General features: G+C 52.3%; 51 protein-coding genes (2 of these 51 running past the window's edge). 30 read left to right on the top strand and 21 right to left on the bottom strand.

The genetic code is table 11. From position 1 onward, the window contains the following. Positions 1–305, top strand: the 3' portion of a protein-coding gene (locus J0A68_RS01480; protein ID WP_206576409.1) for a TPM domain-containing protein. Its footprint begins 130 nt before the window's first position; only the last 305 of its 435 coding nucleotides appear in the window; its start codon lies beyond the left edge, outside the window; it ends in the stop codon at positions 303–305. Next, the gene (locus tag J0A68_RS01475; protein WP_206576408.1) at positions 286–1,101 is read left to right on the top strand and encodes a TPM domain-containing protein; all 816 of its coding nucleotides are present in this window, start codon (positions 286–288) and stop codon (positions 1,099–1,101) included. Before J0A68_RS01480 ends, J0A68_RS01475 begins: the two co-directional genes overlap by 20 nt. 153 nt (positions 1,102–1,254) lie before the next feature. On the opposite strand, the gene J0A68_RS01470 is transcribed toward J0A68_RS01475, so the two are convergent. After that, positions 1,255–1,677, bottom strand: a complete 423-nt coding sequence (locus J0A68_RS01470) for a nucleoside-diphosphate kinase (RefSeq protein ID WP_206576407.1) — start codon at positions 1,675–1,677, stop codon at positions 1,255–1,257. Between the two features lie 187 nt (positions 1,678–1,864). Between J0A68_RS01470 and J0A68_RS01465 the strand changes: the two genes are divergently transcribed. The 6 genes from J0A68_RS01465 to deoC all read left to right on the top strand — a co-directional run bounded on the left by J0A68_RS01465 (position 1,865) and on the right by deoC (position 7,086). Further along, positions 1,865–2,902, top strand: a complete 1,038-nt coding sequence (locus J0A68_RS01465) for a DHH family phosphoesterase (protein WP_206576406.1) — start codon at positions 1,865–1,867, stop codon at positions 2,900–2,902. 45 nt (positions 2,903–2,947) lie between these two features. Continuing rightward, complete coding sequence (locus J0A68_RS01460) at positions 2,948–3,874, top strand: FKBP-type peptidyl-prolyl cis-trans isomerase (RefSeq protein ID WP_206576405.1); 927 nt, start codon at positions 2,948–2,950, stop codon at positions 3,872–3,874. Between the two features lie 34 nt (positions 3,875–3,908). After that, complete coding sequence (locus J0A68_RS01455) at positions 3,909–4,466, top strand: FKBP-type peptidyl-prolyl cis-trans isomerase (protein ID WP_206576404.1); 558 nt, start codon at positions 3,909–3,911, stop codon at positions 4,464–4,466. Positions 4,467–4,469: 3 nt separating this feature from the next. Next, positions 4,470–5,018, top strand: coding sequence for an FKBP-type peptidyl-prolyl cis-trans isomerase (locus J0A68_RS01450; protein WP_206576403.1), 549 nt, complete (start codon positions 4,470–4,472; stop codon positions 5,016–5,018). Between the two features lie 172 nt (positions 5,019–5,190). Next, a complete protein-coding gene (locus J0A68_RS01445) occupies positions 5,191–6,399 on the top strand; it encodes an NAD(P)-dependent oxidoreductase (protein WP_206576402.1) in 1,209 nt (402 codons plus the stop codon). A 9-nt stretch (positions 6,400–6,408) separates the two neighbouring features. Beyond that, a complete protein-coding gene (gene deoC, locus J0A68_RS01440; protein ID WP_206576401.1) occupies positions 6,409–7,086 on the top strand; it encodes a deoxyribose-phosphate aldolase in 678 nt (225 codons plus the stop codon). On the opposite strand, the gene J0A68_RS01435 is transcribed toward deoC, so the two are convergent. Next, positions 7,073–8,182: a Na/Pi symporter gene (locus J0A68_RS01435; RefSeq protein ID WP_206576400.1), complete on the bottom strand. Its 1,110-nt coding sequence runs from the start codon at positions 8,180–8,182 to the stop codon at positions 7,073–7,075. The genes deoC and J0A68_RS01435 overlap by 14 nt on opposite strands. 245 nt (positions 8,183–8,427) lie before the next feature. Here J0A68_RS01435 and J0A68_RS01430 point away from each other — a divergent pair, with 245 nt between their 5' ends. The 4 genes from J0A68_RS01430 (at position 8,428) to J0A68_RS01415 (ending at position 13,385) form a co-directional block, all read left to right on the top strand. Next, the gene (locus tag J0A68_RS01430) at positions 8,428–9,564 is read left to right on the top strand and encodes a hypothetical protein (RefSeq protein ID WP_206576399.1); all 1,137 of its coding nucleotides are present in this window, start codon (positions 8,428–8,430) and stop codon (positions 9,562–9,564) included. Between the two features lie 12 nt (positions 9,565–9,576). After that, a complete protein-coding gene (locus J0A68_RS01425) occupies positions 9,577–10,020 on the top strand; it encodes a nucleoside deaminase (RefSeq protein WP_206576398.1) in 444 nt (147 codons plus the stop codon). A gap of 103 nt (positions 10,021–10,123) precedes the next feature. Beyond that, entirely contained in the window at positions 10,124–10,729 is a 606-nt protein-coding gene (locus J0A68_RS01420) for a superoxide dismutase (RefSeq protein WP_206576397.1), read from the top strand. A 220-nt stretch (positions 10,730–10,949) separates the two neighbouring features. Continuing rightward, positions 10,950–13,385: an outer membrane beta-barrel protein gene (locus J0A68_RS01415; RefSeq protein WP_206576396.1), complete on the top strand. Its 2,436-nt coding sequence runs from the start codon at positions 10,950–10,952 to the stop codon at positions 13,383–13,385. Positions 13,386–13,535: 150 nt separating this feature from the next. Here J0A68_RS01415 and J0A68_RS01410 read toward each other — a convergent pair whose 3' ends face one another. Further along, on the bottom strand, positions 13,536–14,000 hold the full coding sequence (locus J0A68_RS01410; RefSeq protein WP_206576395.1) for a MaoC family dehydratase: 465 nt from the start codon (positions 13,998–14,000) through the stop codon (positions 13,536–13,538). 198 nt (positions 14,001–14,198) lie between these two features. Here J0A68_RS01410 and J0A68_RS01405 point away from each other — a divergent pair, with 198 nt between their 5' ends. From J0A68_RS01405 to mtgA, 4 genes are all read left to right on the top strand, one after another. Next, positions 14,199–16,070, top strand: a complete 1,872-nt coding sequence (locus J0A68_RS01405) for a DUF3857 domain-containing protein (RefSeq protein ID WP_206576394.1) — start codon at positions 14,199–14,201, stop codon at positions 16,068–16,070. Continuing rightward, positions 16,063–18,003 carry a DUF3858 domain-containing protein gene (locus tag J0A68_RS01400; protein ID WP_206576393.1) on the top strand — a complete coding sequence of 647 codons (1,941 nt, stop codon included), beginning with the start codon at positions 16,063–16,065 and terminating at the stop codon, positions 18,001–18,003. Before J0A68_RS01405 ends, J0A68_RS01400 begins: the two co-directional genes overlap by 8 nt. An 81-nt stretch (positions 18,004–18,084) precedes the next feature. Further along, positions 18,085–18,879: a class I SAM-dependent methyltransferase gene (locus J0A68_RS01395; RefSeq protein ID WP_206576392.1), complete on the top strand. Its 795-nt coding sequence runs from the start codon at positions 18,085–18,087 to the stop codon at positions 18,877–18,879. A gap of 6 nt (positions 18,880–18,885) precedes the next feature. Then, positions 18,886–19,581: a monofunctional biosynthetic peptidoglycan transglycosylase gene (mtgA, locus tag J0A68_RS01390; protein ID WP_206576391.1), complete on the top strand. Its 696-nt coding sequence runs from the start codon at positions 18,886–18,888 to the stop codon at positions 19,579–19,581. A gap of 419 nt (positions 19,582–20,000) precedes the next feature. Here mtgA and J0A68_RS01385 read toward each other — a convergent pair whose 3' ends face one another. Next, positions 20,001–21,749 carry a chloride channel protein gene (locus tag J0A68_RS01385; protein ID WP_236021317.1) on the bottom strand — a complete coding sequence of 583 codons (1,749 nt, stop codon included), beginning with the start codon at positions 21,747–21,749 and terminating at the stop codon, positions 20,001–20,003. 79 nt (positions 21,750–21,828) lie between these two features. Further along, a complete protein-coding gene (locus J0A68_RS01380; RefSeq protein ID WP_206576389.1) occupies positions 21,829–22,761 on the bottom strand; it encodes a M28 family peptidase in 933 nt (310 codons plus the stop codon). 231 nt (positions 22,762–22,992) lie between these two features. Between J0A68_RS01380 and J0A68_RS01375 the strand changes: the two genes are divergently transcribed. After that, positions 22,993–23,817: an NTPase gene (locus tag J0A68_RS01375; protein ID WP_317195077.1), complete on the top strand. Its 825-nt coding sequence runs from the start codon at positions 22,993–22,995 to the stop codon at positions 23,815–23,817. 183 nt (positions 23,818–24,000) lie between these two features. Here the strand turns inward: J0A68_RS01375 and yjjX are convergent, their stop codons facing one another. Further along, complete coding sequence (yjjX, locus tag J0A68_RS01370) at positions 24,001–24,567, bottom strand: inosine/xanthosine triphosphatase (RefSeq protein WP_206576387.1); 567 nt, start codon at positions 24,565–24,567, stop codon at positions 24,001–24,003. Between the two features lie 17 nt (positions 24,568–24,584). Continuing rightward, on the bottom strand, positions 24,585–25,292 hold the full coding sequence (locus tag J0A68_RS01365; protein ID WP_206576386.1) for a YebC/PmpR family DNA-binding transcriptional regulator: 708 nt from the start codon (positions 25,290–25,292) through the stop codon (positions 24,585–24,587). A 147-nt stretch (positions 25,293–25,439) separates the two neighbouring features. Between J0A68_RS01365 and J0A68_RS01360 the strand changes: the two genes are divergently transcribed. Further along, entirely contained in the window at positions 25,440–26,777 is a 1,338-nt protein-coding gene (locus tag J0A68_RS01360; RefSeq protein WP_206576385.1) for an NAD(P)/FAD-dependent oxidoreductase, read from the top strand. Positions 26,778–26,865: 88 nt separating this feature from the next. Next, the gene (locus tag J0A68_RS01355) at positions 26,866–27,267 is read left to right on the top strand and encodes a DUF4890 domain-containing protein (protein WP_206576384.1); all 402 of its coding nucleotides are present in this window, start codon (positions 26,866–26,868) and stop codon (positions 27,265–27,267) included. Between the two features lie 20 nt (positions 27,268–27,287). On the opposite strand, the gene J0A68_RS01350 is transcribed toward J0A68_RS01355, so the two are convergent. From J0A68_RS01350 to mutY, 7 genes are all read right to left on the bottom strand, one after another. Next, a complete protein-coding gene (locus J0A68_RS01350; protein WP_206576383.1) occupies positions 27,288–27,632 on the bottom strand; it encodes a hypothetical protein in 345 nt (114 codons plus the stop codon). 335 nt (positions 27,633–27,967) lie between these two features. Continuing rightward, positions 27,968–28,201 (bottom strand): DUF2188 domain-containing protein, encoded by a 234-nt coding sequence (locus J0A68_RS23085; protein ID WP_206576382.1) that lies wholly within the window; start codon positions 28,199–28,201, stop codon positions 27,968–27,970. A 186-nt stretch (positions 28,202–28,387) separates the two neighbouring features. Next, complete coding sequence (locus tag J0A68_RS01340; protein WP_206576381.1) at positions 28,388–29,860, bottom strand: glutamate synthase subunit beta; 1,473 nt, start codon at positions 29,858–29,860, stop codon at positions 28,388–28,390. Position 29,861: 1 nt separating this feature from the next. Further along, complete coding sequence (gltB, locus tag J0A68_RS01335) at positions 29,862–34,352, bottom strand: glutamate synthase large subunit (protein ID WP_206576380.1); 4,491 nt, start codon at positions 34,350–34,352, stop codon at positions 29,862–29,864. A 393-nt stretch (positions 34,353–34,745) separates the two neighbouring features. Then, complete coding sequence (gene gldE / locus J0A68_RS01330) at positions 34,746–36,095, bottom strand: gliding motility-associated protein GldE (RefSeq protein ID WP_206576379.1); 1,350 nt, start codon at positions 36,093–36,095, stop codon at positions 34,746–34,748. 73 nt (positions 36,096–36,168) lie between these two features. Continuing rightward, entirely contained in the window at positions 36,169–36,630 is a 462-nt protein-coding gene (locus J0A68_RS01325) for a single-stranded DNA-binding protein (protein WP_206576378.1), read from the bottom strand. Between the two features lie 40 nt (positions 36,631–36,670). Beyond that, complete coding sequence (mutY, locus tag J0A68_RS01320; protein WP_206576377.1) at positions 36,671–37,726, bottom strand: A/G-specific adenine glycosylase; 1,056 nt, start codon at positions 37,724–37,726, stop codon at positions 36,671–36,673. Positions 37,727–37,871: 145 nt separating this feature from the next. Between mutY and J0A68_RS01315 the strand changes: the two genes are divergently transcribed. The 3 genes from J0A68_RS01315 (at position 37,872) to J0A68_RS01305 (ending at position 40,776) form a co-directional block, all read left to right on the top strand. After that, positions 37,872–38,180, top strand: a complete 309-nt coding sequence (locus J0A68_RS01315) for an HU family DNA-binding protein (protein WP_026969549.1) — start codon at positions 37,872–37,874, stop codon at positions 38,178–38,180. Positions 38,181–38,197: 17 nt separating this feature from the next. Continuing rightward, positions 38,198–39,019: a tetratricopeptide repeat protein gene (locus J0A68_RS01310; protein ID WP_206576376.1), complete on the top strand. Its 822-nt coding sequence runs from the start codon at positions 38,198–38,200 to the stop codon at positions 39,017–39,019. A 185-nt stretch (positions 39,020–39,204) separates the two neighbouring features. Further along, positions 39,205–40,776: an Rne/Rng family ribonuclease gene (locus J0A68_RS01305; RefSeq protein ID WP_206576375.1), complete on the top strand. Its 1,572-nt coding sequence runs from the start codon at positions 39,205–39,207 to the stop codon at positions 40,774–40,776. A 39-nt stretch (positions 40,777–40,815) separates the two neighbouring features. Here J0A68_RS01305 and J0A68_RS01300 read toward each other — a convergent pair whose 3' ends face one another. Together J0A68_RS01300 and J0A68_RS01295 are read right to left on the bottom strand one after the other, a co-directional pair. Beyond that, positions 40,816–41,271 (bottom strand): hypothetical protein, encoded by a 456-nt coding sequence (locus J0A68_RS01300; RefSeq protein ID WP_206576374.1) that lies wholly within the window; start codon positions 41,269–41,271, stop codon positions 40,816–40,818. A 44-nt stretch (positions 41,272–41,315) separates the two neighbouring features. Then, positions 41,316–41,666, bottom strand: coding sequence for a DUF3127 domain-containing protein (locus tag J0A68_RS01295; protein ID WP_206576373.1), 351 nt, complete (start codon positions 41,664–41,666; stop codon positions 41,316–41,318). A gap of 348 nt (positions 41,667–42,014) precedes the next feature. On the opposite strand from J0A68_RS01295, the gene J0A68_RS01290 reads away from it, so the two are divergent. Together J0A68_RS01290 and J0A68_RS01285 are read left to right on the top strand one after the other, a co-directional pair. Then, the gene (locus tag J0A68_RS01290; protein ID WP_206576372.1) at positions 42,015–42,617 is read left to right on the top strand and encodes an RNA polymerase sigma factor; all 603 of its coding nucleotides are present in this window, start codon (positions 42,015–42,017) and stop codon (positions 42,615–42,617) included. After that, a complete protein-coding gene (locus J0A68_RS01285; RefSeq protein ID WP_206576371.1) occupies positions 42,592–42,825 on the top strand; it encodes a hypothetical protein in 234 nt (77 codons plus the stop codon). The genes J0A68_RS01290 and J0A68_RS01285 overlap by 26 nt, the downstream gene beginning before the upstream one ends. Before the next feature lie 39 nt (positions 42,826–42,864). Here J0A68_RS01285 and J0A68_RS01280 read toward each other — a convergent pair whose 3' ends face one another. Together J0A68_RS01280 and J0A68_RS01275 are read right to left on the bottom strand one after the other, a co-directional pair. After that, a complete protein-coding gene (locus tag J0A68_RS01280; protein ID WP_206576370.1) occupies positions 42,865–43,710 on the bottom strand; it encodes an alpha/beta hydrolase in 846 nt (281 codons plus the stop codon). Between the two features lies 1 nt (position 43,711). Next, complete coding sequence (locus J0A68_RS01275) at positions 43,712–45,136, bottom strand: aldehyde dehydrogenase family protein (RefSeq protein WP_206576369.1); 1,425 nt, start codon at positions 45,134–45,136, stop codon at positions 43,712–43,714. A 111-nt stretch (positions 45,137–45,247) separates the two neighbouring features. Between J0A68_RS01275 and J0A68_RS01270 the strand changes: the two genes are divergently transcribed. Next, positions 45,248–46,096 (top strand): glycoside hydrolase family 16 protein, encoded by an 849-nt coding sequence (locus J0A68_RS01270; RefSeq protein ID WP_206576368.1) that lies wholly within the window; start codon positions 45,248–45,250, stop codon positions 46,094–46,096. A gap of 11 nt (positions 46,097–46,107) precedes the next feature. Here the strand turns inward: J0A68_RS01270 and rluF are convergent, their stop codons facing one another. Beyond that, positions 46,108–46,839 carry a 23S rRNA pseudouridine(2604) synthase RluF gene (gene rluF / locus J0A68_RS01265; RefSeq protein WP_206576367.1) on the bottom strand — a complete coding sequence of 244 codons (732 nt, stop codon included), beginning with the start codon at positions 46,837–46,839 and terminating at the stop codon, positions 46,108–46,110. 72 nt (positions 46,840–46,911) lie between these two features. Continuing rightward, the gene (locus J0A68_RS01260) at positions 46,912–48,216 is read right to left on the bottom strand and encodes a peptidoglycan DD-metalloendopeptidase family protein (protein WP_206576366.1); all 1,305 of its coding nucleotides are present in this window, start codon (positions 48,214–48,216) and stop codon (positions 46,912–46,914) included. A 294-nt stretch (positions 48,217–48,510) separates the two neighbouring features. On the opposite strand from J0A68_RS01260, the gene aspS reads away from it, so the two are divergent. Beyond that, on the top strand, positions 48,511–50,268 hold the full coding sequence (gene aspS / locus J0A68_RS01255) for an aspartate--tRNA ligase (RefSeq protein WP_206576365.1): 1,758 nt from the start codon (positions 48,511–48,513) through the stop codon (positions 50,266–50,268). A gap of 77 nt (positions 50,269–50,345) precedes the next feature. Here aspS and J0A68_RS01250 read toward each other — a convergent pair whose 3' ends face one another. After that, on the bottom strand, positions 50,346–51,035 hold the full coding sequence (locus J0A68_RS01250; RefSeq protein ID WP_206576364.1) for a lysoplasmalogenase: 690 nt from the start codon (positions 51,033–51,035) through the stop codon (positions 50,346–50,348). A gap of 347 nt (positions 51,036–51,382) precedes the next feature. On the opposite strand from J0A68_RS01250, the gene J0A68_RS01245 reads away from it, so the two are divergent. From J0A68_RS01245 to J0A68_RS01230, 4 genes are all read left to right on the top strand, one after another. After that, complete coding sequence (locus J0A68_RS01245) at positions 51,383–54,661, top strand: TonB-dependent receptor (protein ID WP_206576363.1); 3,279 nt, start codon at positions 51,383–51,385, stop codon at positions 54,659–54,661. A 180-nt stretch (positions 54,662–54,841) separates the two neighbouring features. After that, positions 54,842–55,906 carry a DUF481 domain-containing protein gene (locus J0A68_RS01240; RefSeq protein WP_206576362.1) on the top strand — a complete coding sequence of 355 codons (1,065 nt, stop codon included), beginning with the start codon at positions 54,842–54,844 and terminating at the stop codon, positions 55,904–55,906. A 173-nt stretch (positions 55,907–56,079) separates the two neighbouring features. Beyond that, positions 56,080–56,862 carry an alpha/beta fold hydrolase gene (locus J0A68_RS01235; protein WP_206576361.1) on the top strand — a complete coding sequence of 261 codons (783 nt, stop codon included), beginning with the start codon at positions 56,080–56,082 and terminating at the stop codon, positions 56,860–56,862. An 18-nt stretch (positions 56,863–56,880) separates the two neighbouring features. Beyond that, positions 56,881–57,671 carry the 5' portion of an efflux RND transporter periplasmic adaptor subunit gene (locus J0A68_RS01230; RefSeq protein ID WP_206576360.1) on the top strand. It continues 289 nt past the right edge of the window, so 791 of the gene's 1,080 nt are visible here — the first part of the coding sequence; it begins with the start codon at positions 56,881–56,883; the stop codon falls past the right edge of the window.

The following is a 57,671-nucleotide window of genomic DNA, read 5'->3' as shown; positions in this document are numbered from 1 at the left end:
GCGCGGCGGAGGTTTTCGAAACCCTCAAGATGTACCAGACCAAAGACCGTAATGGCGTCTTGGTCTACCTGGCCGTCTTGGACCACAAGTTTGCCATCCTTGGCGACAAGGGCATCAATGCCGTGGTTCCCAAGGGTTTTTGGGAAAGCACCAAGGAGCTGATGCTCTCCCATTTCCGCCAGGGAAAATTTACCCAGGGCCTCATCGAAGGCATTCACCTCGCCGGCGAGCAGCTGTCGGCGCATTTCCCCTACGATCAAGATGGGGATGTAAACGAACTCTCGGATGACATATCTTTTGGCTAAAAAGCCCCTGCTCCTGCTTTGGTTTGTCCTGCTGATCGGACAGCTCCAGGCCCAGGATTTTCCGCCTGTGCCCAATCCCCCCCGCTTGGTGACCGACTTTACCGGCACCCTGTCGACCGAGGAGATGGCCAAGCTGGAGCAGAAGCTCGTCGCCTACAATGACAGTACCTCGACCCAGATCGCCATCGTGATGATGCGGTCTACGGGCGACTATGAGATCGCGGACTACAGCCAGCGGCTGGCCCAGGCCTGGGGCATAGGCGGGGAAAAAAACGACAACGGCATCCTGATCCTCGCAGCGATGGAGGACAGAAACGTCTTTATCGCCACTGGCTACGGAATGGAAGGAGCGGTGCCTGACGCACTGGCCAAGCGCATCGTCACGAACCTGATCATTCCCAGCTTCAAAATGGAGGCCTACTACCAAGGTCTGGATCAGGCCACGGACATGATCATCAAGCTGGCCTCTGGTGAGTACAAGGCCGAAGATGTGGAATCCGACGGCAACCATGGCGGCGCGATCTTCATCATTCTGCTCTTCATTATCATTTTTGTGATCATCCCGTTGATCAAAAACCGCAATGACAACGACAACCACATGGGGGGTCGGGGCGGAGGCATAGACCTCTGGACGACCATCATGCTAGCCAACATGCTCAAGGGCGGCGGCGGCAAGTTTGGCGACTTCTCCTCGGGTCGTGGTTCTTTTGGCGGGGGCGGCTTCGGTGGAGGCGGTGGATTTGGAGGCTTCGGCGGCGGCGGTTTCGGCGGTGGCGGGGCCGGCGGGAGCTGGTAGCCCACCTGCTTCCCTTTGACAAAAGGCAAAAAATCAGAAACTTACCCAAATAAAAAATGCGCCTCGAAGGGCGCATTTTTTATTTCTGAGATTCTTTGATCCGAGGACTCCGCCACAGCGGACAGGTGTCCTCCGTCGACTGTTGACCAAAAATCAGATCACTCGCTCAAACTGGGAGAAGTAGAAGTTGCCCTCGATGGCGGCGTTTTCGTCGGAGTCAGATCCGTGAACGGCGTTGGCTTCGATGGACTTGGCGAAGATCTTACGGATGGTTCCTTCGGCCGCATTGGCTGGGTTGGTAGCTCCGATCAGGGTACGGAAGTCCTCCACTGCGTTGTCCTTTTCGAGGATGGCGGCGATGATGGGGCCAGAGGACATGTACTTGCAGAGATCGCCGTAGAAAGGTCTTTCCTTGTGCACTTCATAGAACTTGCCAGCCATCTCTGGGCTGAGCTGGGTAGCTTTCATGGCCACGATCTTGAAGCCTGCTTCTTCGATCATCTTGAGGATAGCGCCTGAGTTTCCCGCTTCGAAAGCGTCCGGCTTGATCATGGTGAATGTTCTGTTACTTGCCATGGGATGTTGTTTTGTCTTGGTTTAATTCGGCCGCAAAAATAGGGTTTTTCCCTTCAAATAATCGCTAAGGACGACTAATTCTAGCCTACGGCGCTTAGGATCAGGGGGCTGTCTACTTTGGGATTTCTCAAAAAATTCGTGACCTTTGCACGCTACAAGGGCCAAAAGTGCCGCTGAATTGATATTAATGGAAGCTTTAGCCTCGTTTAAAAAAGAACTGTCCACACCCAAGAAAATATTCATCACCACCCACGTGAAGCCCGATGCGGACGCCTTGGGCTCCTCCCTGGGCTTGGCCAACTACCTCCTCAAGAAGGGGCACGAAGTGTCGGTGGTGACTCCCTCGGACTATCCCTCCTTCCTGGCCTGGATGAAAGGCAACGACTCGGTGCTCGATTTTAGCAAGCCGGATGACCGCAAGGTGGCCACCCAGAGACTTGAGGAAGCCGACCTGATCTTTTGCCTGGATTTTTCTGTCCTCGGTAGGGTCAATGAGCTCGGCGAGCTGATCCGCAAGTCGGAGGCCTTTGTGGTGAACATCGACCACCACCAGGATCCGGAGGATTTTGCCGACTTCAGGTACTGGAGCACCCAGGCCGCGGCGACCTGCGAGCTGGTGTATGAGCTGATCGTCAACGAGCTGGGTGACAAGGACGCCATAGACAAGGACATCGCCGAATGCCTCTATGCCGGCATCATGACCGACACGGGGGGATTTCGCCATCCCAACACCACCAAAAACGTCCATCTCGTGGTGGCCGAGCTGATCGACAAGGGAGCGGACGCCTCCCAGATCTCCAACTGGATCTACGACTCCAACTCGGTCAACCGGCTGAAATTTATCGGCTTTGCCATCACCCGCAGGCTGGTCGTGCGCGAGGACCTGCACATGGCCTATTTCGTCATCAGCAAAAAAGATCTTAAAAAATATCAAAGCCAAACCGGCGACACCGAAGGTTTGGTCAATTATGCTTTATCTTTGGACGGGATCAAGCTCGCCGCGTTGTTTTCCGAGCGGGAAGACGGCATCAAGATCTCTTTTCGCTCCAGCAGCGATGTGGCGGTCAACAAGTTTGCCGCGGCCCACTTCAACGGGGGCGGACATAAAAACGCTGCCGGCGGAAAATCCACCCTTAGCCTGAAGGAAACCGTTGACCAGTTTGAATCCCTCGTCGAAAAATACCAGGATGAACTCTTTCACTCCGTGTCCCTGACCGCAGACTAGGGATTCTCTCAAAAAGCTTACTCCAAAAAATTCACTTAATACTTTATGAAAAACAAAAAAAGCCTTTTGGCCATCCTCGTTCTGATGTTTGGGGCGAGCACCATGTCTTCTTGCCAGAAAACCAAGACTACGGAAAAGGACGGCATCGAGTACACCTATATCAAGGAGGGTTCCGAAAAGGCGCCTAACGGGCAGTTTGTGCTCTACAACCTGGAGATTGCCACGGCTTCCGACTCGGTGATCTACACCACGGTAGACCAGCCTTTCCCAGGATACCTGATGGCCAACGATTCCATCACGCCACAAAACGGCATGGATGAGATCTTCCTTTCCCTCAGAAAGGGCGACTCCATCAACTTCCAGTCCACTGCCAAGATCATCTTCAACGGCAACCACCCTCCTTTCCTGAAGGAAGAGGACATCGTCAAGGTAAAGCTGGGAGCATTTGACGTGAAAAGCGACTCCGCAATGCAGGCTTTCTATCAGGAAGTGATGATGGCCGAGCAGGCCAAAAGCGCCGAGCGAGCCAAAAACCTCCTGGTGGAAGAAGCAAAAACTATCGAAGCCTATGTAGCGGAGAAGGGACTGACTGCGTCCAAGACTGAAAACGGTCTCTACTACGTCATCGAAAAAGAGGGAACCGGCGAGGCAACCACTCCTGGCACCACCATGCACGTGAACTATGCAGGCTACCTGCTGGACGGTACCATGTTTGACACATCTTTGCCAGAGCTGGCCAAGGCCAACAACATCTTCAACGAAGGCAGACCTTATGAGCCACTTCCGGTCAATGTCGGAATGGGCCAGGTGATCCCAGGATGGGACGAAGGGCTGATGCTGCTGAAGAAGGGCTCCAAGGCGAAGTTTATCATTCCTTCTCCTTTGGCTTATGGCGAGAGCGGAGCTGGCGCGCTGATCCCGGGCAACTCCATCCTTGTCTTTGACGTGGAAGTGACCGACGTACAGAAATAGTCGTCGCATCACATCTTAAAACAAACCAATACACATGAATTACCGATTTTCCGCTTTCGCTTCCCTGCTTCTGGCAGTAGTCTCCCTGGTCTCCTGTATCGACCCGGATCAGAGCCAAGAGATCATTTTCCAAAATGACCTCAAGGCCATAGAGGAATATCTGGAGGACAACACATTGCCTACCGCAAAGGAATTCTCTGTGCCTTCTGACGGGATTTACATGTTTTGGGAAACTTCGGTCGCCCCGACGGTCAACGACCAGATCCTTCGATTGGACACTGTCAAGGTCAACTATACAGGCAGGCTGCTGACCAACAAAGTCTTTGACAGCTCCATCGAGCAGGTGGCCAAGGACAATGGCGTCTACAATTCCCAAAGAAACTATGCCCCAATGCGGACTGCGCTGGGAGTTGGTCTGATCTCCGGCTTCGAATACGCCACTTCGCTGATGCGGGTGGGGGAAAAGGCGACGGTGATCTTCCCTTCCCATCTGGGCTATGGCTCTTCCGGCCAAAACAACATCCCACCAAACAGTCCGTTGATTTTCGAAATTGAGCTGTTGGAAGTGACCAACGGGCCAAACCACCAATAAGGAATGCGAAACCTAATCCTCTTATTTTTCATTGCCCTGATCGGCATCTCTGCCTGCGAGCCAAGCAATCCCTACAACATCGGTCCCGCCTATGACGAGGCCGGAAACCTGGCCGCAGACAGCGTGAAGATCGTGGCCTACTTGGACACCGCCGAGATCGACAGCCTCTATCGGATCCACGATCCCAGCGGGGTGGTGGTGATCGTGCAGGAAGAGGGAGCAGGCACCAGGCCCACGACCAACACGATAGTCTACACCGACTACGTCGGCTCGCTGATCACCGACGGAAGCGTCTTTGATACCTCTATCGAAAGTGTGGCCCGAGAAAACGACCTGTATGTGGAAGGCAGATCTTACCGTCCTTATAGCTTTGCCCTGAATCTCGGCAACGTGATCACGGGATGGCATATCGGATTTGCGAGGTTGAGGCCGGGATCCAAGGCGGTTTTGATCATCCCTTCGCCCTGGGCCTACCGAGATCAGGTGAACAATGCGAGGATACCCGCCAACTCCGTCCTTCGGTTTGACGTGGACTTTCTCGGGATAGATTGATACTAAAAAGGGGCTTAGGCCCCTTTTTTAATGCCCAATCGGCGAGAGTGGCTGCCGCCCCTACAAAAATCTTTTTATCTTGGATGGAGTAAGACACCTTGGACAAGAACGCAAGAGCTAGCCAAGGCTCTGTCTCCACAATTAAGCTAACCCCCCGCCCAAAGATACTTTTATGAAAATCGGAATCATCCGCGAAGGCAAAATCCCGTCAGACCGAAGAGTTCCCTTTTCACCGGAACAGCTGCAGGCGCTGCAGCAGAGCCATAGCGGAAAATTGAGTTTTTTGGTTGAGTCCAGCGAGCTTCGCTGTTTTTCGGACGAGGAATACCGGGCTGCGGGCATTGCAGTGACGGAGGATATTTCCGAGGCGGACTGGCTGTTTGGCATCAAGGAAGTCCCCGTTTCGGACTTGATTGCCGACAAGACCTACTTCTTTTTCTCCCACACCATCAAGCAGCAGGCGAGAAACCGAAAGCTCCTGCGGACGATCTTGGAAAAGAACATCCGGCTGATCGATTACGAGGTGCTCCGGGACGACGCCGGGCAGCGGGTGGTCGCCTTTGGGCGCTGGGCCGGGATAGTGGGCGCCTATAATGCGCTGTGGACCTACGGCCAAAAGACCGGACTGTATGATATCAAGCGGGCTTGGGAGTGCAGCGATTTGCAGGGACTCAGGACGGAGCTGGAGCAAGTACAGCTGCCGCCCATCAAGATCGTGGTGACGGGTACCGGCCGAGTGGGAAAGGGCGTGAAGGAAATCCTGGATGCCCTTGGTCTGATGGAAGTAGATGCACACGACTTTTTGCACCTGTACTTTGAGGAGCCCGTGTACACCGTGCTGGAGTCCTCGCACTTCAACCGCCGCAAATCGGATGGAGGCTTTGACCGGGAGGAGTTTTATACCCATCCCGAGAAGTACGAGAGCCATTTCCTGAAATTTGCCGAGGCAGGCGAAGTCCTGATCGCGGGGGCTTTTTGGAATCCAGGAGCCCCGCGTCTCTTCAGCCTCGAGGACATCCAATCCCCGGATTTCGGGCTGTCCGTGATCGCGGATATCACCTGTGACATCGGAGGTGCGATCCCCACTACCCTGAGGTCTTCGACGATCTCCGATCCGGTCTATGACGTGGACAGGAAGGATGGAGCCGAGCTTCCCGCGTTTGGAAGCCAGACCAGCATCTCGGTCATGGCGATAGACAATCTGCCCTGCGAGCTGGCCAGGGAGTCTTCGGTGGAGTTTGGGAAGCAGCTGCAGCACTGGGTGATCCCTGCCCTTTTGGAAGAAAATGCGCCCATCCTGGAGCGAGCCACGATCGCCCGTGACGGAGACCTGACGCTGGAGTATATGTATTTGATGGACTTTGTCAATTCCACAGACTAACAAGCTACTATGGTGAAGCTAAACCGCTATCTGGAATCTACGCTGCTCAAGCCGACGATGACGGCCAAGGATCTGGACCTCCTGCTCGCAGATGCGATAGACGAGCAGTTTGTCGGGGTTTGTGTGCCTTCTTTTTGGCTGAAAAAAGCGCGACGTGAGCTCCAGGACCAGGATATCCAGCTGGTGACGGTGATCGGTTTTCCCTTTGGCTTTGAGGACACGGCGACCAAAGTGGCCGAGGCACAGGAGGCGATCCGCCAAGGGGCGGACGAACTGGACTTGGTCTGGTCCCAGACGGCCTACCACTCGGGCATGAACTGGCCCAAGATCGAGATCGCCCAGCTGGCAAAGCTGTGCCATGCGGAAGAGCGGGTGCTCAAGGTGATCATCGAAACGGCCTATCTCTCGGCGGAGCAGATCCGTGAGGCTTGTCTGATCTGCCAAGATGCTGGGGCGGACTACGTGAAGACATCTACCGGCTACGCGCCCAGCGGAGCGAAGGTCGAAGACATCCAGCTGATGCGGGAGACCCTGCCATCCACAGTGGGGATCAAGGCCAGCGGGGGGATCAAAAGTCTGGATTTTGCCCTAGAGCTCATCGCCGCGGGAGCCGACCGCATAGGCACCAGCTCTGCCAAGGTGATCATGGAAGCCTACCGGCTGAGGACAAAGCCTAATCTCGGCTAAAGTAGATCAGCAGGAATGGGATAATGAAAAAAGTCAGCAGGATGTAGGCGAAGCCAAAGACACGATGCTTGACGGAGGTTCTGCCCATGTACTCCGCGAGCTTCACCGGAATGCGGCGGATCTCGGGGAAGGGCAGAAAGATCAACGCCCCCAGGGAATTGAACAAGACGTGGACGACTGCCAGGGCGATGGCCGCTTCGGTCTTGTACATGGCGGCGATCACCGCCGTGATGGTTGTGCCGATGTTTGCGCCGATGATGAAGGGGAAAGATTTGGCAAGGCTTACCCGCCGGTTTGCCACCAGGGGTACGACCAGACAAGTGGTGACGGTGCTGGACTGGATGGCCGCAGTGAAAAAGACCCCATACAGAAAGGAAATGCCTGTATTTTTGAAAATGGCCTTGCTGATATCCTGAAACGCATCCAGTACGAAGGTCTTGTACACCGAGGTGGTGAGGATCTTGATCGAGAAAAACACGAGGAAAACCGCCAGGATGGTGGACAGAAAAGGAATGTCGATGTGGCCTACGATCCACTCGGTGGCCTCTCGGGTGAAGATCCTGTTGTACTCAAAAGCACCAGCCGAGTCGTCCCCCGAGGCAAAGAGCTTGGCTATTTTCTCCGAGCCCTTCGACAGCAGGTTAAACTGCAGCTCCAGCGGAAAGAGGATGATCACGTTCATGATGTTGAAGAGGTCATGGGTGATGCCCGAGGAGAGCGCCCTCCGGAATTCCTTTTTCTTGGTGATGAAGGTGAACGAGACGAGCGTGGAGGTGAGGGTAGTCCCGATATTGGCACCCAGCACCATGGGCACGGCCTGCTGCAGGGTCATGTTGCCCGAGGCGACGATGGCGACGATACTGGCGGTGACCATGGAGCTGCTTTGGATCAGCGCGGTCACCAGCAGTCCCACAAAAAGGCTGATGAAAGGATTGCGGGTGGCTTGGATCATTTCCCGGGCCACCTCACTGTTGAGCCGGCCCATGGCTACGGTCAGCAGATCGATGGCAAAAATGAACAGCAAGATCGACAGGACTACGATGAAGTAGCTTTTGATTTTGGTTGCAGCTGATTTTTCGGTTGCTATTTCTTCCATTCGAGATACTTGCGAAGGCCTTCCCAGGAGGATTTTGTGCCGGGTGTGGTGTTTTTGGCAGGCAAAATGACCCGGTGTGAAACTCAGAATTTTTATTAGAAGTTTAGCAAAAAGTTAAAGTTTTTTTGGGCAAAGCATTCCATTTAAAACTTCCTAAAATCTGTTTTCCTCTTAGTTAACAATTTGTTAACATTGGTTGCTAATAACTTATCTATTTTTGCAGCCGATCTCCCATAAGCCTTATCATGGCCAAGAAAAAAGCAATTGACCAAAACATCAACCAGGAAAAGCTTTCCAAAAAAACCTACTCCATTTTTGATTTTACCAAGAGTGAGAGGCCTTTCCTGATCACCGTCTGTATCCTGATTTCCATTGCCGGGCTGATTACTCCCTATACCTATGCGGCGATGTGGTTTGGCTTTGCGCTGGCTGCCTACTCTGCCATCGCCAATGACAGTATCCAGACCATCGGTACCTTTATCGCCTCCAACAACAAGCGCCCTTGGTACCTCCTTTGGCTTTTTATGGGCTTGATTTGGCTGGGCACGGTCGGCTATAGCTGGTTTCACTATTCGGGTGACGTCACCTACCAGCGCCTGAGCGTACCGGGCTTGGAAAAAGCCCCGGACAGCTTTGTGTTTCTCCAGCTGGCAGCGCCTATCGTCCTGCTGGTCATGACCCGTCTCCGCATGCCGGTGTCCACGACCTTCCTCCTGCTCAACGTGTTTACTTACAAGGCAGGAACCATCGTGGACGTAATGTTCAAGAGCTTTGTAGGCTACATTTTGGCTTTTGTTTTGGCGATCATCGTTTGGTTTTTGCTGGAGCGATTTGTCAAAAACTACCTCAAGGGACAGGCTAAGTCCTATTGGATCTACCTGCAGTGGATTACCTCCGGAGTCCTCTGGTCTGTATGGATCATGCAGGATGCCGCCAACATCGCCGTTTTCCTTCCCCGACAGCTCAATCCCGTCGAATTCTCGATCTACGCTGGCTTCGTGTTTATAGGACTGGGCTTCCTCTTCTACATGAAAGGGGATAAAATCCAGGAGATCGTCAACGAAAAATCAAACGTCACGGACGTCCGGGCGGCGACCATCGTGGACTTGGTGTATGCCGTGATCCTCTTCTATTTCAAGATGTACAACAACGTGCCAATGAGTACCACCTGGGTATTCATCGGTTTGCTGGCAGGACGTGAACTGGCGATAGCGCTGGGCAAGCACGGCAAGGCCAAGAAGAGAAACGCCTGGCTGGTCAGAGCGTTCCGACTGGCTAGAAAAGACGTCTTGAAGGCACTGGCGGGTTTGCTGGTCTCCCTGATCCTGGCGATCATCATCAACAAAGGCGTCCGCGACGAGATCATCGCCTTCTTCCAATAGCGCGACATAATTTTGGAACTGTACACCCACGAGTATTTCATGAACGAGGCCCTGAAGCAGGCCAAGTTGGCCTTCGAGGAAGGGGAGATACCCGTGGGTGCGGTCATTGTGTCCAAAAATCGAGTCATCGCCAGAGCCTATAACCAGACCGAGCGGCTGGGCGATGTCACTGCCCATGCGGAGATGCTGGCCATCACCGCGGCTGCCAACCATCTGGGAGCCAAATATCTGAGTGATTGTCGTATCTACATCACGCTAGAACCTTGTCCCATGTGTGCGGGAGCTTTGTTTTGGTCTCAGATCGGAGAAGTGCATTTTGGCGCGTCAGATCCCAAGCGGGGCTTTCGCCAAAGCAACCCAGCCATGCTTCATCCCAAAACGAAGGTGTTTTCCGGGCTGCTGGAGGAGGAAGCGGGAAAACTGATGCTTGATTTTTTCAAAAAACTGCGGGATTAAGGCATTTTTCGATCTTGGAGAACCTTTTCTTGATAAGACTGGTTGACAAATCGTAGTTTACGGACTCATTTGAAACTAATGTTTAACTCAAAATTTCTTTAAAATGGCTTTTACACTTCCCGCTCTGCCTTATGCTTTTGATGCGCTGGAGCCGCATATCGATGCCCGCACCATGGAGATCCATCATGGCAAGCACCACAACGCCTACGTCACCAACCTCAACAATGCAATTGCAGGCACAGACCTGGAGGGCAAATCCCTCGAGGAGCTGATGAAGGTGGCCGGTTCCAACGCTGCGGTGAGAAACAATGGCGGTGGTCACTGGAACCACAGCTTTTTCTGGACTATCCTTTCTCCAAACGGAGGCGGTGCTCCTTCCGGTGACTTGGCTGCTGCGATCGATGCCAAATTTGGCTCCTTTGATGCACTGAAAGAAGCCTTCAACAAGGCGGGCGCTACCCGTTTTGGTTCCGGCTGGGCTTGGCTATGCGTCGATGCGAAAAAAGAACTCTGCGTATGTTCGTCCCCGAATCAGGACAACCCCCTGATGGACGTGGCTGAATGTCCAGGAACTCCCATCCTGGGTCTGGACGTATGGGAGCATGCTTACTACCTGAACTACCAAAACAGAAGACCTGACTACATCTCCGCTTTCTGGAATTTGGTCAACTGGGACGAGGTCAGCAAGCTGTACGCTGCGGCCAAGTAAGAGCGGGCCAACTCATGATATCCATCCCCGGAAGCAATCCTTCCGGGGATATTTTTTTGTCCTAAACCGAATAAAATACTGTACGGTATTGAGACAGTCCTTTGGGGAGGCAGGCGTAGATGTGCTCTTTTTGGCGAATTTGGGCCGATTCTGGCCCTTGGCATTTCATTTTCTTAGCGTATGGCATCACAATCGAAAACAAGCCAACTCTATTTACCCAATGAAAACTGCCAACTTTCCCTTTCTAGCTTTACTTGTCTACTTTTTGGGGATAAGTAATCTAGCCGCCAACCCCAAGGAGGTATCCAAACTCAGCGGCAAAATCTTTGACCAGTCGGGAGAAGCCGTTCCCTATGCCAACGTCGCCCTGATCCGTCTCGATGGTGGGCTAGTGGACGGGGCTGTTTCTGACGAAAACGGAAACTTCCTGATCGAATCCACCAAAACCGCCAAGGTGAAACTGGTGGTGTCTTCTATCGGCTACCAGACCTATTCCTCGGAGGCGTTTGAGCTTGCTCCTGGAATGATCAAAGACTTTGGAGACCTCGCTATCGTGGACGAAGCGACCGGTCTGGACGAGGTGACGGTGAAGGCTGCAAGGCCGGAGATCACCATCGAGCCGGACAAGACCACGGTCAACGTCGAGGGTACCGTGATGGCGGAGGGCTCAAACGCACTCGATGTCATCGGACGCTCTCCCGGCATCTACGTCGATCAGGACGGAATCATCAACCTAAACGGCCGCACTGGAGTCACCGTCATGATCAATGACAAGCTGACCTATATGAGCGCGACGGACTTGGCCAATTTTCTCCGCGCTATGCCTGCCGAAAACATCAAAAGCATCGAGGTGATCAACAACCCCTCCGCGCGGTTTGACGCAGAGGGCTCGGCCGGGGTGATCAACATCGTGTTGAAAAAGAATACCGTCGACGGCATGTTTGGCAATGTGCAGCTCGGCTCTCTGTACAATGGCCAATGGATTCCCAATGCGGGTGTGGCGCTCAACGTGAAAAAAGGCAAATGGAGCACCAACGCCAACCTGAACTACAACTATTGGGGAAATTTCAACGACCTGGAGATCAACAGAAATTTTGAGGTGGAAAATGGCGTGTCCAATTTTGCCCAGGATTCGCGCATCACGACGAAAAACAAGAACCTGTTTTTCAACGGGGCTGCCAACTATGAGGTGGACGAGACCCAATCCCTATCGATCAACGTCCAGGCTTCCAGCTTTGACGACAACAACAACAACGTCTCCCTGACCGAAATCACCAATCCCGGTGTAGAGGACAAGAGCTACTTGGATGCGGACAACCTTGCCTCTGGAGATGGCGCGAGGCTTTTTGGCAACTTCCACTACGAAAAAAAGCTGGATACCCTGGGCACCAAGCTCAGCACCGACGTTGACTACACCCACATGAACTCCAACAGCGAGTCCATGCTGACCAACCATACCTGGACGGGCGACAACGAAGCCAGCGCCGCCATGGCAAGGAGGCTGACGCTGAATGAGATGTATTATAATATCTTCACTGCCAAGGTGGACTTTGTGAAGCCGGTGGGAAAAGGGAACACCATCGAGACGGGCCTGAAAGGAAGCTGGGTCAAATCCGACAACAACCTCGACATGAGTGACTCGCAGGAGGATGGGCCTTTTGTGCCTAACAACGCCAGCAACCGCTTCATCTACCACGAAAATGTGTTGGCGGGCTATGCTTCTTACAAGGGCAAGTTTTCTGAGAAATTGTCCTATCAGCTGGGCCTGAGAGGAGAATACTCCGATATCCAGGGCAATTCGGTGACGCTAAACCACGTCAACAACCAGAATTACTTTAACCTCTTCCCGAGTGCCTTTCTCCAGCAGAAAGTCTCCGACAACTACCAAATCGTCTACAACGTAAACCGTCGGATCACTCGTCCAAACTACCGACTGCTCAACCCCTTTGTCTACTACATCGATCCGCTGACCGCGGAGACCGGCAACCCAAACCTCAAACCGCAGTACTCCAACAACTTTGAGATGAATCATGTGGTAAAAGGTGCTTACCAGTTTACACTCGGCTATAGCGAGACGGAAGATGCCTTTATGCAGGTCTTTGTGCAGGATGACGAGAAGCGCACGACCGTCACCTACACGGACAATTTTGACAAGACACGCAATGCCAACTTCCGCTCCATCATCCCAGTGGACATCCGTAAGTGGTGGACCAGCTCCAACATGGTACAGGTGAACTACAACCGCTTCAAATCACAGATCGGAGATGACTACTTGGACAATGCCCAGACCTCGTTCATGGTGCGCAGCCAGCACAACCTCACCTTGCCCAAAGGCTTCAAGGTGGAGGTCATGGGAATTTACCTCGGCCCCCAGATCTGGGGGCAGGGTGAGATCGAAGGTTTCGGCTGGGTGGACGCCGGGGTGACCAAGTCCCTGCTGAAGGACAAGTTGACGCTGTCTGTGAACGGGACGGACATTTTCCGCACGCAGGTGATCCGCGCGAAAATCGACTTTGCCGACATCGACACCAACTTCCGCCAGTACCGAAGCAATCAGGGCATCCGCTTCACGCTGAAGTACAACTTTGCCAAAGGCGAAAGCTTCCGTGTGAAGTCGAACAGCGGCAGCTCCGAGGAACGAAATAGATTGGACTAACAGGAAAGCCTCTCCGGACTTCCGGAGGGGGTTTTTCCGATACGTTCAGCCCATCAGTCCAGCTGGGGCAAATGCAAAAAGACCTGTCGGGTTTCTAATCCGACAGGTCTTTTTTGTGCTTCTTTTTGGAACAAAGCCGCCGAATCCGGCCTACAGGAAATGGTACAAAAACACCAAGACTCCGGTGAAGGCCGGTTTTTTCTGGTCTTTGATCTCCAGCTTGACCTCCACTTCGGCCTTGACGGTGCCGCGGAGGTTGGCGACGTTTTTCAGCTTGGCCACCAGGCGTACTTCGCTGTCTACGGTCACGGCCTGTGCAAAACGCAGGCTTTCGATCCCATAGTTGATCATCATTTTCAGGTTTTGCACGCGTACGATTTGATCCCAAAGGTGGGGTACGATGCTCAGTGTCAGATAACCATGGGCGATGGTATTGCCAAAGGCTCCCTCGGACTTGGCCCGTTCGGGATCGGTGTGGATCCATTGGTGGTCGTAGGTCGCGTCCGCAAAGAGGTTGATCTGGGACTGGTTGATTTTGAAATAGTCAGAGGTGCCGAGCTCTTGGCCATTGTATTTTTCAAAGTCCTCAAAGCTCTGGATTACCGTTGGGTTCATGATAAAAAGGGAAATGGAAAAAGCCAAAATAGCAGAGATTATCTTGGAAATCCAAAAGACCATCGGCCTTGGCAGCTTGCGGAAACAGGTATGAGTCGATGCCCTATGCTTAAAAATGAAATAAACTTTTTGTAACAATCGGTATTAGTTTTATTGCGAGGTTCTTCTATCTTGCTGCCGATTTATTACCCACTCCATATGTTGAAATTACTTTTTGGGATTTTTTTGGTCTCGGGAAGTATCCTCGCCCAGACTGGGGATACTTTGTCGGCGGCCAAGGAAGTGCCCGTCTATTCCATTCTGAAAGAGTCGCAGACGCTTACCGTGCTCCCGGATTTCTCCTACACCCATCAGGTGGACCGCCATATTGTGGTGACTTCTTCCGATGGACTCGACCACGCATTTACTCGGCTGTTCTATGACAAGCTCAACTCCGCGGATGCCTTTGAGCTGGAGGTCACGGATCTGAACACCGGAAAAACGCTCAAAAAAGCCCGCCTGAAAGACATGGGTGACGCGGCATACTATTCGAGCTCCACGGTTTTCGACGACAACAGGTTGAAGTACTTTGAAGTCTCCGCAGCCAGATTTCCCATCGAGGTGAAGATCAAAACGCAAGTGTCATCCAAGACGAACTTTTTTCTTCCCAGATGGTCGCCCGTACCGAACTACAACCAAAAAGTGACGGAGTCCACGTTCACCGTAATCTATCCCACCGCTCTAGGCTTGAAATACAAGGAGCTCAATCTGGGAGGGGAGCGGAAGCAAGAGGAGTTGGGAGCCAACACCTCGATCACCTGGACGGAAAGGGACCTCGCGGTTCAGGCCAGGGATTTTGATTCCGATGAGGATGCCAAGGTCTTGCTTGCTCCCGTGAAGTTTGCCCTCGATCAATATGGAGGGGAAATGGACAGCTGGTCGGGCTTGGCTGTCTGGCAATATGCGCTCAACAAGGGGCGGGATGAGCTGCCGGAGGACTTTAAGGCAAAAATCCTCAGCCTGGTGGCCGGAGTGGAAGACCCCTACGAAAAGGTAAAAATCCTCTACGGATACCTTCAAAAAAACTTTCGCTATGTCAGCATACAGCTCGGCATAGGCGGCTGGCAGACCATGACTGCGGCTGATGTGGTCAAATATTCCTACGGAGACTGCAAGGGCCTCACCAACCTGATGAAGGCCATGCTGGATGCGGCGGGTATTCCTTCCAACTACACCCTGGTCTTTGCCGGCGCCAATGCAGATGACATCGAGGTGGATCTGCCCTCCAACCAGTTTAACCATGTGATCCTGCAAGTGCCCACGGAAACCGAGCCGATATGGCTGGAATGCACTTCCAATCTGCTGCCGGCGGGGTACCTGGGGGATTTCACGCGAGACCGCCACGTGCTGGTCACCAAGCCCGACGGAGGCTACCTGGCCAAGACTCCCGCCTACGACACGGAGGAGTGGAATGAGATCCGCTCCGTTTCCCAGGTGGTGGTCGATGCGCAGGGAAATGCCAAAATAAACACCGAACAGCAGTTCTTTGGGAACTTTGCGGCCGACATCCTATACGTCAAAAACAATCTGGATGAGCGCCAGCAGCGCGACTTTCTCAACAGGAACTCTTCCGTCTCCGGCCTGATCGTGCAGGATTTCAGCATCGACGTGGCCAGCCAAGATTCCCTGCCGATCACCGGACTGAAGTTTGGCGGGGTCGTGCTGAAGTTTTCGCAAATGACGGCAAAGCGCGTGATGCTCCGTCCTTTTCTCGGTAAGCTGGGGCCTTCGCATTTGGCAAACAAGTCCCTGAAGCAGCTGGACGAGTACGAGATCGAGCTTCCGGAGGCTTGGCAGCCGGACGGGACGCTCCCCCGCGTCGTGGTCGACGAGGAATATTTCAAGGGTCTTTTGGAGATGGAGCTCGAGGGCAAAAAGCTCCGTATCAGACGCGAGCTGAGCCTGAAGGTCCCCGCCGACCTGGAGAAAACCGAAGAGACTGACCTTCTTAGAAAAATCAACACGGCCTTTGACCGTACCATCCTTTTTGCAAATACCCCCACACCTTCAACAAGTTCAGCATATGAGTAAGCCGCTTTTCCTTGCCCTGGCAATGCTTTTACCATTTTTGTCCCATGCCCAGTCGACCAAGATGGGCGAGATCAGCCAAGAGGAGTTTGATCTAGCCGAGATCTCCTACGAGCCCGGAGCGGCGGCGGCCTATCTGGTTTCTTTTGGAGATTCCCGAATCTACAATGGCACGCTGGAGACCCAGTATTTCCATCGGATCAAGATCCTGTCCGAGGCAGGCAAAGAACAGGCGGACATCCGGATCCGATACTATGCGGGTACCAATAATGTGGAAAACATCTCCGGTATGAAAGCCCAAATCACCCATCTGGAAGGTGGAAAACCTGTCGTGACCAAGCTCGGCAAAGATGATTTCTTCGATGTGGATCTCGGAGACGGTGTCAAGGAATTCAGGATTTCGTTTCCAAACGCACAGGTAGGTTCGATCTTGGAGTATACCTACAAAAAGGGGGACAAGAACATCGAGTTTCTGGACGGGTGGACTTTTCAGAAAACAATGCCGGTGGTGTATTCGGAGTACCAGATCAAAATCCCCGAGCACCTGGAATACAAAACCATAGGCCAAGGCGCGAATCTCTACTCCCGCTCCGAGCGGAAGAGTGACTATGGCTACTTCAGCTGGATACTCCGGGATCTCTACGGTCTCAAAGAGGAGCCCTTCATGCGCAACTACCGGGACTATGTGGATCGGGTGGAGTTTCAGCTTTCCAGGTACATGTCCGGGTCAGGCAATGGTTATTCGGGGGCGGCCCAATGGACTGATTTTCTCCACAACTGGGAAAAGCTGGGCGATGAGCTCATCGACTATTATTCTACCAAGGGCTTCTATCGTAGCAATCCGATCGAGCGGGAGATGCTTTCTCTTGACCTGACGGCGGGCTCGCAAAAGGATAAGGCCAAAGCAGCCTATTACTACGTTCGGGACAACTTTATCAACGAAGGGGCGGATTGGATCTATACCAATCAGACACTGCCCCAGCTGCTCAAGTCCAAGAAGGGCGCCCCGGGCGAGCTCATCCTCGCCTACATGGGCATCCTCAAGTCGCTCGGTATCGAGTGCAATCCAGTCTTGATCGGAAGCAAGGGCTACGGCCGGAGCCAGATCGTTCCCTTTCCGTTTTTGAACCAGTTTGACGAGATCTTGCTCATCGCCAACCTGGACGGGGAGCAGCAGTTTTTGGATTTGAGCGATCCCATGGCGCCATTTGGCTACGTGGATCTGGACAAGCATGTGAGCGCGGGACTGATGCTGCAGCGAAACGCCAGCAAGCTCATCCCCATCGATATCAGACATGCTTCCAACAAGCTGGTTTTTTCCTCGATTTCCCTCAATGCAGAGACAGGGGAGCTGGTGATGGACAATGCGATCCGCAATTCCTACTATGAAGGGCTGGCCTATGCCCATCGGGTGAAAAACCTCACCGATGGCAGCAAGCCCATGGAGGACCTTTTTAAGGAACGCTATGAAGCCTTCGAGATCCGGAATGTCACCGTCTCTGACCAGCTGGAGGAAAGGAACAATTTCAGTGTGCAGTTTCAGTCCGTGATGAAGGACGCGGCAGCTCAGGACCTGTTGGTCTTCAATCCGCTGCAGATTTCTGATTTCGCGAAAAATCCCTTCACCCAGGACTTCCGTGTCTTTCCGGTGGATTTCGAGTATTCATTTAGAGAGACCTACACGGCCAATATCGTCATGCCGGCAGGCTATGAGCTGGACGACTATCCTACCGATGAGATGATCACCATTCCGGGCTCTCCAATCGGATTCACCTACCAGACGGAGAATCTCGGCGAGATCGTGAAGATCACTGCGAAGTTTGAGGTGAGGGACCCCATGATCCAGCCCGATAGCTATGGTGATCTGAAGTTTTTCATGGAAAGTGTCGCCGCCAAGCTGACCGCTCCGGTGATCCTGAAGAGGACTGCGCAATAGGTTCTGGACGGGAGCTTGGTCTAGTTTTTCCTTCCGCTTGCATTCTTGGCTATCCTCCGCTTAATTTTCGGAAAAACAAACATGGCCAACTACCTACACGGCTACGACAGCCAGGAACAGCAGCGTCTGATAGACCAGGCGGGATTTCTGGGGCCTCTGATCTACCCTTTCGTCGACTATTCCGGCTGCAAAAAGCTGCTGGAAGTCGGAAGCGGCGTGGGGGCACAGACCGCAGTGCTTCTGGGGCTTTTTCCCGAGCTGCAGATCACGTCCGTGGACTACTCGGAAGCACAGCTGGCAAAGGCGAGGGAGAACCTTGCGGCCTATTCCGACCGGGTGAGGTTTGTCAGCCAAGATGCCCAAGAGCTGGATTTGGGGGAAAAGTTTGACTCGGCCTTCTTTTGCTGGGCGCTGGAGCACATTCCCGATCCGCAGGTGGTCATGCATCGCGTCAAAGCCCACCTCGTGCCAGGGGCGAAAATCCATCTCACGGAGGTGTTCAATTCCACTTTTTATTACGAGCCGGAGCTGCCTGCGCTCACGCATTACTATCGCGTGTACAACCAGCAGCAGCGCGACTTTGGAGGAAATCCCGACGTGGGGGCCCAGCTCGGCAATCTGCTGGCCCATGCCGGGTTTAGGGAGATCGAGCTTTCACGAAGTGGATTCCATCTAGACCAAAGCCAGCCAGAGGAGCTGCGGCGTTTTGTGGAGTTTTGGAAGATCCTCATGAAAAGCGGCGCCCCAGGCTTGATCGAGTCCGGGCTGCTGAGGCCAGATGAGGTAAAGGCGATGGAAACTGACCTGGATAGACTCTTGGAGGATGAAAATGCGGTATTTTTCTACCAATTTGTGCAGGCAAAAGCAACGGTATAAAAGGGCATGAAGATAATTCGCTGGATTTGGAGACTGATATGGAAGACAAGTCTCTGGTTTTTGGGGCTTTCGATAGGGTTGGTGATTGTGTATCGGTTTGTACCCGTGCCTCTCACGCCTCTCATGGTGATCCGGGTAGTTGAGCAGGCTTTTGACAAAGAGAAAGAAATGCGGCTCTACAAGGACTGGGTGCCGATCTCCGAGATATCCAAAAATGCCCCCCAAGCGGTGATAGCAGCGGAAGACCAGAAGTTTTTGGACCACAATGGCTTTGACTTCGAGGCCATGGAGAAGGCTTGGGAAAACAACAAAAAGGGGAAACGCATCAAAGGCGCCAGCACCATCACCCAGCAGACGGTGAAAAACGTGTTCCTTTGGCCCAGCCGCAGCTATATCAGGAAGGGACTGGAGGCCTATTTCACGGTATTGGTGGAACTGATCTGGTCAAAGGAGCGGATCGTCGAGGTCTATCTCAACGTCATCGAGATGGGCGAAGGCATCTATGGCATCGAAGCAGCCTCCCAGGCATACTACAAAAAGCCAGCCTCCAAACTCAGCCGCAGCCAGGCGGCGATGATCGCGGCTGTACTTCCCAATCCGAGACGCTGGACGCCGACAAGGCCTACCGGTTACATTCAAGGTAGACAAGCCTGGATCTTGAGACAGATGAACAATCTTGCCCCTGTTGGCTTCGGGATTTAGGATTGGATTCTAGTTGTTAAAATGTAAAGATTCTGATTTTCCCCCTCTCGCCTCCCCTACGTTGGGCCAAATCGATGTCGGCCATGACTGCCGGATACCTCGAATTCCGAACAATATTTTAAAACTGGGGTTTGTCCCTCCTAAAATGCCGCTTGTATCGCGCGGTAGCAGGAGATAAAAAATGCAGCCGGAGAGGCTGGTTTCGGCATCAAACTTTACAAGAAAAATTTATCCACAAATTCAATTATTTATCCACACTTATCCACGCGATACGCGTAAATCATTGAAAAACAACTGGTTAGATTGAAGTGGGAAAAGGTGATTTTGTGGATAATCTTAGCTAACAGCAAGGGAATCAGCGCTTAAACATCCCTGTTTGGTGGATAAATTCCAATTCCAAATTTTATTCTTTTTGAAGCCTAATCCTGCTTCTGACTGATGAGCCTTTTGCGGTAGGTATTGAAGATTCTGGACTTCGAAACAAAGCCCAAATAGCGTCCGCTCTCCACTACGGGAAGATTCCACGCGCCCGATTTTTCAAATTTTTCCATCGCGGATTGCATATTATCGGTAGCCAGTAGGATTTCAGGCGGACTGTGCATGAGCTGGCGGATGAGCACTTTCTCCTGTTTCTCAGGGTCAAACATGATTCCGCGGAAGTCGTCCAGTGTGATGATGCCCCGGAGGGTTTGGTGTTCATCCACGACCGGAAAGATGTTTCTCTTGGAAATTTTGACCAGGTCTATGAGGTTTTTCAGCTGGGCTTCGGGGTGGATTGGCAGCAGGTCCCGCTCGATGACGTGGGAGATATTGATGGTGTCCAGGAGCTCCTGGTCTTTGGTCTCGGGCAGGAGTTTTCCCTGGTCTTTGAGCTGAAGTTTATAGATGCTGTCCTTTTCGAAGTGGGCGGAGGTGGTGTAGGCGATCGCCGATACAAACATCAGGGGTACGAACAGCTCATATCCTCCCGTGATCTCAGCGATCAAGAATATCGCGGAAAGGGGGGAGTGCTGCACGCCAGCCATCAAACCGCACATTGCAACCAGGGTAAAGTGTGCAGTAGGCAGGGAAATATGAAAACCCAGCATGTTGTTGGCGTAGGAGAAGATAAACCCGACGATACCGCCCACAAACAGGGAAGGAGCGAATATCCCTCCGCTACCCCCCGAGCCGATCGTGACAGCAGAGGCGATAGGTTTTACCAAGACTATCATCACGAGGAATACAATGATCATGGCCGGATTCTCGATGGTCGAAAAGAAAATGCTGTTGTCCAGGATTTGGGAATGGTTTCCTTCGATCAGGATATTCAGTGTGCTGTATCCCTCCCCGTAGATGGGAGGCAAAAAGAACACCATCACCCCAAGCAATGCACCACCATACATGGTTCGCATCCATTGGTCTCCGATGTCGTCGAGGATTTTTTCGGTGCCCCTTACCATCTTGTTGAAGTAGAGCGACACCACTCCGCAGACCATTCCCAGCAGGAGATAGTATGGCAGATGGCTTGCGACAAAAGACTCTTTCAACTGGAAATTGAAAAGCGACTCTTCGCCGATCAAGACCATGGATGTCACCGAGCCCATCACGGATGCAATGAGCAGGGGGATGAAGCTGGCTGTACTGATTTCTAGCAGGATAACCTCGATGGCAAAAATCACCGCGCCGATGGGCGCGCCGAATATGGCCGAGATCGCCCCGGCAGCACCGCACCCAATTAGCAGCGTCCGTTTTTTGGGATTGAGGTGCATCAGCACGCCGACATTGGAGCCGATCGCTGAGCCGGTCACCACCATGGGGGCTTCCAATCCCACAGAGCCTCCAAAGCCAACAGTAAACGCGGAGGTAATGACCCGGCTAAAAACCTTGATTCTCGGAATCAGGCTGGACTTTTTGGAAATGTTGAACAGCACATCGGGAATGCCGTGTCCCCCCACATCTTTTAGGATATAGCGGCCCAGCAGATAAGCCGCCGAAATACCGATCAGGGGGTAGATGATATACATGAAATTGGCGTACTCCTTGTAAAAGCCGTCCGTCAAAAAACCCTGGATGCTGTGCACCAGTGACTTGAGGATGACGGCTGCCAAACCCGAAAAAATGCCGATCAAGCCGCTGAGGATCAGGATAAATCCCTTGTTGCTGATGTGGCGGAGCCTCCAGATCAAAAATCGCGTTATCAGATCGTGTTTAGCCAAAACAAATTCTTGGTTTCATGCGGATGTCTACAAACTGGGGTAATTGGGTCTACTGCTTGCTCAATTCCGTGTCCAAGGCCAGGATACACTTTAGGATCAAATTTACCGCACCTGTGTAGAATTCGGGCTGGATGTTTTTGAATTCGTCCGAAGGCTTGTGGTAGTCGACATGATCCTCTACCCCAAAATAGACATGGGGTACCTTTTTGGCATGAAAGGCTCCCTGGTCGGATTGGTTGGTCCAGTCGTCGCTTCCGGTGCCGGGCAGGTCGTGCCCAAATCGCAAGGTCGGGCTGGATCCGGCGGATGCCTTTTCCAAAATCGTTCTAAACTCGGGATAGAAGTACGTCCCGGAGGCGTAGAGTTCGTTTTTGTCGCTTCTGCCGACCATGTCCATATTGACGTTGAGCAGGATTTGCTCGAGGGGATAGGGGAAGTCCGCCACCAGGGCTTTGGCTCCCTGCAAGCCCATCTCCTCGGCGTCCAAGGCTACGAACATCATGCTGTGGATCGGCCTGTTTTTGGAGAAATACTCTGCCAGTACCAGCATAGCCGCAGTGCCCGAGGCGTTGTCGTCCGCGCCGTTGTATATGGAGTCGCCCGCGGCGTTTGGCTTGCCTATGCCTACGTGGTCATAGTGGGCGGTGACGACGATCACCTTGCTCGACTCGCTTCCGGGGATGAAAGCGACAAGGTTGGCGGTGTCCTCGTATTTGACCCGATTGCGGCCGGTGAAGGAAAAGGTCTGGGTAAAATCGGGATACAGCGGCTCTACCTTGTCATAGCTGGTGAGCTCTCCCAGGATGTATTTTCGCGCCTCCATGCTGCCTTCGCTGAGGGGTTTTCTCCCGGCCAGTTGGTCCGAGGACAGGAATTCAATGTGCTTCAGCAGCTTTTCGGAGTTGATACTTTGGGAAAATGAAAACGTGGAAGTGAGTAGAGCAAGGGTAAAAAAGAGGGTTTTGCTGAAATTGAAATGCATCTGGTGATCCGTTTTCCGTTATGTATATTCGTAAAAATACTAGGCTTACGCTCACTACGTCTGAATTTGATGAAATATATCAGTTGCGCCCTCCTTTTTTTTCTTTCCTTCCAGACCGTACTAGCCCAAGGTGCCCTTCCGGAGAGCTTCTTGGATGGGAAATCAATCGTGCTCATTTCCACAGATCCGAGTTCGCGCCCTGCACTTGGTTGGAAGCAATTGGCTGACAGTGTGCACACTCATCTGGTGGAGGCCGGCGGGGATCCCGTAGCCTACTTCGAGCTGGAGCAGGTGGCGCTTTCCGAAGCGAGGCAGGCAGATTTTGCCAGAGCCTTCGCCGCGAGACAAGTGAAAAACATCGTTTTTGTGACCCGAAAACGGGAGAGCCTGAGCATCCACGTGGGTCCATTCAGCGGGGACGGAAGGGTGGTTGCCACTACGGCGCTTTTTGGTGTCAGCGGCAAGGACTGGCGGGACGCGGGGGCACAGCTGGCCGAGGCGGGGCGAGGCAAGACTTCAAAAAACCTCCTTGTGATCGACGTGGCGGAGTTTCCGCAGATCAGCAGCGAGGAAGTAGCCCAGTCGGAGCAGAAGTTTTTGCCGAGAAACCCGCTGAACCTTGAGGTGTTCAAGTTGGGAATTCCGCTGGAGGGATCTTCGGCAGAGACTGGGGCGCTTAGTTATTTCAGGTACGATCTCTTGGGCAAGTCGCAGGAGGCAATCCTGGCGGAGCAGGCTGCGCAGAAGTCCCAGATCCAAGCAATCATGGAAAACCATTATCCACATCAGGTAGAATGGCTCACCGAATCAAAGCCAAACGAAGAGCTGGTACGTGATCGGGTACAGTTTCTTCTGGTAAAAGTGGAAGGCCGGCAGTCCGATTTGATGGAAAGTATGGGGCTTGAGCCGATTGGCGGCGAAGAGGGGATGAAGACCGTCGTGAAGTACTACATCAAGCTGATCGTGCGAGATGAGCTTTATATCGGGCCAGTTTGGGATGCGGATACGGATTGGGAAGTCGCCCTGACCCACTTTTTGGAGAACTTAAAAAAGTAAACCTCCCGAGGGAGGTTTACGATTGATTTAGGGACGGGGTGACTGATACAACTTCTGCTTAAGAAAATCGATATTCAGACTTAGCGCCTCTAAAAAACCAAGATTATTCTGAAAATACAATAAGTGGCAAATTTTTTTTGATTCGCCTGTGATTAATGTAATTTTTCGAAGAACTGCTTTTCTTTAAAATAGATTTTCATTCACAAAAGGTATCAGTGCCAAAATGATGGCCTGCCGATAGTATTCCGACCGGTCTACCACCCCGTGGGTAAGAATGCCCACAGAGCCTCCTTGCTGCTTGGAATTCTCTTGATCGAAGACCAAATCGTCCGCTTTGCCCAGTTCCACTCCCTGCTTCACCAGCTTGGCTACCGCCTTGGGCAGGTAGAAGGTGCCGGTTCGGGATTGGCTGTTTTTGCCGTTTTTCGCCAGGACGTAGATCCAGGCAAAAGCAAACATGCCGGACGCATCCTCATCCACGCCTCCCTCGATTCCTACCCAAAAATTGGCCTCGGGAAAAACCTGCTGGGAATTGTGTGCCCTGTTTTTTGCGCCAAGGAGCGTTTCGTCGTCGCCCTTGGGCTGGTCGGGAACGCCCGATGGCGCATTGATCCCGTCTACCAAAAAGCTCTTGTTGAATGCTCGGGTAAAGGCGTCCTCGGTACAGGAGATCTTGACAGGATTTTTGCTGCCGACCAAGACGAGCAGTGTGTCTGAAGCTTGAAAATTCTCTCTTTTTTTGAAACTCATAGAAGGGTAACCGCCGATCAGGCCATGTTGGTGAAGACTTGGTTGACATCGTCGTCCTCTTCCAGTCTGTCGATGAGTTTGTGGATGATTTCCTCCTGCTCTTCGGTGAGCTCAGTCAGCGTGCTGGGGAATCGCTGGAAGTCTGCGGAGATCACTTCGATGCCGCGGTCTTCCAGGGCTTTCTGCATGGTGCCAAAGTCCTCAAATTCGGTGTAGGCGAAGATTTCTCCTTCGTTTTCGGCGATCTCGGTCAGTCCATAGTCGATCAGCTCCAGCTCCAGCTCGTCCAGGTCATGCTCGGCCTGCGCAAATCTGAACACCGCCTTGCGGTCAAACATGAAGCTCACCGAGCCCGAGGTGCCCAGGGATCCGCCTGCCTTCGTGAAGTAGGAGCGCACGTTGGCCACGGTACGGTTGGTATTGTCCGTGGAGGTTTCCACGATGACGGCGATGCCAAAGGGGCCATAGCCTTCATACACGATTTCCTCGTAGTCTTTTTCGTCTTTGTTGGAAGCGCGCTTGATGGCGGCCTCGATGCGGTCTTTGGGCATCTGGGCGCCTTTGGCGTTTTGAATGACCGTTCTTAGTTTGGCGTTGGAAGTGGGATCGGGGCCGCCGGCTTTCACCGCCATCACGATTTCCTTGCCCAGTCGGGTAAATACCTTGGACATTTTGTCCCAGCGCTTAAACTTTCTTTCTTTTCGGAATTCAAATGCTCTTCCCATAGTTATACTGAATATTAGAGGTGGGCAAAAATAACAAATCTTTTCACTAAGGAGAACCTCCGTCCTTTTTATCAAACCGAGCAATTTCCAAGGAAATCAGTGTCTTCGACATCCCTCGAATCCGTATCAGATAAAACCCCCGATGAAATGAACTACTCAAACCATCAACCCATTCCCAACCTCCCCAAGCTGGAGCTGCCCAAGGTAGTGATCGTGGGGGGAGGCTTTGCCGGATTGAAGCTCGCGATGAGCCTCCGACACAGCCTTTTTCAAGTTGTGCTGTTGGACAAAAACAACTACCATCAGTTTCAACCCCTTTTCTATCAGGTGGCTACGGCGGGGCTGGAGCCGAGCGCGATTTCTTTTCCCCTGAGAAAAATCTTCCATGGAGCGTCCAACATGAGTTTTCGCATGGCCGAGGCGGAAAGCGTGGATACCGCAGCCAAAAGGCTCTATACCGACATCGGCTACATAGATTACGACTTTTTGGTCTTGTCCATGGGGGCGGACACCAACTACTTCGGGGCGAAAAACATCGAATACTTTGCTTCGCCTATGAAGACGGTTTCCGAGGCGCTGTACATCCGAAACAAGATCATCTCCAACTATGAGCGAGCGATCACGCTGCCGACCGTGGAGGAGCGAAAGTCGCTCATGAATATGGTGATCGTAGGAGGTGGACCCACGGGCGTCGAGCTGGCGGGAGCGATGGCGGAGCTACGAAACAACGTTTTCCCCAAAGACTACCCCGAGCTGAGCTTCAAAAACATGAAAGTCGTACTGATAGAGGCCGGCCCCAAACTGCTCGGTGCGATGTCCGAGGAGGCCCAGAGCCACGCCCAGCGCTATCTCGAGGACCTGGGAGTGGAGGTCCTGCTCTCCACCAAAGTGCTCGACTACGACGGAAAGGCCGTGTCCCTGGACGGGAAAGATGCCATCGAGACCCAAACCCTGCTCTGGGCTGCCGGCATCAAGCCAAACCGTATCGATGGCTTTGACGCAAGTCAATATGCGGGCAACGGAAGGATGCTGGTCGACGAGTACAATCAACTCATAGGTTCTGAGGGGGTGTTTGTGCTGGGCGACCAGAGTCTGTTGCCCGGAGGTGACTATCCCAAAGGCCATCCCCAAGTCGCCCAGGTCGCGATCCAGCAGGCAAAAAACCTGTCCAAAAACCTGTTCCGAATAAAAAAGGGCGAGAGCCTGAGCCCATTCCGCTACAAAGACCTGGGCTCCATGGCGACAGTGGGGAGAAAGCTCGCCGTGGTGGATTTGCCCTTTGTGAAATTCCAGGGGCTGCTGGCCTGGCTGACTTGGCTGTTTGTCCACCTGATGGCCATCTTGGGGGTGAAAAACAAACTGTTCATTTTTCTGGACTGGTCTTGGAACTACCTGAGCTTTGATCCCAGTTTGCGGCTTTTGATCAAGCCTAAGGCCGTGAGGGCTTCCGAGCGCAAGGAGCTCATCGAGGAGAAGAGCTCCTGATTAAGATTCCTTAACATCCCTTTTTCGCGGGGCGTTAAACCGGCTTTGCTTCCATGGGTCTAACCATCGAAACAAAACCAATAACAACATGAAAAAATGGATGATTGCAGCCGCGCTGATGGCATTTACCAGTTTGCAGCTTGCTGCCCAGCAGGAAAAGAGACCCCAGCCAAATCCTGAGGAACGTGCCAAGAAGGCGACAGAAAGAATGGCTGCCGAGCTAGACCTATCCGAGGAGCAGAAAAACCAAATCCTCGCTCTCAACCTGGACCAAGCCAAAAAGCGCCAGGCAGAAATGGAAGCGCAGGCCGCTGAGCGTAAGGCCAAGATGCAGGAAATGAAAGCCCATCAGGAAAAAGTCGATGCGATCCTGACCGAGGAGCAGCGCAGCAAGTGGGAAGAAATCAAGATGGAAGAGCGCGACAAGCGCCGACCCCGAGGCGAAGTCCATCGTCGTGGGGACATGCCGAGGCGAAAAAGCGAAAACTAAACCAAGCGAAGAAAGCCGGTCTAGCTGGGACTGGCTTTCTTCGTTTGGTTGAAAAAGAGGGAGATATTCTCAATCAACTCAGGAATAGGCATTAAGTCGATCTCTTCGTTTGCCATTTCGGTTGCGATAGTTTCTGGAAACTCTGGGAAATACTTGCCGAATTTCAGGTCAAAAATCTTTTGGTTAAACTCATTGAATTGAAACCATATTTTTTTGCCCGTGTCCAAATTCCTCAATTTGCCTGTGGTGATGAGCCAAGAACGAACGGAGTTTATCAGGTTTTGCGGACTATTGGCATGGGATTTAATATCGAATCCACTAAAATCCGACAACGCTTTCATGTAGTTGTAGTCTGATGCTTCCAAAACGAGGAACTTTTTCCCGGAGAGGCTTTTGTCAAAATTTCTGGATCCAAAATCGATACCGAGCTCAAATGGCATATTAAGTCGGTAGAATTCTTTTTTGCCTTTGGATTGAAGTCGGGAAAGATCGTGGATACTGTATTTTGACTCTTTGATCATTGCGAGGATTTTGTCTATCCGCAGTTGGCCGGAATCAGAGTTTTCCAATGCAATACGAGGATGAAGGCCAAACTTGACCAACGTGAAAAGCAGAACGTCCAGAAGTGGCTTGTATTCTCGGTCAAATGGACAATTGATGAATACGGAGTTTTCAAAAATAGATGGGTGAGAGGCCATCTTTATTCTTTGTCTAGCGGCTGGTCTTCTGGGGAGTAGGAATGCCTCGCTTCGATACGCCCATCGCTCTTATGTACATACAGTCTGCTCTGCTCCGTTTTGCTTAGTTCATTGCCAAAACTGATTGCTTCCGTTTTTGATTTAAACCGCCTAAAAGGTTTTTCGGCCCCCGATTTCACCAAGACCCACTCTGAGTTTTGTATGGGAATGACGTGGTTTGAGCGTTTCTTCTTCATGGAACCTTAATTTAATTTTCTAAACGAAATATATCAATCTTCGAACAGGTTTTGGTTGATATATAGAAGGATGGCTCTCTTAGACGAAGAAAGCCACCCAATGGGTGGCTTTCTGTATCGCAGGTGGGTCAACTAAACAGGGTACTATTGGACGTCAGGGCAAACCCAGAGGGGATAGCCTTGACATTATCCCGCGATATGCTCTTCAACCTGGAAGAAGGACTCGTCCTTCTGAGGTAGGGAGGATGAGCCCATCAGGTACTCGTCCACTTTGACAGCGGTCTCTCGTCCTTCAGAAATTGCCCATACTACCAGTGATTGGCCTCTTCGCATATCCCCAGCTAAAAATACCTTAGGATTAGTGCTTTGATAATTTTTTGATTTTGGCAGGCTGTTTTCCATGGTCTCTGCGCCAAAGGCCTGCAACAGTCCGTTTTGCGCAGGGCCCATGTAGCCGATTGCGATAAACGCCAAGTCACAAGGAACAGTCCGCTCTGTACCGGCGATTTCCTCGAAGGTCATTCGGCCGCCCTTCTCTTTCCACTCGATGTCCACCAGCGTCAGTCCCGTCACTTCACCGGCTTCATTTCCGGTAAATTCCTTGGTGAGGATGGAGAACATGCGCTCAGCGCCTTCCTCGTGGGAGCTGGACGTCTTCAGCGTCATCGGCCACTCTGGCCAAGGATTCAGGACGTTTCTTTGCTTGGGTGGCTTTGGCAAAAGCTCCAGCTGCGTGATCGATGCCGCGCCATGTCTGTTGGAAGTTCCGATACAGTCACTGCCGGTGTCTCCACCGCCGATGACGATCACGTGTTTCCCCTTGGCGGAAATAGGGTTTTCGCCGATCTCGCTTCCGATTACCCGGTTTTGCTGGCCGAGAAACTCCATCGCAAAGTGAACGCCTTTCAGTTTGTCGCCCTTGATGTTCAACCCTCGGGGCTGCTGGGCACCGGTGGAGAGCACGACGGCGTCAAAAGATTTCAAGACTTCTTCTGCAGTGGTGCTGCTGCCGATTTCGGTATTGGTGGCGAAGATCACGCCCTCTTCCTCCATCAGCTTCACACGACGGTCGATGACCCACTTTTCCAGCTTGAAGTCCGGAATGCCGTAGCGCAGCAGGCCGCCTACTTTGGCGTCTTTCTCAAACAAGGTCACTTCATGGCCTGCCTGGTTCAGCTGATCGGCTGCGGCTAGGCCTGCGGGACCCGAACCGACGACCGCCACTTTTTTGCCTGTGCGGGTTGCCGGAGGATTCGCTTGGATCAGCCCCAGCTCGTAAGCCTTCTCGGCGATATTTTTCTCGATCAGCTCGATGGCCACGGGATCCTTGTTGATGCCGAGGACACAGCTGGCCTCGCAGGGAGCGGGGCAGATGCGGCCGGTAAACTCAGGGAAGTTGTTGGTGCTGCGCAAAATGCTGATCGCTTGGCCCCATTCCTTGTTGTACACCGCGTCGTTGAACTCGGGGATCACGTTGCCCAGCGGGCAGCCATTGTGGCAAAACGGTACTCCGCAGTCCATGCAGCGTGCGGCTTGGTTGTTCAGTTTTTCGCCGGAAAACGGCTCGTATATTTCTCTGTAGTCGCCAATCCGCTCTTTTGGATCGCGGCTCACAGGGGTTTCTCTTTTAAATTGGATAAATCCTTCTTTCGCTCCCATCTTACACCAGTGATTTAGCTTGTTCTTGTGCTCTTTTTTGCAATACGGCCTTGTAGTCCCGAGGCATTACCTTGATAAACTGCTCCTTGGCCTTGTCCCAATCCTCCAGGAACCGCTGTCCCAGCTGGCTGTTGGTCAGCTTGACGTGGCGCTTGAGGAAGGATTTCACCGTGGCAAAATCCTCTTCTTCCAAGAGGTCGATGTCCACCATTTCGGTGTTGATCTCGGTGATGTAGTCCTTGAGGATGTAGGCAAAGCCGCCGCTCATCCCGGCAGCGAAGTTTCTGCCGATTTCTCCTAGGTTGATCACCATGCCGCCGGTCATGTACTCGCAGCCGTGGTCTCCGATGCCCTCGACGACCGTCTTCACGCCTGAGTTTCTCACGCAGAATCGCTCGCCGCCCTTGCCGTTGATGTAGGCTTCGCCGGAGGTAGCCCCGTAGAAGGCCACGTTGCCGATGATGATGTTTTCCTCATGTACAAAGCGGGCATTTCTGCTGGGATAGATGACCAGCTTGCCGCCGGAGAGTCCTTTGCCGAAGTAGTCATTGGCTTCGCCTTCGAGCTCAAAGTTGATACCTTTGGCCAGGAATCCGCCGAAAGTCTGGCCGGCAGAGCCGTTGAATTTGAAATGGACGGTGTCCTCCGGGAGGCCCATGCCACCGTAGATCTTCGAGATTTCGTTGGAAAGCATCGCGCCGACTGAGCGGTCGATACTCTTGATCTGGAAGCTTCCGGTCACTGGGATGGCCTGCTCAAGCGCCGGAGTGGCAGCCTTGATCAGCTGGCGATCCAGTACTTTTTTCAGCTCAAATTCCTGGTCGATCTGCTTGTGCACGCCGACGTGATCCGGTACTTCGACTTTGTGGAAGATCGGGGAAAGGTCGATTTTGTCCCACTTCCAGTGATTGAGGTGGCCGGTGGACTGCAACACTTGGCTCTGTCCGACCATCTCGTCGATGGTACGGAAACCAAGGGATGCCATGATTTCCCTCAGATCCTGCACGAGGAATTTGAAGTAGTTCACCACGTGGTCAGGATCGCCGGTGAAGAGCTTTCTCAATTCTGGATCCTGGGTAGCGATACCTACCGGGCAGGTGTTGAGGTGACACTTACGCATCATGATACAGCCCTCGACGACCAAGGCTCCAGTAGCGATGCCCCACTCCTCAGCGCCCAAAAGGGTGGCGATGGCGAGGTCACGGCCGGTTCTCAGCTGGCCGTCCGTCTGGAGGACGACGCGGCTGCGGAGGTTGTTTTTCACCAATGTCTGGTGGGCTTCGGAGAGCCCAAGCTCCCAAGGCAATCCCGCATGTCGGACGGAGCTCAAAGGCGATGCTCCGGTACCACCGTCTGCCCCTGCGATGAGGATCACATCGGCGGAAGCTTTGGCCACGCCTGCGGCCACGGTGCCTACACCTGCCTGCGACACCAGCTTGACATTGATTCTTGCTTTTCGATTTGCGTTTTTCAGATCGTAGATCAGCTGCGCCAAATCCTCAATGGAATAGATGTCGTGGTGGGGTGGAGGGGAAATCAAGCCCACTCCCGGAGTAGAATGTCTCACCCGTCCGATCCAGTCGTCTACTTTATGGCCTGGCAGCTGCCCGCCTTCTCCTGGCTTGGCACCTTGCGCCATTTTGATCTGGAGCTCGGCGGCATTGGTCAGGTAGTGACTGGTGACGCCAAATCGCCCGGAAGCGACCTGCTTGATGGCGGAGCGTTCCCAGTCGCCGTTGGATTTTTTGTCAAAGCGGATCTCGTCCTCTCCACCCTCGCCGGAGTTGCTTTTTGCCCCGATGCGGTTCATGGCAATGGCCAAGGTGCTGTGGGCTTCGTGGGAGATAGAGCCAAAGGACATAGCTCCAGTGGCAAAACGCTTGAGGATATTCTCTGCGGGCTCTACCTCGTCGATAGGCACGCTGATTCGTTTTTTGAATTCAAAGAGCCCGCGGAGAGTCAGCGCATCTTTGGTCTGCTCGTTGATCTTGGCGGCAAACTTTTTATAAAGTGCATAGTCATCCAAGCGGGTCGATTTCTGAAGCAGGTGGATGGTTTCTGGGTTGAACATGTGCTTTTCACCCCTTCTTTTCCACTGATAGATGCCGCCTGTCTCGAGTACGGAAGAGTTGGCTTCGTAGGCAGCGTGGTTGCGGGCGAGGACTTCCTCGGCGAGCTCGTCAAAAGACACCCCGCTGATACGGGAGATGGTGCCCTTGAAGCATCGGTCGATCACATCCGGTCCGAGTCCAAGCGCCTCAAATATCTGGGCACCCTGATAAGACTGGAGTGTGGAGATTCCCATTTTGGAAAGCACCTTCAGAAGGCCTTTGCCGACGGCGTCTTGGTAGTTGGAGAACAGCGTCTTTTTGTCTTTGACTTTCGCCAGCTGGCCCTTCTCGAACATGTCCACCAGTGACTCCAGCGCCAGATAAGGGTTGATCGCGGATACACCGTATCCGATCGCGGTGGCGAAGTGGTGCACCTCTCGGATATCGGCAGATTCCAACACCAGGCCGGCGCGGGTCCTGATTTTCTTTTTGACCAAGTGCTGGTGTACAGCACCGATGGCGAGCAGGGATGGGATTGGAGCCAATTCCTCCGTGCTGTTTCGGTCAGATAGGATGAGGACATTCTTGCCCTCATGGATGGCATCTTCTGCTTCTTGGCACAGCTTGTCCAGCGCTTCCAGCAGTCTTCCCGGCTTGTGGTCAGCCACAAAAAGCCCGTAGAGCTTCGTGGCTCTGTAGCCCAGGTGCTCCATTCGGGTCACCTTGTCCAGGTCTTCGTTGAGAAGGACAGGCTGGGAAATGTGGATCTGCTTGGTATGCTGCGGGCTTTCCTCCAGGATGTTGTGGCCTTCACCGATTCTGGTGAAAAGCGACATCACCAGACGCTCCCTGATCGGGTCGATCGGTGGGTTACTTACCTGGGCGAAAAGCTGCTTGAAGTAGTTGGCGATATGCTGGCTTTGCTTGGAAAGTACAGCCAGCGGCGTATCGGCGCCCATTGACCCTACGGCCTCATAGCCGGTGTCGCCCATGGGAGCCAAGATTACCTTCAGTTCTTCGGAAGTGTAACCGAAGACCGTCTGGCATTTCTTGATGTTTTCTGTGGAATAAGGATGCGTCAGCTCTTCGGGATCCGGGACGAATCGGAGCTTGGTTCTGTGCTCGTTGACCCATTTTTCGTAAGGTTGACGGCTGCAGATTTCACCTTTCACTTCCTCGTCAAAGAGCACTCGGCCTTTTTCCAGGTCGGCCCACATCATCTTGCCGGGGCTGATACGTCCCTTTTCGGTGATGGTGGCTTCACGGATAGGAAGGGCGCCCGCTTCGGAGGAGAGGATCAGTCTATTGTCGCGGGTGATGAAATAGCGCAGGGGACGGAGACCGTTTCGGTCTAGGGTCGCACCCACGGATTTTCCGTCAGTGAAAAGCAGCGCCGCAGGCCCGTCCCAAGGCTCTACCAGAGACGCGTGGAACTTGTAGAAGGCTTTTCTTTCCCGATCCATCACCTGGTTGTCCTGCCAAGCCTCCGGCACCAGCATCATCATGGCATGCGGAAGGGATCGGCCGCTCAGGGTGAGCAGCTCCACCATCGCATCGAGGTTTGCGGAGTCGGAGTTGAGCTTGTTGGTGATCGGCATCAGCTTCGCCAGCTCTTCTTCGGAGAAGAATTTCGACTTCATCAGCGCCTCCTTGGACTTCATCTTGTTGAGGTTGCCTCGGATGGTGTTGATCTCGCCGTTGTGGGAAAGGAAGCGGAATGGCTGTGCCAGTCTCCAGTTGGGGAACGTATTGGTAGAGAATCGGGAGTGCACGATGGCCAGTGCCGATTCTATCCTTGGGTTTTGGAGATCTTTGTAGAAAGCCAGCACTTGGTCCGTCCGCAGCTGTCCCTTATATACTAAGGTGCGGCTGCTCAGGCTGGCGAAATAAAAGGAGTGGTTGACACCTGGCACCTTGGAGTTGATCTCCGAAGTTGCGAAGTTTCTCAGCACGTATAGCTTTCGCTCCAGCTCGATGCCGGTCAGCCCCTGTTTGTGGCTGACAAACAGCTGCTCGATGTTGGGCATCACCTCCAGGGCTCCGGATCCAGGGACGGTTTCATCCACCGGTACCACACGGTAGCCGATCAGGTTGAAGCCCATTTCCTCGATGAGCTGGTTGAGAAGCTCTTTGGAGCGCTGATAGAGCTGCTTGTTTTTTGGGAAAAAGGTCATGCCCACGCCGTAGTAGCCTGGCTCTGGCAGGTCTATTTCCGTGCGCGCGGTCACATCCTTGAGAAATTGGTGCGGGACCTGGATAGAAATACCGGCACCGTCGCCGGTTTTGGGATCGGATCCCCTACCGCCGCGATGCTCCATATTGCTAAGCATGTATAAGGCATCGCTGATAGTCTCATGAGTGGGTATGTTGCTCAGATCCACCACAGCACCTATACCGCAGGAGTCATGCTCAAACTCCGATCGATACAAACCTTCTTGCATTCTAATTTGATTTAATAGGTTCAAAATTTCCAAAAATTACAAAAAAAAAATCCTTTGTTAAAATTTAGGCAATAAAGTACCTGTAAAAATGAAGTATTAACGATAATGAAGGGCTTTATTAGGTTTTTGGCAAAACAGAAATATGGTTGAATTATTCCATTCTTTTCGTCTTATCGACCGTGTAAACCGGTTTTTGACCCAAAAAACAGCCCAATACTTTTAAAAATTACACAAAAAAATCGGAAAATGGATTTTTGAAAAAAATTAGAATTTTTTTTGATCTTTTTTATTCCAGGAAAATTTGGACTATCGACCGGATCGAATACTTATTCTTGAAAAGCAAAATAATATTCTTGGAAATACGGTATTTTCAGAATATTGTGAATTCAGGTTTTAGTCGGAAAAATGGCTTGCCCCATCCTTTTCCCTATCAAAAAACTGGACCTTCACCTTCTTGATCTTTCGGGTGTCCACTGCCAATACGGTAAACTCAAAGTCGCCAAACTGGATCTTTGTGCCGTTTTTGGGCAGTTTTGAGTTGAGCTCCAGCAGGAGTCCACCCAGGGATTCGCTCTCGCCCTTCACCTCTTCGAAGAGCTGGGAGTCCAGTTCGAGCTTTTTGCAGAAGTCGTTGAGGGACACCTTGCCTTCAAAGATATAGGTGTCGTTGTCCAGTTCTTGGAAGAAAATATCGTCTGTGTCGTCAAACTCGTCATTGATCTCACCGATGATTTCCTCGATCAGATCCTCCAGCGTCACCAGGCCTGAAGTGCCTCCGTACTCATCCACCACAATGGCGATATGCACGCGCATTTTTTGGAAGTCCTTTAATAAGGCGTCTGCCTTCTTGGTCTCGGGGACGTAAAAGCTTTTGCGGATGAGTTCCTTCCAGGGGAAGTCCTCGTCTTTTTCGATATGGGGTAGGAGGTCTTTGATGTAGAGCACCCCGAGGATGTTGTCGATGGTTTCCTCATAGACGGGAATCCGCGAATAGCCGCTCTTGTTGATCTTGTCCATCAGCTCATGGAAGTCCATTTCCACATCCACCGCGGTGATGTCCATGCGGCTTCGCATGACCTGCTTGACGGATAGCGTCCCAAAGTTCACGATACCTCTCAGGATTTCCTTTTCCTCGTCTGGAGTGTCCTCGGTGGTGAGTTCCAGGGCTTGGTTTAGCTCGCCGACGGACAGGGCATAGCCTTTCTGCTCCACGCGCTTCTCGATCAGATTGCTGAAGGCCATTAGAAACCAGGACACCGGCTTGAGGATGGAGGAGAAAAAGGAAAGCGCTGGGGCCAACGAAAGCGCAAAAGGAATCCGTGCCTGGTTGGCATAGACCTTCGGCACTATTTCTCCAAAAAAGACCAGGGCCACCGTGACGCCAACGGACTGGATCAAGATGACCACGACAGCGGTGGCATTGGTACCAAAGATCGTCCAAGACACAAAGGTCGTCAGCGTGACGATGCCGATGTTGATCAGGTTGTTTAGGATGAGGATGGTGCTCAGCAGCTTTTTGGGATTGGAAAGCAGCAGGGCTACTTGGCGTCCACGCCTGGGATCCGACTCCTGGATGGAGGAGATCTCTTCGTTGTTTAGGGAGAAAAATGCCACTTCGGACCCGGAGGCTAGGGCAGATCCTATCAACAGGAGGAGTAGGATCAGTCCGTTGAAAAAGAAATAACTAAATGATGGCTCGTAAATCTGCGCGATCAGGTAGTAACTCGGGTAGGGGTCGTCCATGTAGGCGAAAAGCTGGTTGGGGCAAAAATAAGTAATTCCCCTGAAAATCAATTTCAGGGGAATCGGATATCAATCAAAATGGCAAATCGTCGTCTGAGTCGTCCATGACCAAGTCAGGTCCCGGGCTGGACGAGCTGGCGGTCGCTGCGGGCCTTGGGCTGGACTGGGGCGCTGCCGCGGACTGGCCGCCACCGGCACCTTCGGGCCTGCCGCCCAGCATAGTGAAGCTGAGCACGCGGATCTTGGTTCTGTATCTGTTTTGGCCTTGGTCATCCTGCCAGGTGTCGGTCTTGATTTTGCCCTCCACGTAGATCTGGGATCCTTTTTTGAGGTATTGCTCGGCGATTTTGGCCTGTCCATCCCACATTTCCAGATCATGCCATTCGGTCTGGTCGATGCGGTTTCCACTGCGGTCCTTGTAAGATTCGGTGGTGGCCAGCCTGAGCCTGGCGACGGCTTTGTCTCCTTCGAGGTATTTGACCTCCGGGTCTGCCCCGAGGTTTCCTACCAATATCACTTTGTTCACTCCTGCCATAGTTCTGTTTGTTTGGGTTCAAAAATAGGATTGAAGTTACCTAAATCCCCTGATCGTTCAAAAAGTTCACGATCAATTTAGGTTTGGCCAGGTACTCTATTTCCTTCTCGGCGACGAGCAGATAGCCTTCGTTTTCACACCATTGGCTGAGCTCTGGGCGTTTTTCGGCCGGAAGTTCGATTTCCGAAAAACTGGCATTGAGCTTCTGGTGTGACAGAATGTGTCTGTATTTTTTTGGATAGGGCTTGGGCTTGGCTTTGGATATCGTCTCCAAGGCATCCGAGGTCTGCTCCATACTGGGAAAATCGTGGAGCCCTTCCCAAATGTCCCCCGCGCTTCTCTTTTTCCAGACCCAATCCTCCCCGCAGCGGATCACATAGTAATGGAGGTTCCGCTCTTTGACCTTCACCTTGTTGACCTTCACGGGCAGCTGTCCGACCAGGCCGTGTCGGAATGCAAAGCAGGATCCCTGAACCGGGCAGACGGCGCAGTCAGGATTTTTGGGGATGCACTGGCGCGCCCCAAAGTCCATCATGGCTTGGTTAAACTCGGCCGGGTTGTCTCGGGAGATGAGCTGGTTTGCCAAAGCCTCAAACTCCTTTTTGGCCTTGCCCGTGGCGATGTCCGTCTCGATTCCAAAATAGCGGGCCAAGACTCGGAAGACATTGCCGTCCACGACCGCCTGGGCCTCCCCAAAGGCGAAGCTTGAAATCGCAGCGGCGGTGTAGCTGCCCACCCCTTTTAGTTTGAGGAGTTCGGAGTAGCTGCCGGGAAACTGCCCGCCCAGCTCATGCCAGATGTACTGGGCGCATGCGTGGAGGTTGCGGGCGCGGCTGTAGTACCCCAGTCCCTGCCACAGTCGGAGGACTTCCGACTCGGGGGCTAGGGCCAGGTCTTTCACCGTCGGGTAGCTCTCGACAAAAGCGTAATAATAAGGCAAACCCTGGGCAACACGGGTCTGCTGGAGGATGATTTCCGACAGCCAGATTTTGTAGGGATCTCGGGTGCCTCTCCAGGGCAAATCCCTCGGGTTGGAGCGGTACCAAGAAATTATATGGAAAGAAAACGCTTGATTATCAGGGGTTTTAAGATTCATTCAGATCAAATATTTCGGGTGCAAACCAAGGTAATTTTTTTGATAATGTTTTTTAATTGAGTTGGTTATCGTACATTTGCAGTCCCAAAAACACTTGGTTAATAGGTTGTTAAGCTTATTTCGTAATTTCTAAATTAAAAACACTGTGACAAAAGCAGAAGTAATCACCAAGATTTCAGACAAAACCGGAATCCAGAAGGACGATGTTACACAAGCCATCGAGGCGTTCTTCAAAGTCGTGAAAGACTCCATGTCTGACGGAGAAAACATCTACGTGAGAGGTTTCGGTAGCTTCATCAATAAGAAAAGAGCTAAGAAAATTGCGCGTAATATCTCCAAGAATACAGCTATCGTGATTGACGAACACTACATTCCGGCGTTCAAGCCATCCAAGGTGTTTGTGGAAAAGATCAAAAACAGCAAAAAAATCAAGCAATTGGCTCCTCAGGACTAAGTCTGGGGTGTATTGACATGAAAAAATCACAGCTCATTCTCATCGTTTTAGGGATCTGTACCGTCGCCGGGCTGTATGCCTTGCCAAAGGTCGTCGTGGACAATGAGGCGGGTACGACTACGGTCGAGGACTCCCAGGCGCAGCAGTCGACCGACGTGGCCGGAATGCATGAGAATGAGCTTTCTTCCGAAAACCGCTCCGAGGCGGATGGGTTTAAGGCCACTTTGGCCTCCACCCAAAACCCATCCGAGCTAAGCGCGGCCGCCAAATCTCTGGCGGCTATCTACCAGAAAGAGGGGATGTTTGACAGCGCTGCCTACACGCTGGAAAAAGCACTGATGGTGAACGCATCGAACCTTGGGTTGGTTGAGGAAGCGGGTAAGGCCTTTTACGAAGCCTACTCTTTCGCTTTGGACAAGGCCAAAGTGGAGGCGCTGGCAGAGAAAACCCGGACTTACCTAAACCAGGTTTTGGAAAAAGATCCAAGCCGACTGGATTTGAAAACGAAAGTGGCGATGACTTACGTATCTTCGGCCAATCCTATGCAGGGCATCACCATGATGCGGGAGATTCTCGCTGAGGATCCCCAAAATGAGGACGGGCTGTTTAATATGGGAGTACTTTCCATGCAATCCGGCCAGTACAAGCGTGCCGCCGAGAGGTTTGAGGAGTTGGTCAAGTATCATCCCGCCAATCTTCAGGGGCAGTTTTACCTGGCGGTGAGCTATTTCGAGTCAAACGAAAAAAACAAAGCGAAAGCACAGTTTGAGGAAGTGAAGAAACTGACCCAGGATCCGATGATCCTGGAGAGCGTACAGACCTACCTCGACCGGCTATAAATTATTGTTACACACTTAAATTCTAAAAACTATGCCTTGCGGTAAGAAAAGAAAAAGACATAAGATCGCTACGCACAAGCGTAAGAAGAGACTTAGAAAGAACAGACACAAGAAGAAGTAATCCGCTTCTTCTTTTCCCGTTTCTATAACAAAAACGTTCATTTACATCATATCAAGACGAACTTTTGAGTACGGAATTGTTAATCGATTCTGCTCAAAACGGGAGTCGGATTGCCCTACTGCAAGACAAGCAACTGCTGGAGCTCCATTCCGAAGGGATGGACAACCAGTTTAAGGTAGGTGACATTTATCTGGGCACGGTCCGCAAGATCGTCAATGGACTCAACGCTGCGTTCATCGACGTCGGGTATGAGAAAGACGCCTTTCTCCATTACCAGGACCTTGGCCCGAATGTCAACTCGATGTTGAAGTTCACCAAGATGGTGCGCAACAACAACTACCAGAGCTACCTGCTGAAGGGGTTTGAAAACGAGCCTGAGATAGACAAGATCGGCAAGATCGAGAAAGTGCTGTCCAAGACCAACCAAGTGCTGGTCCAGGTCGTCAAAGAACCCATTTCCACCAAAGGCCCCCGACTATCCTGTGAGCTCTCTCTGCCCGGACGCTACCTGGTGCTCGTACCCTTCTCCGATACGGTCAACGTATCCAAGAAGATCCGAAGCAACGAAGAGCGCAAAAGGCTTCTCAGACTCATCAATTCGATCAAACCTGCCAACTTCGGAGTAATCATCCGAACCGTGGCCGAAGGACAGTCCGTGACGGAACTTGACAAAGACCTTCGAAACCTTCTCGATTCCTGGGAAGGGGGAATGAAAAAATTGCTGAAAGCCAAAAGCCGGGACAAAATCATCGGAGAGATGAGTATGGCCTCCTCACTTATCAGAGACCTGCTCAATGAATCATTCGACGCAATCACCGTAGAAGAAGAATCCACTTACGATCAGATCAGATCCTACATCAGGTCAATAGCCCCTGAAAAAGAAAAAATTGTCAAGCTTTACAACGGTAAAGCCAAGCTCTTTGAAAGCGCTGGAATCGAAAAACAAATCAAAAGCCTGTTTGGACAGACGGTAAGCTTGCCCCAGGGCGGCTATGTCATCATCGAACATACCGAAGCCCTCCATGTCATCGACGTGAACAGCGGCAACAAGTCCAACCAGGAAAGCGACCAAGAATCCACCGCACTGAAGACAAACATGGTCGCTGCCAGGGAGATAGCCAGACAGCTCCGCCTCCGGGATATGGGAGGGATCATCGTCGTCGACTTCATCGACATGAAGAAGGCCGAAAACAAAAAGGCCATCTACGAGGTGATGTTGCAGGAGATGAAGTCTGACCGATCCAAGCACACCGTATTGCCTCTGAGCAAATTTGGGCTCATGCAAATCACCCGCCAGCGGGTAAGGCCCGAGGTCAACATCGTGACCAAGGAGACCTGCCCGTCCTGTAACGGTACCGGCAAGATACAGGCCTCGATCCTGGTCGCCGACAAGCTGGAGCACGATCTCCATCATATTGCCACGATTCAGAACGTGGCCAAAATACAAATTGGGCTGCATCCCTATCTGCACGCTTACTTTACCCAAGGCCTGATTAGCCAGCGGGTCAAGTGGTTTTTCAAATATTACAAATGGATAAAACTGATCAGAGATTCTTCCCTGCCCGTGACGGAATACAGATTCCTGGATGAATCTGGTGAAGAAATCGAACTACAAGTAAAAAGCGAGACTGAGTAAGTCTCGCTTTTTTTTTGGCCGCCCTGATCAGTAAAATGGCTAAACAAACAATCCCCAGCCGTCATCATAGCGATCACTGGGATCAAAGCCTTTCACCCAGTCCACAAAAAGGGTCTTGAATTCGCCTATGGCTTCCCGCAGGAGGTTGAGGTGCTCTTCGGCGTGGGTCTCCTCCACCGCAAGCTGATAGGTCATGGAGTGGAGGTGACGGGCGTGGACTTTCATGATGGTCGCGTTCTCCATCTTGAGGATGTAGTCGTTGACTCCCTCGGCGGCGGAAAACTTGGTGCACATCACCATGGCATCCTCCTTCATCATGCCTCCATAGAGCTCCTTGCGCGCTTCGTCGAGGCTGCCGACCAAGGCACGGGTGAGCGATACGATCTCGTTCGCTTTTTTCATGACCGGGTGGGAGTAAATCTGATCCCGCTGCGATTTGGGGTCAAATTCACTCTCCTCGTCCCAGTCCTCGTCCTCGTCAAAATCATCCCACATCGAAAAATCGAGTTTAAAAAAGGTGGAAATCCTATGTTGCCAGATCAGAATGGAAGCTTGTCCTCGTCGCTCTCGGAGTAGAAGGTGTCCACTTCCGGCATCGCGGCGCCTCTGCCTGCGTTGCCATTGCTGGCGCGGTCTACTTTGAAGGCTTTGACCTCGGTGTACCATCTGCCATTGTATTCGCGGCTCTCCACGTCAACTCCCAGGGTAACCTGCTCCCCCACTTTGAGGGCAAACTGGTCAATTTTGTCACCCCAAATCGAAACGCAGACCTTTTTAGGGTATTGTCCTCCGGTCTCGAGGATGTATTCCTGCTTTCTCCAGGCGTTGCCGGCCTTGGAGTTTCCGCCTACTTCGGGGAGTTGGTTGATTACTTTTCCGCTTAAATCCATGGTAATTGTTTTTACTTGATAAGATTACGAAGGTAAGGATTGGAGGGAATTTTTCCGGCCGTTCGCCGTGGGAAAAGAATCTACTTTTTCCCGGACGTTAACATTTTTTGGCATGACCTTGGCCCTAAAATGGGCAATAATGCCGCGTGACTCGGTAGAAAAGCTTGAAAAAGAGCGGGTTTCAGAATTTCCTTTTGAATTTGCCTTGCGACTTGACAAATACTCACAAAACCACTTAGATTGAACTTCATTGGCTCCTTTTGCCAAGCTCCCCCTTCCATTCAATTTCTTTCACTTTTAACAGATACTATGGCCTAGACTTCTACGTTGTTCATAAACCAACTTAAAATGAGTAAGCGAATAGGTCCGCAGGACAGCGAGTTGATAGCTCAGTATCGAAATGGCAGTGAAGCTGCCTTTGACGTTTTGGTAGACCGCTACCAAAGCAAGGTTTTTACCACAATCTACCTGATCGTCAAGGATCAGGATGTAGCCGAGGACTTGCTCCAGGATGTCTTTGTGAAAGTCGTGCAGACCATCCACTCAGACCGTTACAGCGAGGAGGGGAAGTTTCAGCCGTGGCTCATGCGCATCGCGCACAACCTGGCCATTGACTACTTCCGAAAAGCCAAGCGATACCCGACTATTCTGATGGAAGACGGCTCCAATCTCTTCAATTCCCTGCGCTTTGCCGAGTCATCGGTAGAGGATCACAGGATGAAGGAGGAGACGCTGGAGATGGTGAAAAAACTGATAGAAGAGCTTCCCGAGGCCCAGAAAGAAGTGCTGGTGATGCGGCACTACCTCGATCTGAGCTTTCAGGAGATAGCCGACCAGACCGGCGTCAGCATCAACACTGCCCTGGGCAGGATGCGCTACGCACTGATCCATCTGAGGAAGAAAATGAAGAAAATAAATTTTGCCTATGACAAAACCATTTACCCCAAATGACCTGGTACGATATATCTACCGGGAAATGCCGGAAGCAGAACAAGAACTCTTGATGCAAGCCTTGCAAAGCGACGACTCGCTGATGCAAGAATACGTGGAGATGCTGAGCACGATAGAGCAACTTGACCAGGTTCGCCTGCAGCCTTCCGACAAAGTAGTGAAAGCCATCAAGGCGATGGCCCATTCTACGGGACTACAGAAAGTCTGAAACGTATTGGTAACCCCGGATTTCCGGGGTTTTTTCTTTTTAGAACTCGCCGATGAAAACCCTGGCCTGGCGGAGGAGCTGTGCGTAGGTATCCGCCGTAAAGCCGTGACCCTGGCTTGGCACCGTGGTGAACTCATGCCGCACGTTTTCGGACTGCAGTTTTGCTTCCAGAAGCGCACTTTGCGAAATGGGCACGACGGCGTCTTGGTCACCATGGAACAGGATCGTCGGCACATCCAGTCGGTCCACATGGCTGATAGGACTGAGGGCGGCATAGGCGGAGGCGGCAGACTCGGGCGAGCCGCCCATCAGCAAACTGAGCGTCGAGGCAGTCAGCGTGTTGTTACCATACAGTGCCGTCAAATCGGTAGGAGGGAAAAAAGCCACGGCGGCTTTCAGGTCCGAACTGTTGTTTTTATAGGCGTGCAGCAGCGCTAGGTGCCCACCCGCGCTGGCTCCGGCGATGACGATGTCGTCAGAGAGGTTCCATTCCCCGAGGTGCGCCTCGATGTAGTCAAAGGCCGAGATGATGTCCTGCTCCTGCGTCGCAATGCCGTTGCTGCCTGTGGTGAAGTCGAAGAGGCGGTAGTTTAGCGAAATGAGCGCATAGCCTGCAAACTCGCTTTCCAGAAATGGCTTCACCTGCAATACCTCGCTTTTGTCACCATCTATCCAAGCCCCACCGTGGATATAGACCAGCAGCGGCGTGTCGCTTTGGCTGCGTCCTCCTGGGAGGAAAATATCCATTTTTTGCTGTGCGTGGCTGCCATAGGCCTCGTCGAGCAGCTCGGCCGGTGGCAGCACTCCCGAGACCTGATCCTCGTCGCAGGAGAAAAAGACCACGGCCGAGAGAAGTAAAAAGTATCGGTCAAAGTATTTTTTCATGTCAAAACCATTTGATTAGTGATGCGATGATTTTTTTGGCTTTCACGCCGTAGGGAGGTCGCAGGAGGGTGACGTTGTTGAATCCCACCCGCTGCTTGAGGACTCCTTTTTCGTTGCTGAAGGCCAGAAAGCCAAACTCCCCGTGCGACTTTCCCAAGCCACTGTTGCCTATGCCTCCAAAAGGAAGATTGTGGTGCATGAAGTGAAGCACACAATCATTGACGACGGCGTTTCCGGAGCTGGTCTTTTCCAGGACTTCGGCGCTTTCCGTACCTGAGCCAAAGACATAGAGCGCCAGAGGCTTGGGCTTTTGGTTGACGTAGTCGATCGCTTCTTGCAGTGTCTGGTAGCCGAGTATGGGAAGCAGGGGGCCGAAGATCTCCTCCTGGGAGATGGCCATGTCTTCGGAGGTTTGGCTCAGGAGGGTGGGCTCGATGTACAAGTCCCCTTCGACGATTCCGCCGCCAAACTCCAGTTTTGCGCCTTGGTCAAGGGCCTCCCGCAGGTAGCCGCTGAGCCGCCCAAAGTGTCTGGAATCGATGATGCGTGCCAGGTCGGGGGACTTTTCTATTCCCTGGTGCTTCGGGTCATACATGTCCCGGATGGCGATGGTCAATTCGGCGACGAGCTCCTTCTTTCTGCTTTCGTGAACCAAGATATAGTCTGGGGCGATGCAGGTCTGGCCTGCGTTCACGAATTTGCCAAAGGCGATTTTTTTGGCTGCGTCGGGAATGTCCGCGGACTGGGTGACGATCGTGGGCGATTTGCCGCCGAGCTCCAAGGTCACCGAGGTGAGGTGCTTTGCAGCCGCCGCCATGACGATCTTTCCAATCTTGGGACTGCCGGTAAAGAAAATGTGGTCAAAAGGAAGGGAAAGCAGCGCTTGGGATACCTCCGCGCCACCCAGGCAGACGGTCACTTCCTCGGGGGTAAAGAGCTCCTCCACCATCTTGGCGATCAGGGCCGAGGTGTTTGGGGTCAGCTCGGAAGGCTTGATGATGGCTGTGCAGCCAGCGGCAAGCGCGGACACCAGTGGGCCTATGGTCAGGTTAAAAGGATAGTTCCATGGTGCGATGATCAGGGAGCAGCCTTTGGGTTCGTATTGGATATGGCTGCTGGTGCCAAACATTGGCATCGGCATCGATGCTTTGGACGGCTTCATCCAGGATTTCAGATTCTTCTTGGCGTGGTTGATCTCCGAGGTCACGGGAAAGATCTCGGAGAGGTCGCTTTCGACCTCAGGTTTTTTGAAATCCTGCCAAAGTGCCTCACGGATCGTCTTTTGGTTACTCCGTATCCAGTCCCCGATTTTGACTAGGCGATCGATCCGTTCTTCCGTGGTAGAGCGGCGCCATGCCTCCGCCGTCTGCCTTTGGGCTTGGAAGATCTGTCGGAAGTCAGTTTGTGGCAGCGTGTCGGTATCCATGCAGGGCGTTTTTTGGGAAATATGCGATCCAATATAAGAAAGAGCGGCGACAGGAGACTTCTTTCTTCCCAAGTCCGGAGCCGATGGATTTCTTTTCGTACTTTTTGACCTATGAAATACTTCCTTTTGGTGTGTATGATCGGTTTGGGTCATGCAGCCCTTTCCCAAAAGCAATTTGACCCCAAGGATACCGGCTATCGCCTGGTGTGGCAGGAGGAGTTTGACGGAGACGGAAAGGTGGACGCGACCAAATGGGGTTTTGAAAAGGGCTTTGTCAGAAACCGGGAGCTGCAATGGTATCAGGAAGCCAACGCCCGCGTGAAAGAAGGACAGCTCGTCATCACGGGACGACGGGAAAAGGTGCCGAATCCGGGATTTGAGTCAGGGCAGGAGGACTGGAGAAAGTCCAGGGAATATGCTGAGTACACTTCCTCGAGCATCCATACCCGGGGGAAGTTTGAATTTCAATACGGAGTCGTAGAAGTACGGGCCAAGATCGATACGGCGCTGGGGATGTGGCCAGCGATCTGGACCTTGGGGGTGAAAAATCCCTGGCCTGCCAACGGGGAGATCGATATTATGGAGTTTTATCGGGTGAAAAACGAGGCGACGATCCTCGCCAATGCCGCCTGGGCCGACGAAGGGCAGTGGCGAGCCAAGTGGGATGAGGCCAAGATTCCTTTTTCGGGTTTTTTGGAGATGGACTCCGACTGGCCGTCCAAGTTCCACCTCTGGAGAATGGAATGGGACGAGGATTTCATCCGGCTTTTTCTAGATGACCGGCTGCTCAACGAGATCGACCTTTCGCAGACCACCAATCCGGATGGCTTCAACCCTTTTCGCCATCCCCACTATCTCCTGCTGAACCTAGCCATCGGCGGCAACGGAGGCGATCCGGCCGGGACTTCGTTTCCGAAGGAATACCGGGTGGATTATGTCCGGGTGTACCAAAAAGACTGAGCGCAGCCTTTTCAGTCGAAAGTCTTGGAGCTGTCGGCGATCAGTTCGTTCAGCTCTCTCATCTCTTTTTCCGTGAGGTCCCGCCACTTTCCCACGGGCAGATCCAAGTGGATGTTCATGATGCGGATGCGCTTCAGCTGCTTGACGGTATAGCCGAGGAATTCACACATGCGACGGATCTGTCGATTGAGTCCCTGGGTGAGGATGATCCTAAACTTGAACTTGGTGATCAGCTCCACCTTGCAGGGGTCGGTCACCGTGCCGAGGATGGGGATGCCGGAAGACATCTTTCGCGCGAAGCTGGCGTCGATGGGCCGATCCACCGTGACGATGTATTCCTTTTCGTGGTTGTTTTTGGAGCGGAGGATCTTGTTGACGATGTCGCCCTCGCTGGTCAGGAGGATGAGGCCTTCGCTGTCCTTGTCCAGCCGCCCGATGGGAAAGATCCGCTCTGGGTGACCGATGTAGTCGATGATGTTGTTTTTTTCGCCCTTGACGTCTGTGGTGGAGACAATGCCGACGGGCTTGTTGAAGGCAATGTAGGTATGGACTTTTTTGGGTTTGCCGATGAGCTTACCGTCCACGCGGACTTCGTCTTTGGGAAAGACCTTGGTGCCGAGCTCGGGAAGTTTGCCGTTGATGGTGATCCTGTTTTGCTCCAGCAGCTGATCCGCAGCCCTTCGGGAGCAAAAGCCCACCTCGCTGAGGTACTTGTTGATCCGAATCGATGAATCCTCACTCATAGAAAAAAGAAAATGGATTTGACCCCAAAGTTACCGGATCAAATCCATTCCTGAAATTTCGTGCTGGTTTCCTTAGAGTCCTTGTACTGCCAGCGAATCGGAGAGTGTCGCCAGCAGGCGCTTTTCCCCGTTGAGCGGGATAGAAGCCAGCTGGCTCATGGACTCCATTTTCTTGGATTCAAAAGCGGCCAGATTGGCTTTGGAGATCGGCTCGGAAGGGGGGATGTCTTCGGCCAGCCAGTCTTCCTGCTTGCCGTTTTTCCAAAATCTGAAGCACAGATGCGGACCGGTAGCCAGGCCAGTGCTGCCTACGTAGCCGATCACCTGACCTTGCGAGACTCGTGCGCCTGCCTTGATACCCTTGCCGATTTTGGACATGTGCAGGTATTGGGTGGTGTAGGTGCCGTTGTGTTTGATCTTGACGTAGTTGCCGTTGGCAGAGGTGTATTTGGCCTCGACCACCGTGCCGTCGCCCACGGAGCGGATCTCGGTACCGGTGCGTGCGGCGTAGTCGGTGCCGAGGTGCGGCTTGTATCTTTTCTGTACCGGGTGGAATCGCTTCAGGTTGTACCTGGAGCTGATGCGGGTATATTCCAGCGGATCTCTGAGGAAAGCTTTCTTTAGGGAGTTGCCTTCCTGGTCAAAGAAGTTGGTCTCTCCGTTTTGCTCGAAAGGAATGGCGTGATAGGGCTTGCCATTGTGCTGGAAATAGGCCAACTGTATGCCGGAGACGCCTACGACATTTCCATCGACGATCTTTTCCTCATACACGACCTTGAACTCGTCGCCTTTTTGCAAAGCTTGGAAATCCACCGACCAGCCAAAGAGGTCGGCAAACTTGTTGATCACCGCTATGGAGACCTCCTTTTTGTCCATGTCCACATAGAGGGAGTTTTCGATGGTGCCACCTATCTCCCGGGTGCGATACTCAGCGGGCTTTTCGGCCTTGTAGATATCCATGGAGTCGAGGTTGAAGACCACGTACTCGGCAGGGTTGGGTTCGTAGATGAAAAACTGGGCTTGTTCGGAAGCCGAGGGAGAGATGATCGTGAATTTTTTGTTGGCCGCGATGCCCCTCACGTCAAAGACAGCCTTGGATTTTTTGGCGATCTCGTCGATGATTTGGTAGGGGACATTGAAGGGGGAAAGGATGGATGCCAGGGTTTGGTTTTTGCTGACTGTACCTTCCACGATGTTGAGTCCGGTGACGTTGATGCCGTAGAGGAAGACTTCCTTCTCTTTTTGGAGTGCGGCGCTGTCTGCTGCGATGGCCAGTGGGTCTGGCTGCTCGGACTGGCTTTCTTTACTGATTTGGAAAATGGCACCGGCTCCGAGGGTGAGGGCGAGAGCGGCAATGCCTATCCATTTGTTGTTCATTAATCGCTGATTTATAAGGCGTAACAGAGAAATTGATATCCAATCAAGACAAATTGGCGGGATTTTCCAAACGAATTGATGCGGAATACGTTAGCAGCGCCAATTTTCGTGCCGCAATGTTGCAGTAAATGCCCTGAAATCAAAATTCCTTGATTTTTAACTTTTTAAAATTTATCGGAAAATCAGCCTTTTTCTAAGGTCAAATCTTGCTTTTGTTGCGAATCTTTCAAAAGGAAATGCTGATCTCTGGATCAATTATTTATCTTTGACATCCCAAAAAATCAAGGAATCAAAATGTTGAGAACTCATACTTGCGGCGAACTGCGCCTCGACCATGTAAATCAGGAAGTGACCCTCGCGGGCTGGGTTCAGCGCGTCCGCAACAAAGGTGGGTTGATCTGGGTGGATCTTCGCGACAGGTATGGGGTGACTCAGCTGATTTTTGAAGAAGGATCCACGGACAAGGCCTTGCTGGAAAAGGCCGCTGACCTGGGTCGCGAGTTTGTGGTCTCCGCCAGCGGAACGGTCATCGAGCGTACCGCCAAAAACGACAAAATGCCCACCGGATCCATCGAGATCAAGGTTTCCCAGCTGGAAGTCCTGAATGCGGCTAAGATCCCCCCCTTTATCATCGAAGACGAGACCGACGGTGGTGACGAGCTGCGCATGAAGTATCGCTACCTCGACCTGAGAAGAAACGTGGTCAGAGAGAAGCTTCAGCTGCGCCACCGGATGATGCAGGAAACCCGCAAATTCATGGACGGTCAAAACTTCATCGAAGTGGAGACGCCTGTCCTGATCAAATCTACACCGGAAGGTGCAAGGGATTTTGTCGTGCCCAGCCGCACAAACCCAGGTGAATTCTACGCCTTGCCCCAGTCACCGCAGACCTTCAAGCAGCTGCTGATGGTGAGTGGATTTGACAGATACTTTCAGATAGTAAAGTGCTTCCGCGACGAGGACTTGCGGGCTGACCGCCAGCCGGAGTTTACACAGATCGACTGCGAGATGGCCTTTGTGAACCAGGAAGACATCCTGAATACGTTCGAGGGATTGGTGAAGCACCTCTTTTCCTCCGTGAAAGGCATTGATCTCGGCTATGTCGAGCACATGACTTTTGCCGACGCAATGAAATACTATGGCAATGACAAGCCGGACTTGCGCTTCGACATGAAGTTTGTCGAGCTCAATGAGGTGGCCAAAGGAAAAGGCTTCGGCATTTTTGACAATGCGGAGCTGGTCGTCGGCATCTGTGCCAAAGGCGCTGCCGAATACACCAGAAAGCAGATCGACGAGCTCACCGAGTGGGTGAAGCGTCCGCAGATCGGAGCCAAAGGATTGGTTTATGCGAGATACACTGCTGACGGTAACTTAAAATCCAGCGTAGACAAGTTTTATGAAGTGGAAGATCTCCAAGCTTGGGCGGATGCCTTCGGGGCAGAGCCGGGTGACCTGATGCTCGTGCTGAGCGGGGATGCCAAGGCTGTCCGCAAGCAACTGTCGGAGCTGAGACTGAGAATGGGCGAGGACCTGGGACTGCGCGACCGTACCAAGTTCAAGCCGCTGTGGGTGGTGGACTTCCCGCTGCTGGAGTGGGATGAGGAGACCAAGCGCTACCACGCGATGCACCATCCTTTCACTTCTCCCAAGCGCGAGGACATTCCTCTGCTGGAGACCGACCCGGGAGCCGTGCGCGCCAATGCCTATGACCTAGTGATCAATGGCGTGGAAGTCGGAGGCGGCTCGATCCGTATCCACGACCGCGCCACGCAGCAGCTGATGTTCACCCATTTGGGCTTCAGCGACGAGGAGGCACAAAAACAATTCGGATTCCTGATGGAGGCTTTCGAATACGGAGCGCCGCCGCACGGAGGGATTGCCTTTGGCTTTGACCGGCTGTGCGCCATCTTCGGGGGATCTGACTCTATCCGCGACTACATCGCTTTCCCAAAGAACAACTCTGGACGCGACGTGATGATCGACTCGCCGAGTACCATTGCCGACGAGCAACTCAAGGAACTTTCGATCCGGGTGAGCCTGGAGCAGAAATAAAAAAGGGGCTTCGGCCCCTTTTTTTTTGGTTTTGCCCACTCGCGCGGAAAGCTCAATTCTTTTTCCGCGCTGATTTTTTATCGGGGATTGATCAGATAGGAGCGTATGCCCATCACGATGAGCAGCTGGGCGATGGCATAGGTGCCCATGATGACGATGCCTGATTCGGGGAAATCCGCGAAAAACCTGCTGATGGCGATGGCTCCGTCGGAGACAAAAAACAGGGACGCGCCGAGGAAAACCTGCCAAAAGGAGGCCGGGTTGCATTTTTTGAACCTTTCCCGAGCCGTGGCGACCATGGCCACAATGACGACAATGTATGCAATCACGGGAATTCTCAGGTTGCCCAGGTTGGAATGGATCAGGTAGTAGACCAGAGCGGCGGCGAGGTAGATCGGCAGGTTGAAGAAGAAGGATTTGATAAAGTTCACGTGCTCCAGTCTGCCGGGGCTTTGCTGGGCGATGCGAAAGCCGATGATGTAGCAGACGTGTGCCATCAGAAAGGCTCCCAGGCCGTACACGAAGAGCTGTGGCCAAAGCAGCAGGATGTCGCCGATCCAGGAAAACACCAAGGCACCCAGGATGGATTTGGTCAGCAGTGTGGAGGCAATGGGCCGAGTGATGCGGTAGAAGTAGGCAATCAAGCCCAAAAGGATCAGCGGCTTGGAGTAATATCTCAGGCCGGAATTTCCCTCGATGAGGAAGGCCATGTCAGCCAAAGTGGCTGCGAGAAACAAATAGAGCCAAACAATGTTTTTATCTTTCAAAGGAATAATATTCGGTTTTTGAAGCTAAATATAGAGGAAATTACTGTGCTCGAAAGGATCGAGGCTTGGGGTGTTTGGATTCGGAAATTGGGTCTTTTGTAACAATGCGGTTCGTGAAAGCTTAAGTTTTTGGGATTTTTGGGCAGATATTTTTAAAACTCCTTCAAAACTTCCGAGCTTTTACTCAAAAAAACATAAAAATTGTTATGCAGGGGGTGTTAAGCTTTCGTTAAAAAATGTGAAATTTGGATGGCAAAACTTAATGTTTACTACCCGTATTTGCTGGGGGCCAAACTTACCTTTGCAGGGATTTTCTATCAAAACCAACTTTACCAAACCAAAAAATTATGAGGCAAAATTTACTGAAAAACTTGATGGCAATCGTGCTCCTCGTGCTCAGCACCGGGATGGCGTTGTCTCAGGGCGTGACTACCTCCGGTATCTCTGGGGTAGTGACCGAAGCAAACGGCGAGCCGCTCCCGGGAGCGAACGTGGTCGCCACGCACCTTCCGTCAGGTACCCGCTACGGGGCGGTTTCCAATCTTGACGGTAAATACTCCATCCCCGGCATGCGTGTCGGTGGTCCTTACAGACTTTCCGTTTCCTTTATAGGATTTGCCACGCAGGACGTGGAAGGCATCGTCCTTTCCCTTGGCGTGTTTTCCAACGTCAACGTAATCTTGGTAGAAGATGGACAACAACTCTCTGAGGTCCTCGTGACCGCCAGCCAAAACAACATCTTCTCCAATGAGAGAACCGGCGCGAGCACTTCCATCGACAACCGCGCGCTGACCAAGCTGCCTACCATCTCCCGAAACATCAACGACTTCACCCGTCTGACTCCCCAGTCCAACGGCCAGTCTTTTGCAGGTCAGGACTCCAGGCTGAACAACATCACCGTGGATGGCTCCTACTTCAACAACTCCTTCGGATTGGGAAGCGGAAGCAACCCAGGCGGGAGAACGGGCGTGTCTCCCATTTCTTTGGACGCGATCGAGCAGATCTCTGTGAACGTCGCTCCCTATGACGTAAGACAAGGTAACTTCACCGGTGCTGGTGTGAACACGGTGACCCGCTCCGGGACCAATGAGTTTTCGGGCTCTGCCTACTACTTCTTCAGAAACAACAACAACGTGGGCACCAAAGCCGGTGAGAATACCTTCAACCCTGGCGACTTCACCTACAACCAGATCGGTTTCAGACTGGGCGGGCCGATTATCAAGGATAAACTCTTCTTCTTTGCCTCCTTTGAGGACGAGACCGAGGCTAGACCTGGTACCACCTGGGTGGCCAACAACGGCAACGATCCTATCGAAGGAAACGTCACCCGCGTACTGGCTTCTGACCTGAACCAGCTGAGCGGATTCCTGCGTGACAATTTTGGCTATGAGACTGGGCCTTACCAAGGCTATGACAACGAGACGCTGGGCACCAAGTTCCTGGTGAAGTTGGACTACAATATCAACGACAAAAACAAGCTGAGCTTGAGATACAACCAGCTGGATTCCTCCACCGATGTGTTGATGTCCAACTCCTCCTCTCTGGGCTTCGGAAGCAGAAACCTGAGACCTCAGGCGCTGAACTTCCAAAACTCGAACTACAGCATCCTGGAGAATATCCGCTCGGTAGTAGCTGAATTGAACACACGAATCAAGGACAACATGACCAACAACCTGATCGTGGGCTACACCTATCAGGACGAAAGCCGTGGCTACAAAGGGGAGTTTTTCCCAATGGTAGATATCCTGAAGGATGGCGCTACCTACACTTCGTTTGGTTTCGAGCCTTTCACTCCAAACAACGAGCTGAGATATAAGACTTTCCAGATCCAGGACAACGTTCAGATCTTCAAGGGCAACCACACCATCACTGCGGGTTTCAGCTACGAAAACTACGAATCTGAAAACGTCTTCTTCCCAGGTTCCCAGTCTGCCTATGTGTACAACTCTCTGGAAGACTTCTACAAAGATGCCAACAATTTCCTGGCAAACGGCAATACCGTGCCATCCGGCGTGAACTTGAGAAGATTCCAGGTAAGATGGAACAACATCCCGGGCTCAGAAAAGCCGGTACAGATGCTGAAAGTGAACTACGCCGGTATCTACGGACAGGATGAAATCCAGGTGACGCCTAACTTCAAGGCTACCGTGGGCCTGAGAATCGACGTTCCTTTCTTTGGCGAGACTGCCCTGAGAAATACCGACGTGGAGGCCATGAACTTCAGAAATCCAGCAGGCGAGACCGTAAAATTCAGAACGGACGAATTGCCGGGTGCCAACATCCTTTGGTCTCCGAGAGTAGGCTTTAACTGGGATGTGTTCAACGATCTCAAAACCCAAGTAAGAGGTGGTACGGGTATCTTCACTGGCCGCCCAGCTTACGTATGGGTGTCCAACCAAGTGGGTAACAACGGTATTTTGACCGGTTTTGAGCAGCAGGATAACACGCTGACCAGACCGTTCAACCCGAACCCGGACAACTACAAGCCTACTACCGTGACCGGTGCGCCAGCATCTTCCTACGAATTGGCTTTGATCGAGTCTAGCTTCAAATTCCCTCAGGTGTGGAGATCCAATGTTGCGATCGACCAGCAGCTTCCAGGCGGACTGGTGGCTACAGGTGAATTCATCTACAGTGCCGACGTGAATGGAATTGCATACTACAATGCCAACCTTCCTGCTAACCAGTCTTCCTTCTCCGGAAATGACGACCGTCCAAGATGGACTGGCAACAGAATCAACTCTAACATCCCTAATGCGGTAACCCTGTCTAACCAGGCCGTAGGCAACTCATGGGTAGCTTCCGTTTCCTTGGAAAAACCTTTCGCAAACGGGCTTTACCTGAAAGGAGCCTATAGCTATGGCCAGTCCAAAAACACCGTGGATCCAGGATCCATCGCAGCAGGTACTTGGTTTAACAACCCTATCGCAGGCGATCCAAACAACCCGGTAGTTGGATTCTCCAGCAACACAATGGGTAACAGAGTGTTTGCGGTGGCATCCTACAGCAAGGACTTCTTCAAATTTGGCAACACTTCCGTGTCTATCTTCTGGGAAGGCATGAACCAAGGCGTGGGTAGCTACAGATTCTCCGGTGACCTGAATGGCGACGGAGGTACTAGCAACGACCTGATCTACATCCATGCCAGCACCAACGAAATGAACTTCCAGGAGTACACCACGGGTGGTGTTACTTTCACCGCAGCAGAGCAGGCAGCAGCATGGGAGGCCTACATCCAGCAGGACAAATACCTGAGCGCCAACCGTGGCAAATATGCCGAAAGAGGTGGCGCACTGGCACCGATGGTGTACCGCGCGGATTTTTCCTTTGCCCAGCAGTTGTTTACCGACATCAACGGCAAGAAGAACACGCTTGAATTCAGAATCGACATCCTGAATGTCGGCAACCTGCTCAACAAAGATTGGGGTGTGGGAGATGCATTCAACTCCACTCAGCCGCTGATCGTGCCTTCTTCTTCCCAAGGAGGTCCGATCGGAGCCAATGGACAGCCGCAATACCGACTGCTCAGCCAAGGTGGCAAGCTGATCTCCGACACCTTCACCAAAACCGCCGGTGTTTCCGACGTTTGGAGAATGCAGTTTGGTCTGAGATACATCTTCAATTGATCTGAAATTGGACTATAGAAAAGGCGCTTCACTGGTTGAAGCGCTTTTTTTTTGTATTTTTCATCGGGTGGTAAAATCAACAGGCTCGGCCATGACTTTTTGGACACCCTTGATTTTGGTATCATGGATGGGCCGGGGTGCCTGTCCCCATAGTTGTTTCCAATCAATCCTTTGTTTTATATGAAGAAGCTGCAGTTTTTTTTGGTCTTGTTCCTGCTTGGTTTTTACGCCCAGGCGCAGACAGACTCCCTCCTCCTAAGCAACAATGACCTGATCGTGGGCGAGATCAAGAGCATGGACAGGAATATCATCGGGATCGAGACGGACTATTCCGACACGGATTTTAAGATCAAGTGGGACAACGTGAAGCGGGTCTATTCCAAAACCAACTATCTCATCACCCTGTCCGACGGCAGGAGGTTTAACGGAAAGATCCGCAGTCTCAACGACAGCGTCGTGGAGATTGACACCCAAATGCCCGAAACCCTCCTGAACCTCGCCAAAAGGAACAAGAAGGTGGAGGAAACCTACGGCCAAAACGTCGAAGTCGAGCGTCATGAGATCGTATATCTCAATGCACTGGACGATACGTTCTGGTCCCGGCTTTCCTTCAATTTTGACGTGGGGACAAACCTCACCAAAGCCAATGACTTCAGACAGTTCACCTTCAATACCGCGGCCGGCTACCTTGCTGACCGCTGGAGGGCAAATCTTACCTTCAACAGCCTACGCTCTACCCAAGCGGAGGTAGATCCCATCAAGCGTACAGAACTGGGCTTGTCCTACAACTACTTCCTGCCGCACGACTGGTACCTGATGTATTCCCTGAATATCCTGTCCAACACCGAGCAGCTACTCGATCTGAGAACTTCCAACATGATCGGTGCGGGTAACTATGTCGTGCACACCAACCGCTCCTATCTCGGCTTCTCCGCCGGAGTCAACTTCAACAATGAAAAGTTTGAAGGAGAAGAGAGCGCTACCCAGTCTGGGGAAGCCTTTCTCGGGGCCCAGTACAATATTTTTGACATTGGGGATCTGGATCTCATGACCACGGTGGTAGGCTATCCCAGCTTGACTGAAAAAGGGCGATTCAGAACTGACTTTAAGTTTGACATCCGCTACGAGTTTGCCTTTGACCTGTATTTCAAAGTCGGGACTACGATGAACTATGACAATCAGCCCACCGAAGGGGCATCGCAGCTGGATTACATTTTCCAGACGACGATAGGCTGGAGTCTATAGCTTCATTTTGAGACAATAGGGCTTTCGCAAATCGATTTTCAAAATCGGCATCCCCTTTTTTTCCCTTTGATGGCGGAGATTTGCCATCAGTATCTTTTATTTCTGTGTGCCCATAATATGCTGTATTTTAGCTATCCAGTAAACTTTTGTCCGTTTCTGGAGTCTTATCTGGTATGTTGTATCACAGAAAATATGTACATCCCCAAAGCAGGGAATGGGTGGTTTTCATCCATGGCGCGGGTGGCTCATCTGCGGTGTGGCACAAGCAGTTGAAGGATTTCCGAAGCGAATATAACCTACTGCTCATCGATCTCCGGGGCCATGGCAAATCTGCTGAGTCCGCGCAGGCTTTCTGGCTGGATCGCTACACCTTTGAAGCCGTCACCACGGATATACTGGAGGTGCTAGACCATCTGCAGATCCCATCAGCCCATTTTATGGGTGTCTCTTTGGGTACCATCATCGCGCGGCAGCTGGCCGAGCTGCAGCCCGAGCGCGTCAAGTCCCTCACCATGGCTGGGGCTGTCACCCGGCTCAACGTGCAGAGTAGGGTGCTGGTCTTTTTGGGAAATGCCTTCAAGCACTTCATGCCCTACATGTGGCTCTATCGCCTGTTTGCCTTTGTCATCATGCCCCGGCGCCAGCATGCGGAGTCGCGCAATCTCTTCGTCCGCGAGGCCCAAAAGCTGTGTCAGCGGGAGTTTATCCGCTGGTTTAAGCTGACCAAGGACATCAATCCCCTGCTGAGGTATTTCAAGGAGAAGGATATCAAAATACCGACACTCTACATCATGGGAGACCAAGATCTTATGTTTTTGGAACCTGTGAAAAATCTAGTGAAAGAGCATAAAAACTCAGTACTTCAAATTCTGGAAAAATGCGGCCACGTGGTCAACGTGGAGCAGCCCGACCAATTCAACCATCTATCTCTGGCCTTTATCAAAAACCAAAAGTAACCTGACTTGTAGCCTTAAATGAAAAAACAGACCAAGATTGCCCTCATTGTAGGAATTGTACTGATTATCGCGATTGCATTTTTCTATCCCAGACTGAATATCAAAGAAGACGGAGGCTCCAGTCCCGCAGCCTCCAACGGAGGCGGAGGCAACCAGCCCCTCCCGGTCAATGTGGTGAAACTGCAAAAAGAGACCCTGAGAAACCAGCTACAGGTGACTGGAACTATCCTGCCCAACGAGTCTGTGTCCCTGCGGTCGGAGATCTCCGGGCTGGTGACGAGGATCGCCTTCAAGGAAGGCCAGTACGTCACCAAAGGCACTCCTCTGGTGTATCTCAACGACGACGAACTCCAGGCGCAACTCCAGAGGCTGCAATACACCCAGAGGCTGTTTGAGACCCAGGAAAATAGACAAAAGCAGCTCCTGGCGCGGGAGGCGATCTCCCAAGAGGAGTATGATATCGCGCTAAACCAGTTTAATACGGCACTTTCCGATATCAAACTCGTTGAGGCCCAGCTCGCCAAAACGGTAATCCGAGCACCCTTCAACGGGATTTTGGGTTTGAGGCTGGTCAGTGAGGGAAGTGTGATCGGGCCAAACGACGTGATCACCTCCGTGGTGAATATCGATCCGATCAAAATCGAGTTTTCCATCCCGGAGCGCTACGCCAACCAGGTGACGGTGGGCTCGCCGGTATTCTTTTCCAATGAATCCTCCTCGGAGGAGGTACAGGGTCAGGTTTATGCTTTTGAGCCGCAGATCGACTTGGCTACCCGGACGCTGAAGCTCAGGGCTCAGAGCGCAAACAA

It is taken from the genome of Algoriphagus oliviformis (genome assembly GCF_017254915.1).
Lineage (GTDB): Bacteria > Bacteroidota > Bacteroidia > Cytophagales > Cyclobacteriaceae > Algoriphagus > Algoriphagus oliviformis.
This window is presented reverse-complemented; position numbering and strand designations above follow the sequence as displayed.

Excerpts from the sequence above, each read along its gene's own strand:
- J0A68_RS01260 (WP_206576366.1), bottom strand. The coding sequence starts at position 48,216 with ATGAACAACAAATGGATAGGCATTGCCGCTCTCGCCCTCACCCTCGGA.
- J0A68_RS01410 (WP_206576395.1), bottom strand. The coding sequence starts at position 14,000 with ATGAACCCAACGGTAATCCAGAGCTTTGAGGACTTTGAAAAATACAAT.
- J0A68_RS01420 (WP_206576397.1), top strand. The coding sequence starts at position 10,124 with ATGGCTTTTACACTTCCCGCTCTGCCTTATGCTTTTGATGCGCTGGAG.
- J0A68_RS01450 (WP_206576403.1), top strand. The coding sequence starts at position 4,470 with ATGCGAAACCTAATCCTCTTATTTTTCATTGCCCTGATCGGCATCTCT.
- J0A68_RS01365 (WP_206576386.1), bottom strand. The coding sequence starts at position 25,292 with ATGGGAAGAGCATTTGAATTCCGAAAAGAAAGAAAGTTTAAGCGCTGG.
- J0A68_RS01465 (WP_206576406.1), top strand. The coding sequence starts at position 1,865 with ATGGAAGCTTTAGCCTCGTTTAAAAAAGAACTGTCCACACCCAAGAAA.
- J0A68_RS01435 (WP_206576400.1), bottom strand. The coding sequence starts at position 8,182 with ATGGAAGAAATAGCAACCGAAAAATCAGCTGCAACCAAAATCAAAAGC.
- J0A68_RS01415 (WP_206576396.1), top strand. The coding sequence starts at position 10,950 with ATGAAAACTGCCAACTTTCCCTTTCTAGCTTTACTTGTCTACTTTTTG.
- J0A68_RS01445 (WP_206576402.1), top strand. The coding sequence starts at position 5,191 with ATGAAAATCGGAATCATCCGCGAAGGCAAAATCCCGTCAGACCGAAGA.
- J0A68_RS01245 (WP_206576363.1), top strand. The coding sequence starts at position 51,383 with ATGAGGCAAAATTTACTGAAAAACTTGATGGCAATCGTGCTCCTCGTG.
- J0A68_RS01280 (WP_206576370.1), bottom strand. The coding sequence starts at position 43,710 with ATGAAAAAATACTTTGACCGATACTTTTTACTTCTCTCGGCCGTGGTC.
- gldE (WP_206576379.1), bottom strand. The coding sequence starts at position 36,095 with ATGGACGACCCCTACCCGAGTTACTACCTGATCGCGCAGATTTACGAG.
- J0A68_RS01355 (WP_206576384.1), top strand. The coding sequence starts at position 26,866 with ATGAAAAAATGGATGATTGCAGCCGCGCTGATGGCATTTACCAGTTTG.
- J0A68_RS01430 (WP_206576399.1), top strand. The coding sequence starts at position 8,428 with ATGGCCAAGAAAAAAGCAATTGACCAAAACATCAACCAGGAAAAGCTT.
- mtgA (WP_206576391.1), top strand. The coding sequence starts at position 18,886 with ATGAAGATAATTCGCTGGATTTGGAGACTGATATGGAAGACAAGTCTC.
- J0A68_RS01285 (WP_206576371.1), top strand. The coding sequence starts at position 42,592 with ATGACAAAACCATTTACCCCAAATGACCTGGTACGATATATCTACCGG.
- mutY (WP_206576377.1), bottom strand. The coding sequence starts at position 37,726 with ATGAATCTTAAAACCCCTGATAATCAAGCGTTTTCTTTCCATATAATT.
- J0A68_RS01470 (WP_206576407.1), bottom strand. The coding sequence starts at position 1,677 with ATGGCAAGTAACAGAACATTCACCATGATCAAGCCGGACGCTTTCGAA.
- J0A68_RS01455 (WP_206576404.1), top strand. The coding sequence starts at position 3,909 with ATGAATTACCGATTTTCCGCTTTCGCTTCCCTGCTTCTGGCAGTAGTC.
- J0A68_RS23085 (WP_206576382.1), bottom strand. The coding sequence starts at position 28,201 with ATGAAGAAGAAACGCTCAAACCACGTCATTCCCATACAAAACTCAGAG.
- J0A68_RS01270 (WP_206576368.1), top strand. The coding sequence starts at position 45,248 with ATGAAATACTTCCTTTTGGTGTGTATGATCGGTTTGGGTCATGCAGCC.
- aspS (WP_206576365.1), top strand. The coding sequence starts at position 48,511 with ATGTTGAGAACTCATACTTGCGGCGAACTGCGCCTCGACCATGTAAAT.
- J0A68_RS01235 (WP_206576361.1), top strand. The coding sequence starts at position 56,080 with ATGTTGTATCACAGAAAATATGTACATCCCCAAAGCAGGGAATGGGTG.
- J0A68_RS01360 (WP_206576385.1), top strand. The coding sequence starts at position 25,440 with ATGAACTACTCAAACCATCAACCCATTCCCAACCTCCCCAAGCTGGAG.
- J0A68_RS01240 (WP_206576362.1), top strand. The coding sequence starts at position 54,842 with ATGAAGAAGCTGCAGTTTTTTTTGGTCTTGTTCCTGCTTGGTTTTTAC.
- J0A68_RS01400 (WP_206576393.1), top strand. The coding sequence starts at position 16,063 with ATGAGTAAGCCGCTTTTCCTTGCCCTGGCAATGCTTTTACCATTTTTG.
- J0A68_RS01300 (WP_206576374.1), bottom strand. The coding sequence starts at position 41,271 with ATGTGGGATGATTTTGACGAGGACGAGGACTGGGACGAGGAGAGTGAA.
- J0A68_RS01275 (WP_206576369.1), bottom strand. The coding sequence starts at position 45,136 with ATGGATACCGACACGCTGCCACAAACTGACTTCCGACAGATCTTCCAA.
- J0A68_RS01310 (WP_206576376.1), top strand. The coding sequence starts at position 38,198 with ATGAAAAAATCACAGCTCATTCTCATCGTTTTAGGGATCTGTACCGTC.
- J0A68_RS01475 (WP_206576408.1), top strand. The coding sequence starts at position 286 with ATGACATATCTTTTGGCTAAAAAGCCCCTGCTCCTGCTTTGGTTTGTC.
- J0A68_RS01380 (WP_206576389.1), bottom strand. The coding sequence starts at position 22,761 with ATGCATTTCAATTTCAGCAAAACCCTCTTTTTTACCCTTGCTCTACTC.
- J0A68_RS01395 (WP_206576392.1), top strand. The coding sequence starts at position 18,085 with ATGGCCAACTACCTACACGGCTACGACAGCCAGGAACAGCAGCGTCTG.
- gltB (WP_206576380.1), bottom strand. The coding sequence starts at position 34,352 with ATGCAAGAAGGTTTGTATCGATCGGAGTTTGAGCATGACTCCTGCGGT.
- J0A68_RS01340 (WP_206576381.1), bottom strand. The coding sequence starts at position 29,860 with ATGGGAGCGAAAGAAGGATTTATCCAATTTAAAAGAGAAACCCCTGTG.
- J0A68_RS01460 (WP_206576405.1), top strand. The coding sequence starts at position 2,948 with ATGAAAAACAAAAAAAGCCTTTTGGCCATCCTCGTTCTGATGTTTGGG.
- J0A68_RS01295 (WP_206576373.1), bottom strand. The coding sequence starts at position 41,666 with ATGGATTTAAGCGGAAAAGTAATCAACCAACTCCCCGAAGTAGGCGGA.
- deoC (WP_206576401.1), top strand. The coding sequence starts at position 6,409 with ATGGTGAAGCTAAACCGCTATCTGGAATCTACGCTGCTCAAGCCGACG.
- J0A68_RS01290 (WP_206576372.1), top strand. The coding sequence starts at position 42,015 with ATGAGTAAGCGAATAGGTCCGCAGGACAGCGAGTTGATAGCTCAGTAT.
- J0A68_RS01325 (WP_206576378.1), bottom strand. The coding sequence starts at position 36,630 with ATGGCAGGAGTGAACAAAGTGATATTGGTAGGAAACCTCGGGGCAGAC.
- rluF (WP_206576367.1), bottom strand. The coding sequence starts at position 46,839 with ATGAGTGAGGATTCATCGATTCGGATCAACAAGTACCTCAGCGAGGTG.
- J0A68_RS01405 (WP_206576394.1), top strand. The coding sequence starts at position 14,199 with ATGTTGAAATTACTTTTTGGGATTTTTTTGGTCTCGGGAAGTATCCTC.
- yjjX (WP_206576387.1), bottom strand. The coding sequence starts at position 24,567 with ATGAGTTTCAAAAAAAGAGAGAATTTTCAAGCTTCAGACACACTGCTC.